Raw genomic sequence first — 56,977 nt, 5'->3', positions numbered from 1 at the left:
TGGTCCTGGAGGATCTCGACGGTCCCGCCGAGGATCGCGAGGAACTCCCGGAACGGCTCGCCCTCGCGGTACAGCACCTCGCCCTCGGTGGTCCCGCGGCGCTCACCGTGGGCGGTCAGATCCCGGAGCTGCTCCGCTGTCAGGCGCGGGAACGCGCCGTGTCGGTCCGGTGTCTCGCGGACCGCACCGGGCCCGTGCTCGGCCGCGCTCATCAGACCGGGGCCTCGTGGACGTAACACCAGCGCCAGTCCTCTCCCGGCTGGAAGGACCGCACGACGGGGTGCCCCGCGCCGCCCGCGTGCCGCCTGGCGTGCTTGAGGGGCGAGGAGTCACAGCAGCCGACGTGCCCGCAGGTGAGGCAGAGCCGCAGGTGCACCCACGGGGAATGCTCCCTGAGGCACTCCTCGCAACCCTCCGGGGTACGCGGCGTCACCGGGCGCACCATCGCCAGGTGCGGGTCGGGAATCGTGGCCATACGGGTTCTCCTTCCGCGAGTGGGACCGCTCAGGCGCGGCCCGCCATCGCCTGCTCGACCCACGAGCGCAGGACGTGCGCGGGTGCCGCGCCGGCCTGTCGGGCGACCGTCTTGCCCCGGTCCAGGACGAGCAGCGTCGGCACCGCCTGCACTTCGAACCGCCGGCTGACCCGCGGGTTCTTGTCGATGTCGACCTTGACGAGCTTGATCCGTCCGGCGAGCTCCCGGGCGACCTGTTCGAGGGCGGGGCTGACCATGCGGCAGGGGCCGCACCAGGTGGCCCACAGGTCGACGACGGCGGGCTGGGTGGCATGGTCGGCGACTTCCACGAAGTCGTCGTCACCCGCGTCGACGATCCAGGGCAGGGGCTGCTTGCAGTGGCCGCACCTGGGGCGTCTTTCGGCGGCCACCGGAATCCGGTTGCCCCGCCCGCAGTTCGGGCAGGTCACCGTCGTCGTCCGGGTGGTGTTCACGCCGCCCTCGCTTCCTCGGCCCCCTCCTGCCGGTCGTAGGTCACCACCAGCTCGCCGTGCTGGGCGTCGACGCGGACCGTCGCGCCGTCCTGAACGTCGCCGCGCAGCAGGGCGCGCCCGACCAGAGTCTCGACCTCGTGGGAGATGTAACGCCGCAGCGGCCGGGCCCCGTACACCGGGTCGTACCCCTGGTGGGCGATCAGCTCCCGTGCCTCCTGCGTGAGTTCGACGGCGATGCGGCGTTCGGCGAGCCGCCGCCGCAGCTCGTCGAACTGCAACTCCACGATCCGCTCGATCTGCCGCTCACCGAGCGGCTTGAACAGCACGATGTCGTCGACGCGGTTGAGGAACTCCGGGCGGAAGTGTCCGCGCAGTTCGCCCATCACCAGGGCGCGGGCGTCCGGCTTGATCTCGCCCTCGGCGGTGGCGCCGTCGAGGAGGTGCTCGGAGCCGATGTTGGACGTCATGATGATCACGGTGTTGCGGAAGTCGACGGTACGGCCCTGAGCATCGGTGATCCGGCCGTCGTCGAGGACTTGCAGCAGGGTGTTGAAGACATCGGTGTGCGCCTTCTCGATCTCGTCGAACAGTACGACCGAGTACGGCTTGCGGCGTACGGCCTCGGTGAGCTGGCCGCCTTCCTCGTAGCCCACGTATCCGGGTGGCGCGCCCATGAGCCGGCTGACGGTGTGCCGCTCCTGGTACTCGCTCATGTCCAGGCGGACCATGTTCTCCTCGGAGTCGAAGAGGGCCCGGGCGAGGGTCTTGGCCAGTTCGGTCTTCCCGACACCGGTGGGGCCGAGGAAGATGAACGAGCCGATGGGGCGGCGCGGATCGCGGATGCCGGAGCGGGCGCGGATGATGGCGTCGGCGACGAGCTTGACGGCCTCGTCCTGGCCGATGACGCGCTCGCGCAGGATCTCGTCGAGGCGCAGCAGTTTCTCGCGTTCGCCCTCCTGGAGGCGGGCGACGGGAACGCCGGTCCAGGCGGCGACGATCTCGGCGATCTCCTCCTCGGTGACGACCTCGCGCAGCAGCCGGTTCTTCCCTTGTTTGGCGGCCAGTTGCTCCTCCTCGGCGGCCAGTCGGCGCTCCAGGTCCTGGAGCCGGCCGTAGCGAAGTTCGGCGGCGCGGTTGAGGTCGTAGGCGCGTTCGGCCTCCTCCGCTTCGAGGCGGACCTGTTCCAGCTCCTGGCGTAGTTCCTGCACGCGCCGGATGCCTTGTCGTTCGGCCTCCCACTGGGCGCGTCTGGCGTCGGCCTCGCCCCGCAGGTCGGCCAGTTCCTTGCGCAGTTCCTCCAAGCGGGCTTTGCTGGCTGGGTCGGTCTCCTTGGAAAGGGCCGCCTCCTCGATCTCCAGACGGGTGACGCGCCGGGTGAGCTCGTCGAGTTCGGCGGGCATCGAGTCGATCTCGGTACGCAGCCGGGCGCACGCCTCGTCGACGAGGTCGATGGCCTTGTCGGGCAGGAACCGGTCGGTGATGTAGCGGTGGCTGAGGGTGGCCGCGGAGACCAGCGCGGTGTCCTGGATCTTCACGCCGTGGAAGACCTCCAGGCGTTCGCGCAGTCCACGCAGGATGGAGATGGTGTCCTCCACGCTCGGCTCGTCGACGAGGACCTGCTGGAACCGGCGTTCGAGGGCGGCGTCCTTTTCGATGTGCTTGCGGTACTCGTCCAGGGTGGTGGCGCCGATCATGTGGAGTTCGCCGCGGGCGAGCATCGGCTTGAGCATGTTGCCCGCGTCCATGGCCCCTTCGGCGGCGCCCGCGCCGACGACGGTGTGGAGTTCGTCGACGAAGAGCAGGATGCGCCCCTGGGCTGCCGTGACCTCGCTGAGCACGGCCTTGAGGCGTTCCTCGAACTCACCGCGGTACTTGGCGCCGGCGACCAGGGAGCCCATGTCGAGGGCGAACACGATCTTGTCGCGGAGTCCTTCGGGCACGTCCCCGCGGACGATGCGCTGGGCGAGGCCCTCGACGATGGCGGTCTTGCCGACGCCGGGGTCGCCGATGAGGACCGGGTTGTTCTTGGACTTGCGGCTGAGGATCTGGGTGACTCGACGGATCTCGGCATCCCGGCCGATGACCGGGTCGAGCCTGCCGTTCCTGGCCTCGACGACGAGATCGCGGCCGTACTTCTCCAGAGCCTCGTAGGCCACTTCGGGGTTGGCGGAGGTGACGCGCTGGTTGCCGCGGACCCCGGTGAGCGCGCCCAGGAACGAGTCCCGGGTGATGCCGGCCTGCTTGAGCAGGCGCCCCGCGGCGGTCGACGACCCCTCCTCGGCCAGGGCGAGCAGGAGGTGCTCCACCGACACGTACTCGTCCTTGAGGCGTTTGGCCTCCCGTTCGGCGGCATCGAGCAGGCGGGCGAGGCGCTGGGTGACGAAGACCTGACCGGGTGCCGCGCCGGGGCCGGTGACCTTCGGGCGGCGGGAGAGCTCCTCGCGCACGGCGGCGCGCAGTTCATTCGGCTCGGTGCCGGCCTGTTGCAGCAACCGCGGGATCAGACCGTCCTCCTGATCGAGAAGCGCGAGCAGCAGGTGTTCCCCGTCGACCTCGGTCTGGCCCAGGCGGACGGCAGCGGTCTGGGCCTCCTGGAGGGCTTCCTGGGACTTCTGGGTGAGACGGTTCATGTCCATGGGGGTGTTTCACCTCTCGTGCCGCGGCCGCGCAAGGCGGCTTCAAGCAGGCTGATGCGGTCGAGTAGGTCGAGCACCAGTCCGATGGATGCGTAGTTGAGGCAGAGCCCGGAGCGCAGCCGCTGGATGCGGGCGAGGACCGCCGGGGCCGTGGGGTCGAACACCAGGTGCCCCGCCGCGTCGCGTTCGGCGTCGACCAGACCGAGGGTGACGAACCGGCGGATCAGATCGGGGTGGAGGCCCGAGCGACGGGCCACGGCGTGCAGGGAGAGCCTGGGGACGGGCACGAGCGCGTACCGGACAGTCGTCGAGGCGGTGACTTCGGCCCCCGTTCGTACCGGACGGCCGCCCACCCCGGCGCCGCCCATGCCGGCCGCTCCTGCGGATCGGTCGTTCATCGCGTCCTCCTGGGGTCGAACGACGAGGCGGCGGCGAGTTCCTCGAACAGTTCGCGCTCCCGATCGCCGAGGGTGGGCGGCACCATGACGCGCAGTTCTGCGTACAGGTCCCCGTTCGTGCCGCGCGGGTTCGGCATGCCCTCGCCGCGCAGTCGCAGTCGCCGTCCGCTGGACGAGCCCGCGGGCACCGTGACCTTGGCCGTGCCACCGCCGGGGGTGGGCACCGGCACGGTCGCACCCAGGGCCGCCTCCCAAGGGGCGACCGGGAGCCGGACGTGCACGTCGCGGCCGTCCAGCCGGAACCGGGGGTGGGGTTGGACGCGCACCCGCAGGTAGAGGTCGCCCGCGGCGGCGTCACCACTGCCCCGGCCGCCCTCGCCCGCCAGCCGGATGCGCTGCCCGTCGGTGACGCCCGGCGGCACGTCGACCTCGTACCGCCGAGGCTGCCCGGTGGGGCCGGCGAGCGTGACGGTGCGACGGCCGCCCCTGTACGCCTCCTCGACGGTCAGCGGAAGCTCGGCCTCCTGGTCGGCTCCCGGTACACCGGCGCGGGCGGCGCCGCCTGCGAAGATCGAGCCGAACAGGTCCTCGATGTCGATGTCCTCCGCCGCGAAGTCGTCGCCGAAGCCGGTGGTGTACCGGACGCGGGGGCCGCCCGCGCCCGTGGTCCTGCGCGTGCGGAAACCGCCGCCGCCCGCTCCGGCGGCGACCCGTTCGTCGAAGTCCTCGGGGACCTTGCGGAAATCCTCGCCGAAGCGGTCGTAACGGGCCCGCGTCTTCGGGTCCGACAGGACGCTGTACGCCTCGTTGAGGTCCTTGAAGCGTTCCTCCGCATCCGGGTCCTTGTTGACATCGGGGTGGTACTTGCGAGCGAGCTCGCGGTATGCCTGCTGGATCTCGTCCTGGCTCGCGGTCCGCGACACGCCCAGCACCTCGTAGAAGTCGCGTGCCATGACCGCTCACTCCCGCTTCGCGACGGTCACGGCGGCGGGCCTGAGCTGTCGGTCGGCGTCCCCGTAGCCCGGACGCAGCACCTCGACGACCGTGCCCGGTGCGGCGTCGGGCTCCTGGACGACGCCGACCACCTCGTGCCGGGCCGGGTCGAAGGCGACGCCGGTCTCCGCGTGGCGCGGGTAGCCGAGCAGTTCCATGACGTTCACCGCCTGGTCGCGGACCGCCCGGACGCCCTCCACGATCGCGCCGGGGTCGGCTCCGGCATGCCTCATGGCGAGTTCGAGGTTGTCGAGGACGGGCAGGAAGGCGGCGGCCGTACGGGAACGCTCGACCGTCCGCTCCCGCTCCAGTTCCCTGGCGTGGCGCTTGCGCAGGTTGTCGAGGTCGGCGAGTGCGCGCCGCCAGCGGTCCTGCAGCTCCTGTATCGCGGCCGTGTACTCGTCCTCGGACGGTGCCGGGCCGCCGGCCGCGTCCGGGCCCGGTTCCTCGTCCGTGGCGGGCCGCGGCCCGGTCGGCGGGGCCGAAGGCGGAAGATCCCCGTGGGGAGGGCGTACGGAGCCCTCCGGAGCCGGGTCGGCCCGGTCCGGCACGGCCGGGTCGGGTTCCGTGGGGTGGGTCGGCATGGCGCTTCCTCAGTCCTTGTCGAACTCGGCGTCGATCACATCGTCGTCACCGCCGCCGCCACCGCCACTCGTGGGACCACCGGTCGCGGCGTCCTGGCCGGGACCGCCCGTCGCGGCCGAGCCCTGATGGGCCACCAGCCCGGCGAGCACCTGCTGGAGTTCCGAGGTCAGGGGCCGTACGCGCTCGACGCCCGCTTCTTCCTTGACCGCCGCCCGGGCGTCGGACACGAGCATCTCGGCGCGTGCCTTCTCGTGCGCCGGCGCCGCGTCGCCGAGTTCGGCGAGGCGCTTCTCGACCTGGTACGCGACGGCGTCGAGCTCGTTGCGGGCGTCGACGGCCTCGCGGAGTGCCTGGTCCTGGCCCTGATTGCGCTCTGCCTCCTGGACCATGCGTTCCACCTCACCGCGGTCCAGGTTGGAGCTCTCGCTGATGGTGATGCCCTGTTCCTTGCCGGTGTCCCGGTCGCGGGCCGTGACGTTGAGGATGCCGTTGGCGTCGACGTCGAAGGTGACCTCGATCTGCGGTTCGCCCCGCGCCCCCGGCCGGATGTCGGTGAGCTGGAACCGGCCGAGCACCCGGTTGTCGGCGGCCCGCTCGCGCTCGCCCTGGAGGACCACCACATCGACGGCCGGCTGGTTGTCCTCGGCGGTGGAGAAGGTCTCGGTGCGGCGCACCGGGATGGTGGTGTTCCGCTCGATGATCTTCGTCATCACTCCGCCGCGCGTCTCGACGCCCAACGACAGGGGCGTGACGTCGAGCAGCAGGACGTCCTTGACCTCGCCCTTGAGCACCCCGGCTTGGATCGCGGCGCCCAAGGCCACGACCTCATCGGGGTTGACGCTCATATTGGGGTCCTTGCCGCCGGTCAGTCGGCGCACGAGACCCTGAACAGCGGGGATGCGGGTGGAGCCGCCGACGAGGATGACCTCGTCGATGTCGCTCTCGCCGACCTTGGCGTCGCCCATGGCCTGTTGGACCGGTCCCAGGCACCGCTCCACGAGATCGCTGGTGATCTGCTCGAACGTGGACCGCATGATCGAGTCGGTGAGGTGCTTGGGGCCCGAAGCGTCGGCGGTGATGAACGGTAGGCTGACCTGCGTCTGGGTAACCGAACTGAGCTCGGTCTTGGCCTTCTCCGCCGCCTCGAACAAGCGTTGCAGCGCCTGCGCGTCCTGACGCAGGTCGATGCCGTTCTCCTTCTGGAAGTCGTCCGCGAGGTAATCCACCAGACGCCGGTCGAAGTCGTCGCCGCCCAGGTGGCTGTCGCCGGCGGTGGAGCGCACCTCCACCACGCCGTCGCCCACGTCGAGGATGCTCACGTCGAAGGTGCCGCCGCCCAGGTCGAAGACGAGTACGGTCTCGTGTTGCTTCTTGTCCATGCCGTAGGCGAGGGCCGCGGCCGTCGGCTCGTTGATGATCCGCAGCACCTCCAGCCCCGCGATCCTTCCGGCGTCCTTGGTGGCGGTGCGTTGAGCGTCGTTGAAGTAGGCGGGCACCGTGATGACTGCCTCCGTGACCCGTTCCCCAAGCTGCTTGGAGGCGTCGTCGGCGAGTTTGCGCAGCACCTGTGCGCTGATCTCCTCAGGCGCGTACAGCTTGTCGCGCACCTTGAAGCGGGCCGCCCCTCCATCGCCCTCGACGACGTCGTACGCCACCGCTTTGGCCTCGTCGGAGATCTCGTTGAAGTGCCGGCCGATGAACCGTTTGGCCGAGTAGATGGTGCCCTTGGGGTTGAGGATCGCCTGGCGCCGGGCCAGCTGGCCCACCAAGCGCTCGCCGGTGTCGGTGAAGCCCACCACCGACGGTGTCGTGCGGTTGCCCTCGCTGTTGGGCACGACCGACGGCTCGCCGCCCTCCCACACGGCGATCACCGAATTGGTCGTGCCCAGGTCGATTCCCACTGCCTTGGCCATGAGGAACTCCTCCCGGCGCGGCGGCCCACGCCGACTCTCCGGATCACGTTCGTTCAGGTGCGGGTGCACCTCCGCCGTGCATGTGGCGCGTTTGTCAGCCGTACGCCTCGTCGGCGACCGCGTCGTCCACGACGACGACCTCGTACCGTCTCGGCTGCATCGAGCCGGGCGAGGCGAAATCGCGGCGACCGCCCGCCAAGGCGTGCGGCAGCATGCCGAACAGTGCGCCGACGATCGCTCCGAAGATCAGCCAGTGAAGGTGCGGAGGAGCGGGCTAAACGACGGGGTCGAGCCGGTTTACAAAGGCCGGCCGGCCAACCCATCAGGACACCGGTGAGCGCACCGATCGCCGCTCCCTGAAGGGCGGCCCTGCTGTGGTCCATCCAACGTATCACCTGCTCTGTCACCCGCACGCCCTGGCCGACGGTCGCCACCTCCTCCACGCGAACCCCCTGGTCGGAGGGGTTCCTCGACAGTGCGTTCGGTCTCCCGGCCCTGCCGCCCAACCACCGATCCCCGGGCCGGGCGGCGTCCCGCCGATGCGTCATCCCGCGGGCTGACGTGAGGCTCCCCCGTGCGGAGCGCGGTACGGCCTCGGGGATGACGACCGGGCGCCGAGGAGCGAAGAGGCTGATGCCATGACAGCGACCGACGGACTTCGTCCGACCATGACTGCGCACGGCACCGAACGACCGGTCCCGCGTTGGGCTTCCGTCACGGCCCGTGCGATTCCTTTGCTGCTCTTGCCGCAGTGCTTGTGGCGGTTGCCGTTCGCGTTCGGCTTCGAGATGGGGCTGGACGCGGACGGGGCGATGCCGGCGTCGTTGTGGGTGTCCGTGCCCTACGTCTTCGGGCTCAGCTTGATCACGGAGGGGTTGGCGCTGCTGTCCTTCGGGTTGGTGCGGGGATGGGGCGAGGTCGCCCCCGCGTGGCTGCCGTTCGTCGGCGGGAAGCGGATCGCTCCCTTCGCGGCGATCATCCCCGCCGCCCTCGGCGGCCTCGGCGCGACCGCGTTCTGGGCACCCGTGCTGCTGAGCTGGTTCGGCATGGGTGACGCGGCCGGGTTCAGCAGTGGCGGCTGGGAGACACTCGCCCGCCTCTGCATCACCCCCGGGATGCTGTGGGGTCCGCTCGTACTGGTGCTGACCTACGCCTACCACACGCGCCGTTGCCGCCCGACCAGGCGCCATGGGCGCAGCGGCGGTTCCGCGGCTGCCTGAACGCATGTCCCGGGTTCGGGCGGGCGTCACGGTGACATCCGGCCCGCGCCCACCCGCACCCGGCGCGGCGGATCTCGCCGAACAAGGGCCCCCGCCCTACCCGACCCTCACCTGGTGGGGGCAACACCTCCCCACCACAGACTGACGCGCGACAACCGTTGACATCTCTCCTCGGGCCGTGGGGCGGGCGTGGCGCCGCCCCACGGACTCGGGCATGCCGGATGCGTGACGACAAGCCGGCGCCGGTCCGGACCACCGCGTTGCGTCGCAGTGCCAGTCGGCGCGAGGGCCAGGACCGTCCCACCGGCCGACTCTGTGGTGCCTTTGGGTCTTTGTGTGTGGTTCTTGGCCATTGTGTGTTGCCGGGTTGCTTCTTGATCGTTTGAGGGGGTGGCGTACGTGTGGTGGGGGCCGATGGGGTCCCTGGCGTACGGCCGTGTTCGAAAGGCTGTGGATGATGCCGGGTCGTGGTGTGTGGTCGGCTGGTGCGCTGGTGTCGGCGGCGTTGGTGCCCGCGGTGTTGGGCGGGGTGCCGGCCCAGGCGCGCCAGGGGTCGGTGCCGGTGCTGGAGCGGGTCAGTCCGGTTGGGACCGTGGAGGTGGCCGATGACAAGTCGTGCTTCACGTTGACGGTCAAGGGCCGTGGGTTCACCCCGGATGTCGTGACGGAGAAGGACGGCGAGGAAGCGCACTCGTCGGTCATCACGCTGGATGTCGGTACCCACGAGGCTGATCCGCGAAAACCAAGCGGTCGCGGTGGAAGACTTGGCGGTCAGGGGACTCGCCCGCACGCGCATGGCCAAGTCCGTACACGACGCCGGATGGTCGGCGTTCGTGACAATGCTGGAGTACAAGGCCGCCCGGTACGGGCGCACCCTCGTGCGCATCGGGCGTTTCGAGCCGACCTCTCAGGTGTGCTCGCGGTGTGGTGTCAAGGACGGCCCCAAGCCCCTCCACGTCCGCATCTGGCAGTGCCAGGCATGCAGCGCGTGGCTGGACCGGGACATCAACGCGGCGGTCAACGTCGCCAAGGCCGCAGGGCTTGCGGTATCAGCCTGTCGAGCGCGGGTAAGACCGGGACCTGTCCCGGCACAGCGCGAAGAAGCAGGAACCCACCGAGACGGTCAACCGACCGTGGTAGGAATCCCCTCCCGTTAGGGAGAGGAGCGGAAGTCAAAAGGCCCTGAACACCGGCTGTGTGTGCTGGGCGCGCGCACCCCCGCTCGGGCCGGCTGTTCGAGATCCAGTTCCACACCCCGGCGAGCAAGCACGCCCAGGAGGCCACTCACAAGCTGTACGAGGAGCAGCGGCTGCCCTCCACCAGCCCGGAACGCAAGAAGCAGCTCCAGCGGGAACAGGACGCGATCTTCGCGGCCGTCCCCGTTCCCGACGGCGCCGACTCCCTCACGGCCCCCGTCACCCGGCCCCGGCTCGTTCCCGCGTAGCCGGGCCGGCCCGACTCCTGTCGCTGTTCGAGTCCGATTACCTCTCCGTCGAACGCGCAAAAATCTGTCTTGCTCGGAGTAGACATTGGGCGGTGTTGTGGTTATGGTTTCTCTCGTAACCAGCAAGGCCGAAGGGCCCGGCAGAGACGAACTGCCGGGCAAGCAGTACGCAGTACCCGCAGGTGCAGTACCCGTAGGACGGTGCGGCGGCGGAGTTCCGGAGCCAGGGTTTGTGCAGGACGGTGACGGGACTGGCGGTCGGACCGGGTGGCCCGCAGTGATCAGGGGCCGCCATGAGCAGGACCGCAGTGAAGTTGGTATCGGCAACACCCTCGGTGAAGGCGTCGGCTGCGGGCGCGCGCATCGGGAAGTCCGGCAGTGGGGTTCCAAGCCAAGAGCAGACGCAGGATGGGCGACGGGGCTGGCTGCCGGAGGAGTGGCGCTTGTCCAGGCCACTGAGCAGTTCGCAGTAGAGCAGTACCAGCAGTACCAGCAGTACGCAGTTCAGGTAAGTGAGTAGTTGATCAAGAGGGAAGAGCGGAGGGACGAGCGCCATCAGGATCGCCCGGGCGTGAGCGTGAGAGCCCGGGTACCGCAGGACATCGATAGTGAGGTGGTCTCCGGTCAAGCAACCGCGATCCCCGTACCCCCGACGGCATGACGGTCGGGTGGGCGGAAACAGGAAGCCGGCGCAATGTCAGGGCCGGCAGATGGTGTAGCAGTTCCTTCGGGGCCCTGGTGCCGTACGGCACCAGGGCCCCTCCACGCGTTTTCCCAAGGCATTCACGCAGAAGGTGAAAGTGACAGCAGACGCCTCGTTCGACCGTCTCGAAGACGACGACTACCCCGCCTACACCATGGGCCGGGCCGCCGAACTCCTCGGCACCACCCAGGGCTTCCTCCGCGCCATCGGCGAAGCCCGCCTCATCACCCCGCTCCGCTCCCCGGGCGGACACCGCCGCTACTCCCGCTACCAGCTGCGCATCGCGGCCCGCGCGCGGGAACTCGTCGACCACGGCACCCCCATCGAGGCCGCCTGCCGCATCGTCATCCTCGAAGACCAACTCGAAGAAGCCCAACGCATCAACGCCGAATACCGCCGCGCCGCCGCCACAACGGGCACCCCGACGACCGCCGCCTGAAGCCAGGGGGCACGGCTCGTCGGTCTGAAGAGGCAGACCGGCCCCGGTGCGGCAGGCGGGCGTAACCCGGGCAGGTCAAGATCGTTGGCCGGGTATGAACAACACGAAGCGTGTACTTGCCGCCGTCGCCCTCGCGGGGGCAGCCCTGTCGTTCACGGGAACCGCAATGGCTGATCAGGTCGACGGTCTCGGCGATATCGGGAGCGTCGCACGGGACGAGTCGTTCAACTTCAACTCGCAGACTTTGGGTGACTCGGTGAACAACGGGATCGGCAATGTGATCAGCGCCGGGGCTGCCTTCGAAGGGGTGGACGGCCAGTCCTTCTAGAGGTCGTCCCGCTCGGCCCCAGCCCGTGCGCGCCCCGGTACAGACCGCCGCCCCTGTGCCGGTGCCAGACCTCGGCCGCCCCCGGCCGCCCGAGTCGGCCCCCCGGATGGATGACCTCGGGCTCACTGCCACGCTTGGGGAAACCCCAGGACGTCTCGCCGTCGAGTGCGACCGTGGCGGAGCCTCCGCGGTCGCCCGGCACCAGGACCGGACCCCCAGCATGTCTGCCACCCTCGCCGACACCCGCAGGTTCCCTTTGGGGAAGCACTGACCTCGGTTCACCCCTGCGACCGCACGACACAGCAGCGGATAGCAGGTGCCTCCTCCCGACAACGTGCGGACCTACCGACCCGGGGAGAGGGGAAGGGCCCCTGCTAGTGTGCGCCGATGTCAACGATCAAACAGTTCCAAGTGACCTTCGACTGCGCGGAACCCGCGCGCCTCGCCGCCTTCTGGTGCGAGGTGCTGGGGTACGTCGTACCGACGGTCCCGGAGGGCTTTGCCACATGGGGGGAGTACCACCGCTCGCTGCCGCCCGAGGACGAGATCTACTTCGCGTGTACTGATCCCTCGGGTGTGGCCCCGCGCCTGCTCTTCCAGCGAGTTCCCGAAGGCAAGGTCGTCAAGAACCGGGTGCATCTCTGTGTGCGGGCCGGCGCCGGGCTCGTGGGTGACGAGCGCCTGGCCACACTCGAGGCCGAATGCGCACGGCTGATGGCGCTCGGCGCGAAGCACGTGCTGACGCAGCGCGCCGATGGCGTCAACGAGTCGTGCATCACGATGCAGGACATCGAGGGCAACGAGTTCTGCCTCGACTGATCCTCTTCCGAGACTGCGAGGTGTGGAGCCGTCTCCCGGGGACCGCTCAGGTCCCGGCATGCGGCGGGAGTGGTCCCGTGAGAGCGAGGTTGTGCAGGCGGCCAACCCCGTGCATCGCGTCGCGCACACCGTCGCCTCCCAGGCGGCAGTCGCGCAGGATCTTCCAGGTCTTCATCCGGGCGAAGGCGTGCTCGACGAGGGCGCGAACCCGTTTGTGGTCGTGGTTGTGTTCGGCCTGCCAGTCGGTCAGTTCGCCGCCTCGGGGCCAGGCGGTGCGGGATGACGAGGCCGGTTCCGGGGTAGCCGCCGTCGGCGATCGTGGTTGTCGGCATCCGACCGCACAACCTTGCATCGCGGGGCAGCGACCGTCCCAAGGAGAACAGCAGTTACGGCACGATTACCTGACGATTAATCAGTAGGGGTTGAGTCATGGTAAATCCCCTATGCCTTCGACATGCTGCGCCGTCATATTCGTTCCAGATTGCCCCGCTCATCTCGTTGCACCCATCAGGGGGAAGGCAGGAACATGGGCAAATTCAGGTATGGCACCACGGCGTCGGCCATCGTGCTGGCCGCCTTGGGATCGCTCGCGGCCGTGGGAGGCACGGCCCACGCGGAAGCGGGTCAGGACACCATCACCATGCTGAAGCAGGAGAAGACCCAGTGGTGCTGGGTCGCCTCCGGGCTGACCATCGCCAAGTTCCAGGGCTTCGGCTCCACACAGACGGACTTCTGCAACCGGGCCCAGCCTTATTACGGCTGCAACAACCAGCCCGCCACACTCGATGACATGGCCAAGGGCTGGAGCAGTCTCGGCATGGCCCACACCGGTTCGGCCCTGAGCAGCGCCGCCACGTTCAACCAGGTGTACACCGACGTCAAAGCGGCCCGGCCGATCGGTGCTCGCATCGGGTGGGCGTCCGGCGGGGGCCACATGAACGTGGTCTACGGCTTCGACACGTCGAACAACACGATCGCCGTGGCCGACCCGTGGCCGGACACCACCACCTACACGTGGTGGAACTACAACGACTACGTGAGCAACAGTTCGTCCAAGTGGACCCACTCCCGCATCGGCATCTCCCGCTGAAGGCAGGCGACATGCGCGACACCAAAACGTCCAGCAAGCGGGCGGACTCTCGCTTCTCCCGCCTGTCCATCGTCATCGCTCTGAGCGCGTCCGCACTGCTGTCCGTCGTGGGTCCGGCCCATGCGGCCCCCGCCAAGGACCCTCTCCCCGCCGACATCCCGGACTATCAAGCCGCCCTGGACGCGGTGAAGTCCACCGACGTGCGCAACGCCGTTTGCCGGTTCCTGAACACCCCGGTGCCCACCGGCGGCGCCGGCGGTCCGGTGCAGACGATCCCCGAAACGGCCGAACCGTGCCAAGGCCTCCCGACCTTCTCGATCAAGGACCCGGTGGCACGCAACGAGATCACCCCCGGGTTCGTCGCGGGCACCGCCAGGCCACTGCCCACCGAGGCGATCAAGCTGACGCAGCTGGTCTCCTCGCTGAGCATCACCGTCAACGGACGCAACGCCACGGTCATGCTGGCCCCCACCCAGGGCGGCGGCTGGCACTTGGCGGCCATCCGCGACGGCGAGGGCGACGCCACATACGCCGGCAAGGCAACCCTGGGCACGCTGGTCTTCACCGAGCCGCAGATCCGAGGCTGGTACCAGCTCAAGCTCACCACTGTCGAGCCACTCAACGACGAGGCCCGGCAAGGCGTGGGCGGCCAGGCGTCGATCTCGCTCGGCGACTACCAGAAACTGGTCAAGGCCCGCTACGCCGACAAGCTGCCCGGCTCGGCGTACGACACCAACGGCTACTCCAGCGGCTACAGCCCCCGGCGCACGGCGGACGACGCCTCGTCCTCCACCCTGCTACTCGCCGGCGGGTCCAGCGCGGCACTCGCCCTCGCGGGTGGGGCCGTCCTCCTCCGTCGGCGCCGGCGCGCAAGCACCTGCTGAACCCGACCCCTACGCCTCCGTCCCGGCCTGGAAGCAGTCGGCCGGGACGGAGCGATTCCCGGTGATCACGCGCGCGATGTGGAAAGTTGCCGGAGGAACCGCTGGAAGGCGTCCACCTCGCCGCCGGACAGAGGGGCCCCGTGGGCGAAGCCGACCGCCCCGAGGTCCTGGGGGATGCGCGCCAGGCTGCCGGGTCGCAGGCCGGGATCAGCGGCAAGTGCGGCGGGGCCGATGGCGAGCGGGATGCTCCGTGGGCGGCGAGGTGGTCGCGGGCGAGGTCGTCGATGGGGAAGGTGGAGAAGTCCGCGGAGATCTCGGCACCCTGGGTGGCGATGGTGCGCCGGTCGTTCATGGGGATCGAGGCCAGCCCCGGACCGCCGTATTCGAGGTTGTGGTTGGTGGCGTCGCCGTAGGTGCCGGCGATGTGCAGGAAGATGTCCTTGCCGGAGACGGCGGCCGGCTTGGTGCCGGTGAATGCGTAGCGGATGGTGGGCGCGGCCTGGAACCAGGTCTTGCCGGTGCACAGGATCGAGTACACCTCCGCCGGGCCGAGACCGCGGGCGGCGGTGTTGTAGGCGCCCGCGGCGCAGGTGTGGGAGTCGGTGCAGGCGAGGATCTCGCCCGGGCGGGCGAGGCCGTTCTCCGCTATGACCTGGTGGCAGATGCCGTGGCGACCGACGTCGTAGAACTTCTCTATGCGGAAGTCGCGGGCGAAGGCGCGGGCGTGGGTGCCGCCGATCGCGTCGTGTACGTGGGGCGCGGGCACCGCGTGGTCCATGATGACCGCGACCTTGTCGGGGTCGTTGATCTTCCGGGGCCGGACCCAGCCGGTGGCGAACTGTAGATCGATCAGCACGGTCATGTCGACGTCGCAGACCACCGTGTCACCGGCGCTGACCTGATCCACGCCGGCTTTGCGGGCGAGGATCTTCTCCATCATGGTCATGCCCATCAGACACCGTCCTTCGCGTCGCCGCGGTAGCGCTCGCCGATCGCGGACCACTCGTGCAGGCCGACGAGTTCGAACAGGCCCTGCGGGCCGGGCCCGGCCTCGGGCAGGGTGCCGCCCATGCGGCCCAGGGCCTCCAGCCCGTGCAGGACGTACGGGGCGAGCAGGGCACCGGGGTGGAGGGCGATCCGGAAGCCGAGCTCGGCGAGCCGCTCGGGCGGTGTGTCGGGGGTGAGGCCGTCCCGCACGATGTTGATCAGGAGCGGGGCATCGACCTCGGCGGCGATCTTCTCGATCTCCTCGACACTCTGCGGGGCTTCGACGAAGAGGACGTCGGCGCCCGCTGCCGCGTAGCGACCCGCTCGATCGATCGCCTCGTCGATGCCCAGCGGTCCGCGGGCGTCGGTGCGCGCGATGATCACGAGGTCGTCGTCGGTGCGTGCCTGAAGGGCGGCGTCGAGTTTGTCGGTGAACTCCGCGGGGGAGACGAGTTCCTTGTCGGGCAGGTGTCCGCACTTCTTGGGGAACGCCTGGTCCTCCAGGTGGAGGGCGGCAACCCCGGCCTTCTCGTACTCGCGCACGGTGCGTGCCACGTTCATCGGTGCGCCGTAGCCGGTGTCGGCGTCGGCGATCAGCGGGATGCCGTCGAGCGCGGTGGCCACGACGCGGGCCCGGTCGGTCATCTCGCTCTGGGTGAGCAGCCCGATGTCGGGGAGGCCGAATCCGGCGACGGACACGCCGGCGCCGCTCAGGTAGGCGGCGTTGAACCCGGTGCGGGCCACGAGGTGGGCGGAGAGGCCGTCGAAGACGCCGGGGGCGGTGATCAGGGTGCCTTGAGCGAGCAGCGCGCGCAGTCGGCCGCCGGGGGTGGTGGGAGTTGCCTGTCGAGACGGGGGCATGGGTCTCCTCTCGGTTCGTGACGGGTCAGTCGAGGACGCCGCGGGCAGGTGCGGCGAGCAGTTCCACCAGGCGGCCGAGGTCGGACTGGCCTTCCAGGTCCAGGACGACGCGTTCGATCTCCGTCGCCCGCTCGGCGTCGATGACCTCGGCCGTCAATGTCCGGTACTTCTCGCGGATCTCGGGGTTGGTGAGCGGGTCGTCGGGTCCGCCATGGGGCTGGTTCAGGGCCTGGGTGAGGACCTCGCCGCCGCGCAGTGTGAGCGTGAGACGGGTGTTGTAGCCGCGCTGGGTCCAGGTGGGGTCCTGCGGCTCGTCGACCTGTCGCACCTCGGTGCGGCCGATCAACTGCCATACGTCGTCGGCGTCGATCCGGGCCGGTGTGAACCGGTCGGGCCGCACGTGGCCGTCCAGGATGGCCACGGCCGTGGCGTAGGCGATGTTCATCTGGGCGCCGATGGTGGTCAGGGGGCGCTCCGGGACCCACCACCCGTGGTGGTAGATGGCGTCAGGCACCTCGATCCGGATCGACTCGATGTCGTCGGCGCGCATCGTGCGGCCCTCGGTCATCGCGATGGCGGCATCGATGGCGGGGTGGAGGCCGCCCATCGCCGCGTGGATCTTCACCGTGATCTGCTCGGTGTTCCACTCCCGGCCCAGGCCCTTGGTGAGTTGGGTGGCGTCGGGATCGTGCCCTTCGCCGAAGGTCGACAGGAACCCGCCGTAGGGGCGCTCGAAGACCCTCTTGATGCCCGTGTAGCCGGCCTGGGCGAGCCCCGCCGCGTAGAAGCCGTTGCGTGAGGCCAGACCGTGGTGCATCCGCTTGGACATCGCCTCGTACTGGGCGGCCATCAGACCCGCTGATTGGGTGGCGGCCAGGCCGAGCGCGTCCTCGAACGCGGCGGCGTCCAAGCCGCGTATCGCACCGGACGCGGCGGCGGCCGCATGCGTGCCGAAAACCGACCCCGAGTGCCAGCCACGGGAGAGCATGTCCGAACCGTGCAGCGCCAGACCCACCCGGGTGCCGGTCTCGAAGCCCAGGACCGCGGCGCGCAGGAACCGCGCACCCGTGACCGACGGCAATTGCGATGCGGTGGACAGCAGCGCGGGCAGCACCAGGGAAGTGCTGTGCAGCGGGGCGGCCGGATAGTAATCGTCCAGCTCGAAGCCCTGGATGAACGTGCCGTTCAGCACTGCGGCCGCCGGGCCGCTGGTGGTGCGCCCCCAGCCGATCAGCGGGACGTCGCCGGCGCCCTCCAGGCCGAGGACCGCCTCGACGGCCGTACGCGACCAGGGCAACCGGGCGCCGATCAGGGCGCAGGCGAGGCCGTCGAGCACCAGGTGTGCGGCCCGCTCCCGTACGCCGGCGGGTATGTCTTCCGAAGAGGTGGTGGCCAACCAGGTGGCCAGCCGACCTGTTGGGCCGTCGGGGTCGGTGGGCTTTCGATCGGTCGTTCGCGTCGGTGTGGGCACCGCGCTCACCTCCAAGGTTGTCGAGCCCAATGGGGCGGAGAGGGGGCAGAGCGTGGACGGCATCTTCCGGATCAGGGAGCTCCTGGAGGGTGAGGCCGAGGCGAACGCGGCGGCCCGGATGCGGCCCGAGGACATCGCCGCGATGCGCGCCGCCCTGGACGCACAGCGGGCCGCGGTTGCCGAAGTCGATGTGCGGGGCGTGATCACCGGCAACCGGAACTTCCATTTCGCACTGCTCGACGGCTGCGACAACGCATGGATGCTCCGCTTCGTCCGGCAGCTTTGGGAGGCATTGGAGCCGCACCGCGCCCTGTCCTACCGTCGCGGGGCCGCAGCCGACGATCTCGCGCGGATCGAGGAGATCCTCACCGAACACGACGGGATCGTCACCGCCTTCGAAAACGGCGACCCGGCGCTCGCGCTGCGGCTGCTGGCCGAGCACCGTACGCGGGGCCGCTCCGACTTCCACCGGTTGCTCGGCTCGTCCGAGGGCCCGTAGAACGGCCGCCGTCCGCCGCCGAGCCACCAACCCGGATCACCCTCGCCTCACACGGTCGGCTGTGTACTTCCGGCGCGGTGAAGGAACGTCGGTGTGGCGGGACGCGTGGCCGGATGGTCCCGACGCGCACGTAGGTGTGGCGTTGGGGGACGTGTGCGTGGCCTCCTTGACCCGTCGGGCAGCCGCTTGCAGAGTCGGGATGCGGTGTCGTGACAGCGCCGCCCGACCCTGCTCAGCCGGTTCTCCCGTCCCGAGGCGGCGGACGGCCTTGACCTTCGGGAGTGACGGCGCTGATGGTCTTCGACCTTTTCGTGATCGGTTTGGCCATCAATCTGGGACCTCTGCACAACAGCGCCTTCATCCTGCTGCTTTCCTCGGAGCGTGGTGTCCGCAAAGGTCTGACGTTCGTGTTGTCGTGGCTCGCCAACCTGCTTGTGGTGATCGCCTGCGTGCTGCTGTTGACCGGCGGTCAGCCCCCGTCCCGCCACAGCGCACCGTCGACCGCTGCGGCGGGTGTGAAATGCGCCATCGGCGTGGGACTGGTGCTGTACGGCGCGTACCGCCGCCGCCGACCGCCCCGGCCGCCGCACCCGCCCCGCTGGAGCACCCTGCTCGACGACGCCTCACTCGTCACGGCCGCGGGGTTGGCCTGGTTGCTTCAGCCTTGGGGACTGGTCGCCGCCGGCGCCGCCTCGGTCGTCGCCGCGGACCTCTCCTCCGTCGCCACCTGGCTCGCGTTGACCGGCTTCTGCCTGCTGGCCACGCTCGGCCTCATCGTCATGGAGCTGTACTCGGTCTGGGCCCCCGCGGCCGCGGGGGCCAGATTGGACGCCCTGCGGATCTGGATCGAGCAGCACCAAGAGCAGCTGATCGTCACGCTCTCCCTGCTCGCCGGCCTGTGGCTGGCGGTGCGGGGCATCTACGAACTGGTCGCCTGACAGCGCCGCAGTCGTGCGAGCGCCTGAATGGAACGGTCGGGCGAACAGTGCGTGCCCATGGGGCGAACGGATCCCCGGCCGGGTTTTCCGCGGCCGACGTCCGTTCACCCGTCCGGACGTGCACCGCTCGCGTCCGACCGTTCCACGCGGTCTGCTGCGAGGTGAACCCCGTACGGGCACGAGAGGACGCGCGATGACGCACGAAAGCGGGGCGGCCTCCAGCCCTCAGCCCTCCGAACTGGAACAGCTCCACTCCCGGCTGGCGGCGCTGGAGGCGGAAAAGGCGGCACGAGCGACCCACCACCGCTGGAGAGCCTTCTTCGCCGCTCTGCTCATCGTCATCGGCTGTGTGCTCGCCCCTCTCGCGGCCGTCTCGGCGTGGGCATCGAGCGTGGTCGGCGACACGGACCGCTACGTGCAGACGGTCGCCCCGCTCGCCTCCGATCCGGCCATCCAGGCGGCAGCGGCCACCCGGGTCACCAACGCCGTGATGGAACACATCGACATCCCCACCCTGTTGGAGGGCGTGGCTCCCAAGGACCGGCCCCTCGTGGAGAAGGCACTCGGCAAACTCGGCAACTCCCTCGAAAGCGCCGTCGGCAGCTTCGTACACGACAAGGCGCAGGACGTCATCGCCTCCGACACCTTCGACCGGATCTGGATCGAAGCCAACCGCCGCATCCACGCCGCCGTCGACAAGGCCCTCACCGGCAGCGGCGGAGGCGCGGTGAAGATCAACAACGACTCGGTGACCGTCGACCTGGGCCCGGTCGTCGACCAGGTGAAACAGCGCCTCGTCGACGCGGGGATGACCGCGGCCGCCAAGATCCCGACGGTCAAGACCGACTTCACGGTGCTGCGCGCGGACAACATCGGAAAGGTCAAGACCGGATTCCGGCTGCTGCAGATCACCGGTGACTGGCTTCCGGTGCTCTCGGTGCTTCTGATCGCCGCCGGCGTGCTCCTGTCCCGTCACCGCCGCCGCGTACTCATCACGGCGGCGCTCGCCTTCGCCTTCGCCACGCTCATGCTCGGCGTCGCCCTCACGGTCTTCCGTGTGGTCTACCTGAACGCGCTCCCGGACACCGTCTCGCAGCCCGCGGCCGCGAGCGTCTACGACGCGATGACGCACTACCTCCGCACGACGGTCCGGATGGCGGTGGTACTCGGGGTGGTCGTCGCGCTGGCCGCCTGGCTCACCGGCTCCGGCCGCTCGGCCGGACTCGTACAACAGCTGTGGCACTCGGGCATCGGAGCCGTCCGCTCCACAGCGGACCACGCGGGTCTGCGCACGGGCCCGGTCGGCCCGTTCGTCCGGCGCCACATCGGCTTGATCACCTGGATCCTGGTCGCGGCAGCGGTGTTGACCGTCTTCCTGTGGAGCTACCCGACCGGCTGGGTCATCGTCGGCATCGCGCTCGCGCTGCTCTTCGTACTGGCCGTGGCCGAATTCCTCGCGGGCAACGGGACCGACCCGGCCACACCGCCCACGCAAAGCCACGCACCGCCACGACGGTGAACACGAGGACCCGCAGCACCCAGACGGACGGGACACACCCATGACGGCGTCGGATCCGCGCACCGCGGGGCCTGCCGGGGGCACACAGCCGGAAGAGGCCGACCGGCTGCGCGAGCTGCTGCGCAGCCCCGGCTACCTCAAGGCACTGCTGTTCTGCGCCCTCATCGGTATCCCGGTGTCGCTGGTGGCGTTCTGGTTCCTCTACGCGCTCCACGAGTTGGAACACCTGGTGTGGGGAGATCTGCCCGAAGCGCTCGGGTGGCACGTCCCGCCCTGGTGGTGGCCGTTGCCGCTGCTGCTCCTGGCCGGTACGACCGTCGGGCTCGTGGTCGCGCACCTGCCCGGCGCCGGGGGTCACGTTCCCGCCGCGGGCCTGCACACCGGTGGCCCCTCGCCGAACGCCCTGCCGGGCGTGATCCTCGCCGCGCTGCTCAGCCTGCCCCTCGGAGCCACCCTCGGACCGGAAGCACCGCTGATCGCCCTCGGCGGCGGCCTGGCCGTGCTCTTCAGGGATCTGGCCCGGGTACCGGCGACGGCCCAGGGCACGGCGCTGCTGGGCGCGGCGGGAGCGGCGGCCGCGGTCGCGGTGATCTTCGGTAACCCGGTGATCGCGGCGGTGATGCTCATCGAGGTGGCCGGGGTGGGCGGGCCGCAACTGTTCGCGGTCATGCTGCCCGCGCTGCTGTCGACCGGGGTGGGCTCCCTCGTGTTCACCGGCTTCGGCCGCTGGACCGGACTGACCACGACCCATCTCTCCATGAAGGTGGGCGTAGCCCCTCCGCACCTCGACGCCGGAGACGTCTTCTGGTCGATCCTCATCGCGGTGGCCCTCGGAGCCCTCGTGCACATGATCCTGCGCGGAGGTCGGGCGACCGCTCGGTTCGTCACGAAGCGTCCCGTCGCCCACGCGGCCCTGTGCGCACTGGCGGCCGGTGTCTGCGCGGCGGGGTACGCGCTCGTCACCGGCCGGTCGCCGGCGGACGTGGCGTCTTCCGGCCAGCAGACGCTGAGCCGGCTGGCTGCCGATCCGCACGCGTGGGGGGTCTGGGCGCTGATCGCCGTCGTGATCTGCGCGGGCGCGGCCTACACCCTGTGCCTGGGTGCCCTGCGCGGCGGCCCGGTGTTCCCCTCGCTCTTCCTGGGGGGTGCGGTGGGCGTGCTGCTCGCACCGCTGCCGGGCCTGGGCGTCGTACCCGGCCTGGCCGCGGGCATGGCGGCCGCTACGACCAGTGCCCTGCGGTTGCCGGTCAGCAGCATCGTGCTCGTCGTCCTGGTGCTGGACAGCGTCGCGATGGTTCCCGTGGTGATCCTGGCGGCCGTCGTCGCCTTCGTGACGACCCAGCTGCTGCCGCCCGGGAAGCCCGTTCCCTCCGCGGGCGAGCCGGCGGCGCGGCCGTCGACCGCGCCTGCCGCCACCCCGGGCGGCTCCGGCCCTGCCTGAGGGCGCCCGCGCCCCCCGCCCGGCGCCGAAGTGCGGTGCCGACCGCGCACGCCGAGAGTGGAAGGACCGGGCAGGGTAAGGGCCCGGCGCGGACCCGACGGGTCGGCGGTACCGCGGGCGTGAAGGAGGCCGTATGGGGCGCCACGACGTCGGGGAAGCGGCGCCGGCGCGATGACCGGAGGGTCGGTTCGCCGAACCCGAGGAGCCCGGGCCCCAGGAGCGCGCCGGTGCGGCGGCGGCCTCCCCAGCCCTAAGACCGAGGAGCGGCACATGCCCCCCAAGGACACGCCCCCCAGAGCATCCGGAGAACAGTGGCGGCTGCGCCACGGCGCCCAGACGGCGGTGGTGGTCGAACTCGGCGGTGCGCTGCGCCTCTACGAGGTGGGCGGCCGGCCGCTGCTCGACGGGTTCACCGGCCACGAGCCGATCACCGGAGGGCGGGGGCAGCTCCTGGTGCCCTGGCCGAACCGGGTGGCGGCCGGACGCTACCGCTTCGGCGGCGCGGACCTGCAACTCCCGTTGACCGAGCCGGAGAACGGCAACGCGATCCACGGGCTCCTGCGGTGGGTGCCGTGGCGGCTGCTCGACCACGACGAGGACGCCGCCACGGTCATGGTCGGTACCACCCTCTTCCCGCAGCCCGGATACCCGTACCGGCTGGAGGTGGCGGCCGAGTACCGGCTCGGCCGGGAGGGGCTCGAAACCACCGTCACCACCACCAACGCGGGGGACACGGCCGCCCCCTACGGCGTGGGCCAGCACCCCTACCTGACCGTCGGCACCGACGTGGTGGACACCGCCTTGCTGACCGTGCCCGCCCGCTCCCGGCTGCGCACCGACGGGCACGGCCTGCCGACGGGGGAGGAGCCGGTCGAGGGCACGGCCTATGACTTCCGTGCCGCCCGGCCCATCGGTGCGCAACGGCTGGACACCGCGTACACGGACCTCGACCGGGACCCCGCCGGCCACTGCGCCGTCCGGCTGGGGCACCCTTCGGGGCGGTACGGCATCGACGTACGGCTCATCGAGGGCGTCCGGTACGTACAGCTATACACCGGGGACACGCTCGGGGAGCCCGGGCGGCGCCGGCGCGGCGTCGCCATCGAGCCGATGTCCTGCCCGGCCGACGCCTTCCGCAGCGGCACGGCGCTCACCGTCCTGGAACCGGGCGCCCGTCACGTCTTCCGGTGGGGTCTGGCCCCATGGGGCGACTGGTGAGCCCGGACAGTGGGCCGCGACCGCCGGGGCCCATGACCGTCGCGGCGTTTCGCGCGCTGTACGAAGAGCTGCGCGAGCGCAGTCCGCGCGCCCCCGACGACCGGCGCGGTGCGCTCGGCCACCTGACGCCCGAGCGCGTGGTGGCCGCCGCCGCGGAGATCCGTTCCGGGCTCACGGTGTCGCTGTCGGCGGCCATCGAAACGCTGCCCGGCCCGGACAATCCCGAACCCGCACACCACACGATGCTCGCGCCCCTGGCCGGTGAGAGCACTGCCGAGGGGTTGCACTTCGCGCGCGACCGGTTCGCGATGAACGTACACGGCGACGCGGACAGTCACCTCGACGCGCTGTGTCATGTGATCTTCGACGGGGAGCTCTACAACGGCGTGCCGGCCGGCAGCGTGACGCCGGGCGGCGCCCGTGCGCTTGCCGTCGAGGACTTCCGGGACGGCGTCGTCGGACGCGGGGTGCTCCTGGACGTGCCACGGTTGCGGGGTGTGCCGTGGCTGGAGCCGGGGGAACACGTGAGCGCCGGTGACCTGACCGCGGCGGAGGACGCCCAGGGGGTCCATGTCGGGCCCGGGGACGTGCTGTTCGTACGGGTGGGGCACCGCCCCCGGCGCCAGGAGCGCGGCGCATGGGACGCGGCCCGCGCCCGGGCCGGCCTGCACCCCACGGCCGTACGGTTCCTGGCCGAGCGGCGGGTGTCCATGCTGGGGTCCGACGGCAACAACGACACCGCCCCCAGCGCGGTGGCCGGCATGGACTTCCCCGTGCACGTGCTGGCCATACAGGCCATGGGCCTGCCCCTGATGGACTACCTGCAGTTTGAGGAGCTGACCCGAGCGTGTGCCCGCACCGGCCGGTGGTCCTTCCTGTGCGCGGTGGCGCCGCTCAGGCTCCCGGCGGCCACCGGCTCCCCGGTGAATCCGATCGCGGTGTTGTGAGCCGCGCCGGAGTCCCGTCCCGGTCGCCGCCCGCGGCGAGGATGGATACGTTCGAAAAGGCGGGGGTGGCTGCCGCATCCCGGCGGCGCGCAGGGAGAGGGCCGGCCGGAAGGGGCGGCCCCCGAGCGCAAGGACGGTGGTCGCCGTGGGCGACTCCCCGCACCACGACGTCGTCATCATCGGTTCCGGCGCCGGCGGCGGCACGCTCGCCCACCGGCCGCTCCGTCCGGCAGACGGATCCTCAGCCCTGCGCGTGGGCGACCACCTCGCGGAATGGCTCGGCTGACCCGCGGATTGCCCCGACCGGGCGTTGCCGCTCCGCCGGGTGGCCCAAGGATGCCGCGTCCGGACCCACCGATCACCGCGGCGGGTGCTTGCGTGGCATTCGGGCCCCGTCGGGCCGCGGTCGGACGGTCCGGACCGGGCAGTCGAGGAGGCAGTCGATCGTGAGTTCCACCGAGGGCGCACCGCAGAAAGTGATCCCCACCCACCTGCTCAAGGGGCAGAAGGCGCTGGTCACCGGCGCCAACAGCGGAATCGGCATGGCAACCGCCATCGGCCTCGGCCGGGCCGGCGCCGACGTGGTCGTGAACTACGTGGCCGGCGCGGACGAGGCCGAGAAGGTGGTCGAGGAGATCGCCTCGTTCGGCGTGCGCGCCGCCGCCTACGAGGCGGACGTGTCCCAGGAGGACCAAGTCGTGGCCATGATGGACCGGATGGTCCAGGAGTTCGGCACGATCGACATCCTGGTCGCCAACGCCGGGCTGCAGCGCGACGCCCCGTTCCAGGAGATGACGCTCGCCCAGTGGCAGAAGGTGATCGACGTCAACCTCACGGGCCAGTTCCTGTGCGCGCGGGAGGCGACGAAGGAGTTCCTGCGGCGCGGCGTCGTCCCGGAGGTGTCCCGGGCGGCCGGGAAGATCATCTGCATGAGCTCCGTCCACCAGGTCATCCCCTGGGCGGGGCACGCGAACTACGCCTCCTCCAAGGGGGGCGTGCAGATGCTGATGGAGACCCTGGCCCAGGAACTCGCGCCCAAGAAGATCCGCGTGAACGCGATCGCACCCGGAGCGATCAAGACACCGATCAACCGCAGCGCCTGGGAGACGCCGGAGGCGCGCAAGGAGCTGCTCCGGCTGATCCCGTACGAGCGCATCGGCGAGCCCGAGGACATCGCGCACGCGGCCGTGGCGCTCGCCTCGGACCTCATGGACTACGTCGTGGGCACCACGCTCTTCGTGGACGGCGGGATGACCCTCTTCCCCGGCTTCGCCACCGGCGGCTGAACCCCTTCGGGGTGGCGCTGCCGCTCATCACCCTCCTCATGCACTATCGCGGCCTGCGCCGGAACGACGCCACGGCCCCGCTGCCCGCCACCGCACTGCTCGGGGCCTTCGGCATCCTGGCCGCCAACTCGTGGATGAACACCCCGCGGGGACGGCGGCCCGCGGCGACCTGCCGGCGACGGCCACAAACCCAGGGCCCGGCTGGAGGGGGTCAATGCGGTGTACCTGCTCACTGACCACGACGACTTCAACGCGCTCGCCTCGGTGCTGGTCGAGGACAACGTCGAGGGACCCGTCTACCGGGTGGGACCGCCGCACGAGAACCACGGCGTCGTCGCGCCCTACACGGGCGGCGCCGTCCTGTTCGGCGGCTCACTCGTCCGTCACGTCCTGGCGGAACGGTACGGACGGGGAGCCCGGTTCCTCGTACGGCCCGCCTCACGTCCGCTCCCCGCGGACCACGAACCGCTGCTCGTGGTCCGGGACGACGGCCGACTGGAGCCGTTGGACCGGACCCGGGCCGTCGTCCCGGAGGCGGGCGAACCAGACGGTGCTGCTGGGCCCGGTACCGTCCGGGGCGGCAGCCGCCGCCCCGGGAGTGCCGGCTTAGGGTGTCCGACCTGTCGGACCACCCGCTAATCCCGTCGCGTACGGTTCAAGGTGTCGTCCAGCGTGATGGCCGCGTCGATGAGTGCCAGGTGGGTGAACGCCTGTGGGAAGTTGCCGAGTTGCCGTCCTGTCAGCGCGATCTCCTCGGAGTACAGGCCGAGGTGGTTGGCGTACGTCATCATCTTCTCCAGTACGAGCCTGGCCTGATCGGTCCGCCCGGCCCGGGCCAGGGCGTCGACGTACATGAAGGTGCACAGCGAGAAGGTCCCTTCGGAGCCGCGCAGGCCGTCGGGTGACGCTTCGGGGTTGTAGCGGTAGACCAGGCTGTCGGTGACCAGTTCCCGGTCCATGGCGTCCAGGGTGGACGTCCACATCGGGTCGTCGGGGGTGATGAAGCCCACCGTCGGCATCCGCAGCAGCGACGAGTCGAGCACATCGCTCCCGTAGTGCTGGACGAACGCCTTGCGCGCCGGATCCCAGCCCTTGGCCAGGATCTGCTCGTAGATGTTGTCGCGCTCGGCGGCCCAGCGGACACTCTCCGCCGGCCGGCCGTGGGCGACCGAAAGCCGCAGCGCGCGGTCGAACGCGACCCAGGACATCACGCGGCCGTAGGTGAAGTGTTGGCGTCCGCCGCGGGTCTCCCACAGCCCTTCGCCGGCCGTGTCCCAGTGGTCCACGAGCCATTCGAGCAGGGCGCGCAACGACGACCAGCCCTGGATGTCGAGATGGATGCCGTGCTGGTGGGCGAAGGACATGCTGTCCAGCGCCTCGCCGTAGATGTCCAGCTGCAACTGGGTGGCCGCGCCGTTGCCGATGCGGACCGGGGAAGACTCTTGGTACCCCTCCCAGTGCTCCAACGTCTCTTCGTAGAGGTCGGAGGAACCGTCCACCCGGTACATGATGTTCAGCGGACCGGTGTCGGTGTCACGGCCGGCCTTCTCCTTCACCCGGTCACCCAGCCAGCCGATGAACGCCCGCGCCTCCTCCGTGAAGCCCAGCCCCAGCAGGGCGTACACGGAGAAGGACGCGTCACGGATCCAGGTGAACCGGTAATCCCAGTTCCGCTCACCGCCCAACTGCTCCGGCAGGCCCGTCGTGGGGGCCGCCACCAGGGCGCCGGAGGGTGCGTACGTCATCAGCTTCAACGTCACGGCGGAGCGCTCCACGGTCTCGCGCCACCGTCCCGTGTACCGGGACTGGCCCAGCCACGACCGCCAGTAGTGCCGCGTCTCGGCGAAGAGCTCCTGGAACTCGGCTGCGCGGATCTCGCGCGGCGGTCCCGCCGCGGCGGACTCCATGACCAGCCCCCGCTGTTGGCCGGCTTCGAGTGAGAGCTCGACCCGCAGGTCGTGATCTCCGGTGAGACGGTGCGCCCGTCGCTCGTCCTCCGGTTCCCGCACCACGCTGAGGGTGAGTTCCAGGTCGTCCGAAGCGAATACGGCCCCGTTCTCGGTGATGTGCAGGGAGTGGGCTTTACGGCCGTAGTCGAACCGTGGGGCGATCTCGACCTGGAAGGTCATGCTGCCGCGTACACATCGAAGCATGCGGACCAGGCGATGGCGGTCGGTGGCCGTTCCCCCGGTCACCGGCATGAAGTCGACGACCTCGCCGGCACCGGACTCGGTCATGAACCGGGTCACGAGAATCGCGGTGTCAGGCAAGTACAACTGCTTCGTGGTGTACGCGTCTTCCGCGGGTCTGACCGAGAAGTGGCCGCCCTTCTCCCAGTCGAGAAGGGCTCCGAACACGCTGGGGGAATCGAAACGCGGACAGCAGAACCAGTCGATCGTTCCGTCCGTCGTCACCAATGCCGCGGTCTGCAGATCACCGATCAGGCCATGGTCTTCGATCAGCGGATAGTCAGCCATGCGCAAATCCTTCCGGACGCCACCCGGTCAGCGTAATCCCGGAATTCCCCGCGAGCCTGTCGACCGGGCCTCCCCTGCGAGCACCCGGAAGCGGCTTTATCCTGGAAACGTACGACTGGATGGCCGGGCCGCTTCGCACTGCCGAATCCGGGGAGCCGACGATGATGTCCTGGGCGGCGCGTTTCCGGTTGCGGCAGTACGCCAAGGCCAGCCTGTGGATGATCCCCTTGATCGGACTGCTGCGGGGGGCGCTGCTCGCCGATTGGGCGGCGTGATGATCAGCGGAACGGAACACATCCGTCGCTCGACGGCGCCCGAGGGGGTCGCCCAGCCGCAGGCCGAACCGGTGACCCACATCCGATGCGAACGGGGCGGAGAGCTTCAGGCGTTCGACACGGCGGGACTGAACGCCGCAGCCGTCCGCCACGACCGCGTCCTCGTACTGGCCCACCAAGTCGGCGACTTCGTGCCGCCCGGCACCACTCTCGTGGAGGCCCACGGTTCCGCGCCGCCCGATCATCGGCGCGTGGCGGGGCTCGTCGCCCTCGGAGCCGAGCGCACCATCGAGCAGGACCCCGCCTTCGCCCTGCGCATCCTCGTGGACAATCGCCATCCGCGCGCTCCCGCCCGCTGTCAACGACCCCACGACCGCCGTGCAGGTGCTCAACCACACCGACACCTTCCTGCACGTGGTCGGCCGGCCGAACGGCTGCTGATGCCCGCGTCAGGCCCGCAGCGGGATCCGGGTGATGCCGGCGGCGACTCCGCGAGCCCGGTGCCCGCCACCGTCGCCCGCGCGGCTCCGGGTGGTAGCGTGCCGGACGTTGGGCCTCAGGGGCTGAGGTGTCCCGCTTCTCGGCAGCGCACTGTCATCCAGGGTGAGGCGCGATGATCGTATCGGTGGTGTCGGTGCCGGAAGGCGTCGTCACGCGCACGGGGTTGTCGGAAGCCCGGGAGCGTCTCGCGACCCGCGATCTGGTGCTCGTGGACATCGCCCAAGGCGAGGACCCGCCGCCCGACGATCAGCCACTGGCCCGCCGGCTCGGACTGGCCGACAAGGGCTGGGAGTGGTTCGGCAGGCGGCACGAGCCCGTACGGGCCGACTACCACGAAGGCGCCGTCGGGTGCGTCGTGCCGGTGGTAGACGGCGCCGACATCACCCACATCCACGTCCTCGCCGGTGACCGCCACCTCGTCACGGTCCACCACCGGCCCGTCGCACTGGTCGAGGCCTTCTTCGAGCGCCTGCCCCAGGATCGGCCCGCAGACGGGGCGATGCTGGCGTTCCTCTTCATGCACGGGGTGATGGAGGGCTTTCGCCGGGCCGCCGCCCAGACGCTGCTGGAGGTGGAGGACCTGGAGGAGGAGATGTTCGAGCAGCGGCAGCCGCAACACGTACACCGCCTGGCCCATTTGCGACGGCGCGCGGCCCAGCTGCACCGTGGGTTCCTTCCCTACGCCACGGTGGCACAGGAGTTCCTGACGCGCCGCAGGATGGCGAACCGCGAGATCTCGGAGGGGTGGCGAGCGCTGAACCTCAAGCACGAGCGCACCGTGCAGTTGGTGCTGATGGAAATCGAGTCGCTGCGGGACGAAACCCGGCGGGCCGCCGACACCTACGCCTCGCTCGTCGCCGACCAGCAGAACCTGGTGATCAACAAACTCGCGATCGCCTCGGTGGTCTTCCTGCCGCTGTCGTTCCTGACCGGGTTCTTCGGCATGAACTTCACCTATCTGACCAACGCCCTGACGAGCGAGCGGTCCTTCCTGACGCTGGGCGTCTGCATGCAGGTGTGCGCCCTGGGCGTGGCGATCTACTTCGTCATGTACCGCACGCACTGGCGCCAGCTCCGCGGCGGCCCCGTCCGCGGCACCGACGCCGATCTCGACGACGGGCCGGAGCGTTCGACGCGATGGTCGGCCCGCATTCCGCGAGGCCGGGGCCGCAGGCCCTCTCGCTGAGCCGCCGATATCCGCTCCGCGCCGGTCACGCCGGTCGCGCCGGCCGCGTCCGACTGACCTCCACGGAGCCGGCGGCTCAGTCGGACGTCGGTCGGACCGCACGCTCGGCCTGCTTGGTTTGCTTGGCCTGCTTCGGTGCGGTGTTCTGCCGGAGCTCCTCGGTGGCGGCCCGGAACGCGGGCGCCGCACGGGCGAAGTAGTCGAACAGCAGGGCTTGTTCCTCGGGTGTGTAGCTGCTGATCACTTCGGCGATGTGGCGGCGGGCGGGTCCCACGACATCCTGGATGCGGTCCAGTGCGTCCGGTACGGGTTCGACGACGACCCGGCGGCGGTCATCGGCGTCGGCGGCGCGACGGACGTACCCGGCGCGTTCGAGACGGTCGATGAGGCGGGTGGTCGCACCGGTGGTGAGCCCGGTGCGTGCGGAGAGTTCACCGGGGGAGAGGGCCCCCTCCAGCGTGAGGGTGCTCAGGGCGTACCACTCCGAGGTGTGCAGACCTGCCGCCTCCGCGCCGGCGAGGCCCTGGAGGCCCACCGCATCGAGGTACTGGCGGAAGACGGTGCGCGCGTCCGTGCGGTCGGGTGTTGCCATCTCGGAGAACCCCTCCTACCTTAGTAGCTGCACGCATGCAGATACTGCTTCGATGAAGTATCTGCCCCAGTCTAGGCAATGGGAAGGGTTCCGTCATGCAGCCGTCCGATCCGGACACGAGCAACTTCCAACCCGCCACCACCGGGGAGCACGCCGACGTCCGAGCCGTCCTGGCCCGGCTCGTCGGCGCATGGGGGCGTCACGACGCGGAGGCGTACGGCGCGCTCTTCACCGAAGACGCCTCGTACACGACGTACATCGGCACGGTGTACCAGGGGCGACGCGACATCGTGGAGAGCCATCGCGCGCTCTTCGCCGGTTTCCTCAAAGGCACTCGGCTGGCCGATGAGGTGGTCGGCGTCCGTTTCCGCGGACCTGACCTGGCCGTCGTCACCGGTCGAGGCGACACGTACAAGAAGAGGGCGCCGAAGCGCCTCGGCAAGGTCCAGACGTACACCCTCGTCCGCGAGTGCGACGGGCAGTGGCGGATCGCCGCCTTTCACAACACCAAGCGCAGGCCGTTGACGGAAGCCGTGTCGTACAAGTTCGCCCCGGACCTCGTCCCGGCCGCCGAGAGGTGACCGTGGAACCGTTCCCGCGGCCGGTTCATGCCGGCGGGTCCGCCCGGGGTGCGTCGGAGTTCCGTTTCGCTACAGCTCGTCGTAGCCGCCCCAGTAGTCGCTCTCGCCCGGCGTGTCCTGCTCGCGGCGGCGCAGGGTTTCCCGGTCCTTGCCGGGGGAGGGCCGGCCGGGTTCCGTGGGGTGGACCGGATCCTGCCCGGGCGGGACCTCTGACTCCGGTCGTGCCTCGTCGCGGCCTTTGCCCGACCAAGGTCGCTTGTCCTGCGTACTGCCCATGAGCTGGCTCCTCGCTCGGAGAGCTTTACCTTCCAGAGTGACACGCGGTGGGGCGTTCGGCAGCATGTACGCACGTCGGGCCGGCACCGGGCCGGTGCGGGGCGAGTGAAGGAAGGCTCTCCGACGACCGTGCGCCGCCTCCGGCCCGCCTTGCCGGCCGGAGGATGGCCCCGACCATCCGCCCCGGCCGCCGGCAATGAGGCCTGGCGGTGTGAATGCTCAGGTGAAGCTCAAAAATGCGGCCGGTCAACGCGCATTCGCGCCTCTCTCCTTGCGTCGCAAGATCCATCTCGGGTACTAATAAGCAGGCCACGCCGCTCAGTTGCCCACATGAGTCGTGTGTGAAAGCCGCTCCCTGACCAGGAGTTGCTCGCCATTGCTCATTTTGCACGGGGACTCGCTTAATCGGCGTGAGCTTTCGGGGCCTGCTCCGGAATTCCTTACCGGCATTCCGCCGGAGCACTGCTGTATGGCGCCTGTCACCTGACCAGTGACAGGCGAAGAAACAAAGGAAAAGCGACATGAGACTGTTTATGGCCGCGCGCCGTCCGGGCTTGAAGACCAGCCGTGAGGGCGCACTGCGCGCAGCCGCCGTCGCGGCCGGCGTGGCCGTGGCGCTGGGGGCTGCCGCGCCGTTGGCGGAGGCGTCGGAGGCGCGGGACGTGACGCCCGTGGTGTCACAGAGCCTGCTCGCGGGGGCCGTTTCGGCGGCCCCGGACGTGGCGTTCACCGCTGCCGACGTGCGTGACCTCGTCAAGCAGATGAAGGCGGACGGCGCGAACTCCACGGAGATCGCACAGTTCGAACTCTATGCGAATCACCTGGAAACCGGCACGCCCGGAAGTTCGTTCCTCGGCCAGGGGACGATCATGCGGAAGCTGATCTGCGCCGCTTTCCGGCACGGCGGGACGTGGCTCGGCAAGGTGCTCAGGCATGTCCACCCGAAGGCGGCCAAGTACGCGGGCAAGTACGGCGGCAAGATCGCCGACGCGATCGAGGGCGTGGAGGGCTGGGGGGAGCACGCTCTGGTGATCGCCCTGGTCAGGGCAGGAGTCCCCACTGACGTGGCGAAGGATCTCGCCATGGCGATCATGCTGGTCGCGTTCTAGCGCCGATCCGGGGTCCCGGGACAGGGCACCGCGTCGCGGTCATTGTCCCGGGCCCCACACCATCTGCGGAGAAGGCCGAAGCGGAGCCTTGATGGAGAAGCGACCTGTACGCGCGGATTGCGCCGATGGCGACGACGGGCCGAAGACCTTCGGCGAGAAGCTCCTGGCCGGAGCCGTTGTCGGTGGATTGACGCTGTTCGCGATCGTCCCCGTCGGCCTCACATACCTCCTCGTCACGCTGGGCACCGCCGCCGCCTTCCCGCAGGCGATCGAATTGGACGGGATGGCGTCCGTGTTCTGGGCGCTGCTGCTCCTGGCTCCGTGCGTGCTCCTCGCCATGGGCATCACGGTGCCGGTGCGGCATCTCGCGCGCGCCTCGCTCCGCCCGTTCGCCGCCGGCGGCGTGCTGGACGCGGTGTGCGGCTGGCTGACCTACTTCCTCGTCGGTCTGATGCTTTTGGCGTGGACCCCTGGAGTGCACGCCCACTCGACGATCCCGGCAGTGGTCGTCGCCACCGCCGGTGTCCTGGTGGGTCTGTCGGCCGAGCGGCTGGGGGTCGGCCGCAGCCATGACGCGCCTGGTGACAAGGGCCGTTGAGAACGACGCTGCCCGGAGCGGGAGGCTCCGGGCAGCATCAGGTCAGGTGCGGTCGGCTGGTCAGAAGGTGAGCTTGAAGTCCGTGATGGTACCGACGTCCGCGGCACCCTTGTCCTGGACCTTCAGCTTCCAGGTGCCGTTGGCGGCCACCGCCGAGGCGTTGACGGTGTACGTCTTGTCGAGGTTCGCCGTGGAGTCGGAGGAAGAGTTCTGCAGACGGTACGAGGTCCCGTTCGGGGCCACGAGGTCGATCTGGAGGTCACCGATGTAGGTGTGGGTGATCTTCACGCCGACCTTGAGGGTGCTCGGCGCGTTGCCGGTGATGCCGGTCACGCTCACCGAAGAGGTGACCGCGGGGCCGGGGGAGTCCGGGATGGCCACCCGGGCGGTGCTCTCGAAGACCTTGCCCGGGGTGGGGGTGCCGCCGTTCGCGCGGGCGCCCACATTGACGGCGGCCCAGGCGTTGGTGACGTTGGTGACCTCGGGGCTGCCGGCCCCGTACAGCTCGGTGGCCGCGGCGATGGTGCCGTCGCGGGCACCCTTGTAGTCGGTGCTGGAGTTGAACTTGGTGGTGAGCGCCTTGTACCAGATGAGCTGGGCCTTGTCCCGGCCGATACCGGTGACGGGCAGGCCGTCGGAGGTCGGCGAGTTGTAGCTGACGCCGTTGACCGTCTTGGCGCCGGAGCCCTCGGAGGCGAGGTAGAACCAGTGGTTCGCCGGTCCCGAGGAGTAGTGGACGTCGAGGCTGCCGACGCCGGAGTACCAGCTGTCCGCGGAGCCGCCGTCCTTGCTCGGCTTGTCCATGTAGCGCAGCGGGGTGCCGTCGCCGTTGATGTTGATCTGCTCGCCGATGAGGTAGTTGCCCGGCGCGCTGGGGTTGTTGGCGTAGAACTCGACCGAGGTACCCATGATGTCGGAGGTCGCCTCGTTCAGGCCGCCCGACTCATCGCTGTAGTTGAGGCCGGCAGTGGCCGCGGTGACGCCGTGCGTCATCTCGTGACCGGCGACATCCAGCGAGGTAAGCGGGTCGTTGTTGGCCGTTCCGTCGCCGTACGTCATGCAGAAGCAGCTGTCGTCCCAGAACGCGTTGACGTACGCGTTGCCGTAGTGGACCCGGGAGTAGGCGGCGACGCCGTCGCCGCGGATGCCGGAGCGGCCGAGGACGTTCTTGTAGAAGTCCCAGGTGACCCCGGCACCGTAGGCGGCGTCGGCGCCCGCGGTGGCGGCGCTGGAGTTGGCGCCGGTGCCCCAGGTGTCGGTGGACTGGGTGAAGAGCGAGCCGGTGCCCGACGTGCCGTGGTTCAGGTTGTACGTCTTGTGACCGCCGCGGCCGGTGTCGTTCAGGGTGAAGCTCGAACCCGACTGCGAGGTGCCGAGGGTGACCTGGCCGCTGTAGTGGGTGTTGCCGACACCGGTCTCGATGCCCTGCCACTGGTGGAGCTTCGCACCCGTCTTGGCATCGGTGATGACGTGGAGCTGGTTGGGGGTGCCGTCGTCCTGGAGCCCGCCGACGACGGTCTCGTAGGCGAGGGTCGGCACGCCCTTCGCCATCCACACGACCTTGCGGGGCGCGATGTCGGCCTTCGCGGCCTTGGAACCCACGGCCTTCGCGGCGTCGAGGGCCTGGGTGGAGGCGGCCGCCGGAGCGTCGGCCGGGGCGGTGGTGGAGATGCCCTGCAGCGTGGCGGGGGACGCCTTGCTCACGCCCTGGGTCCGGTTGTCCGTCGAACGGCTGACGACCAAGTCGCCGCCGAGGACCGGGAGTCCTTCGTACGTGCGCTCGTACCGGGTGTGGGTGGTACCGTCCTGGTCCTTGACCACATCGTGGACGAGCAGCTTCTCCTGGGGGCTGAGGCCGAGCTCCTTGGCCGTGGCGGCCGTGGTGCTCTGGGCCTTGGCTATCAGCTCGGCCCGCTGGGACGGGGAGAGTTGTGCGGGCAGCGCGCCGGGGTTGCGCACCGGCCCGCCCTTGGGGGCGGCGGCGTTGCCGGAGCCTTCGGGCTGCGCGCTGGCGCTGCCCGCCTGGACACCTACCGTGAGCAGGGCGGCTGCGGCGAGCAGGGCGCTGGTGGCGGTGGCGTGACGACGAGTCGTGGATTTCACGCGGACTCCTTCTGCGTGTGGGGGGTTACCGGGCGGCTGGGATGAGGCCGGCCGGGCAGAGCGTGCGGAGCTGTTCCGTGCTGGGGATGGGGAGAGAGTGCCAGCGATCGCGATCTTTGTCAGGACCGCGTCATTAAATCAGCCGAATCGAGTCCGGATTTCGACGCTTGGCGTCCGCTGAGCGAATACGTCGGAGTGGTTCCGGTCAGCCCGTGGCCACCCAACAGGGCTTATGACGGGGCGGTCCTCGCTTTTCGGACACCCGGTCGCCCCGGTCGGATCGGCCGGCGCACGCCGGTGCCGGCGCACTTCGCATTCGGGCAAAGGCTTCGGCATCAAGCGTCAAACCCCGTTGACCTACACGTGATCGGGCGGGTGAGATGAGGCCGCCGACTTCCCGCCCGACACGGTCTCCGCGTACTGAGCCCGCGAAGCGCCGAGTTCGACGCGACCGTCCGGGCCGGGTCCGGCCGGCCGCGCGCGGCCGTCCCGCCGTATCAGGGTCGGCCGGCGGTCCCGGCGGTCCGACGTACCCCGTCCCGACCAAGTCGCCCCAGGACGACGCCCACGACGAGCAGCAGCAGACAGGTGCCCGCCGCGGCGTGTACGAGGAGCGCGTCGAGGCGGTCCGCCGCCAGGTAGGCACCGACGGCCAGCGCCACCAACGCGCACACGCCGCGGTCGATGATGGACTCCACCGACAGCAGGGTCGCCCGGTACGGGGTCGGCGGGATCGCCGCGTTGATCAGGTTGCGTTGCACCGGGTACGCCAGGCCCGCCGCGGCGGCGAAAGCGCACAGGAACAAGATGGTGCCCAGGCCCCCCGACAGTGTGGTGGCCGCGAGCGTGAGTGCCATCACCACGCTGAGGACGGTCACCACGGTCGGGCCGGACAGCCTGCCGCGCAACCAGCCGGTCCTGGCCGAACCGATGGCCTCGGCGACCGTCATCGCCGACAGCACGGCACCGTGATCGGCGACGGGGAGGCCCTTCTCGAGGAGCAGTGGTTGGAAGAGGTTGACCTGGCAGATGCGGGCGAGCGTGAACACGGCCACGCCCTGCACCATCAAGGGAGCGAGGGACCGTGACGTCCCGAGAACCTTCGCGGCCCGGCGGGCCGATGCGAGGAGCCCGACGCGCTCCGCGGGCGGGTGACCGCCCCCGTGGGGCGCCGCGATCGCCGGGAGGGCCGCGGCGCAGGCCAGCGAACCGAGCGCGGAGAGAGCGGTCAGCAGGTAAGGGGCCTCGTGCCGGACGTGCATCAGGACGCCGACCAGCGGCCAACAGGCGATCTTCGCCCAGAGGCCGAGCGCCCGGGCGGTGCCCTCAGCCTGTATGTAGTGGTCCTCCGCGCCGTGCTCGTGCAGGTACTCGTACAGATAGGCGCTGGAGGCCCCCGACACCAGCGAGCGGGCGGCGGCGATGGCCAGGAAGTGCGCCATGAAGCCCGCGAAGGACGGCGAGGCGACCGGGAGGAGGTTCGCCGCGGTCATCGCGGCCGCCCCCAGTTGCATACAGCGGCGCTGTCCGATGCGGTCGGCGATGAAGCCGGTGGGTATCTCCAGCAGGCAGAACGCCACGTAGTAGACGCTCTGGATGCCGAAGATCTGGCTGTCCGACAGGCCCGCCTGCCTCTGGTACTGGTAGAAGACCGGCATCCACCACAGCAGGTTGAACAACAGCTGGAACCCGTTGTTCAGTCGGATCACACGCAGCACCGCGGCGGGCGGGCGGACGCGTCGTGTCACGCGCGTACGCGGGGAGATGGGCATGGGTCGACCTTCGGTGGGGCGGTACGCGCGGAAGTACGGACGGGTCAGACGCTGTACGGGCGCAGTTGGAGTATGTGGAGCGCGCCTCCCGGCCCGAGCAGCCATTCGATGTCGAGCGGCCCGGCGAAGGTGTAGTCCGTGGCGAAATGGGACTGGAGCAAGCGGCCCGCCAGCGCCAGCCGACCCAGGTGGGCCCGCGTGTCCTGCGGCAGGTCCTCGGTGGCCGCGCCCAGCGAGACGGTGCGGCCGCCGCCCTCGACCGTGTTGTACAGGTACTGCAGGGGCATCGTCCGGCCGTCGACGACATCGGCCGTGGACCCGTGCGCGCAGTTGAGGTACACGTTGCGGAAGTCGGCCCGGTTGGTCGGATTGCAGGTGACCATGACGCCGCCGAGCGGGGACGGCTCGTAGCGCTGGACGATCACCCCCATGTAGGTGTCGTCCAGGGAGATGCCGGCCTGATGACGCAGCCGCACGCTGCGCGGGGAGAGCAACGACGCCCATACCCGGCGGATGGCGTCGAGCAGCCCCGGCAGATCGGTGACCCTGGTGTGGGACTCGTAGATCCCGGCTGCGGAGAAGCCCGGCAGGTCCTCGGCGTTCGAGGAGGACCGCACGGCGAAGCGGCCCGTGCCCGCCAGGTGTTCGACCAGGTGCGTGTCCAGGGCGTGCACCAGGTCCTCGGGCACCGGGAGGGTACGCACCAGATGCTGCAATTGGAGGCAGACCGTGTCCACGGCGTCCATGGAGTTCAGCTCCAGTGCCATCTTCAGTTTCCCGATGCTCTGTTGCACTGCCGGTGAGGAGTCCAGGAAACGCTGTTGGACGGAGAAGGGGACGGCGATGCCCGCCGGCGCCCGGACGTGCCGGGTCAGGAACTCGCTCGCGTGCTGTGCGAGATCCCCGTCCTCCGGCATCCCCAGCCGGGCGGCCAGGTGACCGAGCAGGTCGGCCCGGGGCGGGCGGGGCACGGAGTAGTAGCCCGTCAGCCGGCCCGATCCGTGACGCAGTACATGGTGCAGTTCCCCGAGGTTGGCCGCTTTGGTGCCGTAGCGGTTCCGGTCGCCGGCGCGCAACGCGGACAGCGGCACGAGCGGAACGTCCGTCACGTGGGGCGCGTCGAGGCGGACGCGCTGTGTGTGCCACGTCGGTTCGGCGAGGTCCGACGGCTCCTCGGCGCGCTCGATGACGAACCCGTCGGCGGTGACCTCGTAACGGATCCAGGTACCGTCCAGTTTCTCGTCGGCGATCGTGTCGAGGACTCCGCGGACGATGGCGTTCGGGATGCCCCACCCGGCCGCCAGCATGTTGGTGTGCGACAGGGGAGTGGTGGGCTGGGCGTTGATCAAACCGGCGAGCCGCGGAATGTCGTCGGGGACCACCGGCATGGCGACGATGTCGTACCAGGTCAGGTCCGCGCGGGCGGCCAGGTATTCCTCGCCCGAAGCGAAGGCGCGGAGCCGCCCGGTGGCCGAGGCGAGCGTCAACGGGACGAAGGGGGCGGTCGCCAGGAGCGCATGACCCCGCGCACGGGGCACCACGGTCTCCGGCACCGCCGCGAGGGCGTTCTCCTGACCGTGATTGGCCGGTTTCACCAGCAGTTCCAGCGCGGGATCGAGGTGGGCCCGTACGAAGGCGTGGAACTCGATCAGCAGGTCCGCGTCCATGGTGTCGGCCTCGGTGGTCTCCAGGACCATGAACGGCTCGTCCGGCTCCGGGCCGCCCCGGGAGTGCAGCGACAGGACGCCCAGCAGGAAGCGCCGCGCGGGGTCCTGGTAGACGTCATGGTTGAAGCGGTCGAGTTCGGCGTCGAGCTGTTCGAGGGTCAGCCCCTGGATCTCGGTGGCTATGTAGTTGACGTGGAAGGAGTGCACGGCGCTGTCGAGGACGTGCCAGCGGCCCTGCTCGCGGTCCACGACGACCTTCACGTACGGGTGCCCGCCCAGCACCCCGGCCAGTTGCTCGAACAGGGGGAGCGTGAGCAGGGCGTCCACGGCGGCGCCCCGGGGGGACGGCGCGGCAGCGGTGGTTCCGGCGTTCGTCATGCGGTGCTCCCGGGCGTCGAGCGGTCGGTGGGCAGGGGGGAAAGGGCCGAGGGCTCGGTGGGGGCGGTGCGCTCGCTGGGGGCGGCCGGGGCCCTCGTGGGGGCGACGGACGGGGTGGTGAGGGCCTTCGGCAAGGCCGCGACGACGCGGGCGCAGTCGGCCAGCAGCTGCGGCCCGGACTCGGCGGTGAGGAAGCACAGCGCGGCCATGGAATTGGCCCCTCCCGCCTCCTCGTACGGCGGGACCGGGGTACCCGGAGCGAGACTGTGTTCCCGTACCGGCTCGACGCGGGATCCCGGCGCGACCAGGGCGGGCCAGTCGACCGCCTCGAAATCCCAGGCCGGCAGGTCGCTCCAGGGCCGGCCCTCGGGGTCGACGGCGAGGATGACGAGTGATCCCGCGGCGCCCGTGCCCTCGGTGCGCATCCGCTGCGGATAGGCGACCTCCCGGCCGAGCAACTCGCGCACCAGCATGCCGATCATGTCGAGCCCGAAGACGGTCTCCACCTGCCGGGTGGTCATCACCCCACCGAAGCGGGCGGCGGTCTCGATCAGCCACATGGCCCCGTCCGCGCCGAGTTTGATCTCGGTGTGGGTGGCGCAGGTGTCGAGTCCGAGGGCGTCGACGGCGGCGCGCGACACCTCCTCGATCCGGTGCTGCAAGGCGTTCGGGATGGCGGCCGGGGCCAGGCTCGCCCGCTCGGTGAAGGGGGCGACGGTCGGCATCCGTCCGGTGACGCACAGCGGGTGGTAGCGGCCGTCGGCGACGATCCCCTCCACGCTGACGTAGTCGCCCCACCCGTCCCCGTCGAACCAATCGGAGGCATCTCCGGTCACGATCTCCTCCAGCAGGAAATCGCTGACGCCCTCGTCCGCCGCGTGCAGTTCCGCGTAACCCCGCGCGGAGGAGGCTTCCATGACGGAACGGCCGGTCTTCCAGGCCGCCTCGGCCTGCTGCTCGTTCCACACCGTGAGATGGGCCGTGGAACCCGCGCTCCAGGCGGCCTTCAGGAGCAACGGCGGCCTGAGGACGTCGAAGGCGGCCTTGATGTCCTCCGGAGCGTGGACCTCCGCGAACCCCGGTACGGGCACCCCGGCGGCACGCCAGATCCGGCGCATCAGACGCTTGTCCCGCGCCCCCACGACCCGCTGACCGGCGCCGCGCAGACCGAGCCGCAGGCTCGCGTGGGCGACGGCCACCACCGCGTACTCCGACAGGGTCAGCACCGCCGCGGCGCCGACCCGGCGGGCGTGGGAACAGATCAGATCGACCAGTTCCACCCCCTCGCCCCGCGGGGCCGTGGTGATCGACGCGCATCCGGGCCGCCACACCGACTCGGTGCTGCGGGGTAACGGCGCGAGCGCCAGGACGTGTACTTCGGCGTGGGCGGCGATGCGCGGGACCGCGTACTCCAAAGGAGGGCCACCCTTGGCGTAGACGAAGAGGATCGGAGTCATGGTGCTCCTGGGGTCGAGGGGGACGCCGGGTGGGGCAACGGCGTCGTCGGCGGACGCACGGGTGTACGCCTACTCGGTGAGGCGCTCGCCAAACAACCACGCCCGCCAACCGGGGCCGGCATGAGGGTGTTTCGGCCATCCGGGCGGCCCCCTGGCGATCACGCGCCCGGGGCCGATCGCCGATCGCCCATCGCGGCCGGATGTGGCCGAGGGTCGTCGCCTGTGCTATTTTGTGAGCGATCGTTCAACTACAAGGAGCGCTGATGGGTCGCAAACAGATCTGGGACCAGGACGAGGTGCTGGCCTCCGCCATGCGCCTGTTCCGTCGTCGCGGATACCTGGGTGCCTCCCTGCGCGACCTCGAAGAGGCGACCGGAATGCACCCGGGCAGCCTGTACCGGGCGTTCCACAGCAAGGAAGGTCTGTTCAGCGCGGCCCTGGACGCCTACAACGAGCGTGTGGTGGAGGGCAGGGTTCGGGTGCACCTGCGGGAGACCGAGGACCCCGTGGCCGGCATCCGCTCGTTCTTCACCTCGGCGTTCGACACCAACATCGGCCCCGAACCCGACCCGGGATGCCTGCTGACCAACACCGCGGTGGAGTCGTTCACCGTTCGGGAGGCGGCGCCGGGCGTGCGCCGGGGGCTGGAGACGATCGAGTCCGGCTTCGCCGACGCGCTGACGCGCGCCCGAGCGCAGCGGCTCCTGCCCACGGAACTCGATGTCGAGGAGTCGGCGGCCCGACTCCTGGCGCTCTACCAGGGGCTGTTGGTACTCGTCCGGTCCGGCACGGACGCCGCCAAACTGCACACCATCACCGAGGGGGCCCTGGCGTCGATCGGTGCCAGGCCGATCGGGACAACCAAGCAAGCCAACGAAAAGGAACAGCGATGAGCGACCGACAGCAGCTTTGGGACGACTATGCCGCGTGCTGGTCGGCCGACCCGTCGATACGGCGCACCGAGCTCGGCGCGGTCGTGGCCGACGACGTCACCTATCGGGACCCGGGTGCGGAGGTCGGCGGCCTTACCGAACTGGACGCCTATATGAACGGCTTCGCCGGGGCCTTCCCCGGGCACCGCTTCCGCATCGACGAGGTCCTTGACCACCACGACCGGTCACTGGCCCGCTGGACCCAGATCGACCCGGACGGCGGGACCTTCATGACAGGGGTGAGCAGCGCGGTGCACCGGGACGGCCTGCTCGCCGACGTGACGGGTTTCTTCCTCCCGGCCTGACGGCAAGGAGTCCCAAACAGGCGGCAGTTGACGACTGGAAGACTCTCTGGCTCGGGTAGCCGACCGACGGCACTGGGATGGCGCCGACTTCCTGCGACGACTCGGGGCGGGCGCCGCGGTCGGCACTTCGTAAGCGAAGCCGCGACTGTGCCGAAGCCTTGCCTCCGGCAGGGATCCGAGTCGAACAGGTCGGTAACGCAGTGGTGTTGATGCCGTCCAGGCGGGAAATGAATGCGCCAAGCGTCCCGGGGCCCGAGACCTGGGGCGCGGGCGCCGGTACCCAGGCGGGCATCCGGGCGCATGGAGAGTTATTACGACAAACAATGGCAAACCGGAACGTATCTCCGCAATATAATTGGGGGCGGTAGATCGTTAATTGCGCCGGCCAACCTTAAAGCGTTCCTTATTGTTGCAGGCGGGCGTGCCGGCCGCGTCGGGTTGCCCATGAATCCAGAAATGATCTCTGGATGGAGGGGTGTGGCCGTGCTATCGTCGCCCACGGTTCAGACCGAAGCGGTCAGAAACGGGGGATGATCGTGGTACGGGGGCGCGTGCTCGTCGTCGGGGACAGTATCCGATTAGTTTTGAAAGCGAAGTCGGCGGACGTCGACGTCGTTTATATGCAGAAGCCTTCACAATTCGATCCTGCGCTGATTGCGCACTGCCGGCAGCTCGTTCTGGTGGATTACCAGCACGTGCCAAGCGCCACCGCGATGGCGGCCGCGCTGCATCGGATCGCACCGATCGCACGGATCGTCACACAGACCGAAGCGGCACAACTGGTCGCCGGTCACTTGACCGATGCCCTTGGGATTCCCGGCACATCGGAGCGGACGGCCCGACTGTTGCACGACAAGTCGGCGATGCGGGCACTGCTGAACGAGCAGGACATCGGGTCCGTTCCCTATGCGGTCAACCCCACCCGGGAACGGCTCCGTGAATTCGTCATGTCGCACGGAGCGGCGATCGTCAAGCCGACCACAGGCTCAGGCAGCCTCGGAGTGCGGCGGATCGAATCGGTCGACGACGTCGACGAGGTGTGGGCCTGGTGCCAGTCGTTCGAGCTCGGCGAATTCCAGGTCGAGAAGCTTCTGACCGGGCCCGAGCTCAGCGTGGAATCGTTTTCCCAATCCGGCCGGCACACGATCATCGCGGTGACCGCCAAGGACACCGACGGCGGCACCGTGGAACTCGGGCACGTTATTCCGGCGCCCTTGCCGGAAGCCCAACTCGTGCGGATCCGCGAGGCGACGGTGCGTCTGCTCGACGCGGTCGGTCTTGAGGACGGTCCCTCGCACACGGAGATCATCCTGACCGCCGACGGACCGCGCGTCGTCGAATCGCATACCCGCCGCGGTGGCGACCGGATCAACGATCTCGTCAAGATGGTGTACGGCGTGGACATGGAAGAGGCCACCTATCGCCTCGTCGGTCACGGTGCTCCGCTCGACGGTCATCTGCACCCACCCCGCGGCGCGGCCGCCATCCGTTTCCTCACCGCAGCCCCGGGCGTCGTCACCTCCGTCACCGGGTTGGAGGCGGCGCGGGCCGTCGACGGTGTGGTGGAGGCGTCGGTGAGTGTGGACGCGGGTTCGGTGGTGCCCGAACTCCGGTGGTCGGACGATCGCTGCGGACACGTCATCGTTCGTGCCGACGACGCCGACACGGCCGTCCGCCTGGCCCGCACGGCCGCCGGTCACATCTCGATCAATACCGAGCCCGGCACGGACTGTCCGGGTCCGGACGCGGGGGCACAGGACACGTTGAGCTCGGTCCTGCGCCCGTACGACGAGGTGTTCGACCCGTTTCACGTTGCCCCGACCGCTCCGTAACACGGTCAACGCGGTCACCACGGTCAACACTCAACACGGTCGCGGATCCGGCCTTCCCGGCCGGTTCCCACAGGACCGGCCACCCGTCGTCACAAGGGCGGGGAACGCCCGGGCCCGTCGGCGTGCCGGGACGCGGAGAGCCATGCCCCGCTTCCCCGGACCCGGAACACCGGCGCCCTGGACCCCGTGCGGCGTGTCGCCGTTCCGAAATCGCCCGTCGCGTCCACCCATGACGTCAACGGGCCGAAGTTTCGTTCCGAGTTTGGAGTGCGGTATGGCCGGGGAACCGGACACAGGCGCGAGCATGCTCTCGTACACCCAGGAGAGCCTCTGGCTCTTTCACGAACTGGCCGGCTCCGACGAGCAGGCGTACAACGAATCGGTCGTCTTCGAGGCGGGCGGAGCACTCGACCCGGCCGCGTTGCGCCGTGCCGTACGGGCCGCGATCCTGCGGCACGACGCGCTCCGCACGACGTTCCACGAGACCCCCGACGGACCGCGGGCCCGGGTGCGCCAGGCCGCCGGGGACGCCCTCCCGGACAGCACGACCTTCGTCGACCTGCGCACCCTGCCCGCCGCCGAGGCCCGCCTCCGGGCGGAGGACGTGCTCGCGGAACACCACCGGCGGCCGTTCGACCTGGGCACGGCCCCGCTACTGCGAGCGGTTCTCGTGGCGTTGCCGGGCGACGCCTGGCTGTTCGGCCTGACGGCTCACCACATCGTCATCGACGACTGGAGCATCCACCTGGTCCTCGACGAGATCGCGGAGAACTACCGGACCGTGGTGGCCACGGGGCGGGTCCCGCAGCGGCCCGTCGCCGGCGCCGCGTTCCGCGCCTTCGTCACGGAGAGCCGGGCGGCAGCCGAGGGGGAGGAGCAGACGGCCGCTGTCGAGCGATGGCGCCGGTCGCTGGCCGACGCCCCGGAACTGCTCGAAATGCCACTGGACCGACCGCGGCCCGCGGTACAGACGTTCCGCGGCGACAGCATGACCGTCACCGTGCCCCGTGCGGACGTCGAACCGCTGCTGGAGGAATGCGCCCGCACCTGCCGCAGCACCGCCTTCCCGGTGTTCCTGGCCGCCTACGCGGTGCTGCTCCACCGCTACACGCGGCAGGACGGTTTCGCCGTCGGCACCACAGTGTTGAACCGGCCCCGCGGCGAGGACCTGGAGCAGGTCGGCTGCTACGTCAACACCCTGCCCCTGTACGTGCCGGTGGACCCGGACGAGACGTTCCGCACCGTGCTGACCGACGCCCAGGAGGCCGCTGACCGATTACTGGACGACGGTGACGTCCCGTACCCGAAGGTGGTCGAGGCGCTCGGGATCGAGCGGGCGCGCAACCACAACCCGGTCTTCCAGACCATGCTCACGATGTTCGACGGCCGGCCCTCGATCGACCTCGGCCCGGGACTGACCTCGCAGTACCACCCCGTCCGCCGGACCGCCGCCAAGTTCGACCTGATGCTCTACATCAGCCCGGCCGACGACGCGTACGAGTTCGAGCTCGAGTTCAACACGGACCTGTTCACCCGGGACACCGCGGAGCGGATCCTGCGCAACTACGCGCGACTGCTCACCTCGCTGACCCTCGCCGGCGTCGACGTACCCGTGGGCACCCTGTCGATGACCCGCGACGAGGATCGGAACCTGATCCTCGGGGAGTGGAACGACACACAGCTCGCCTACCGGGGCGGTACCGTCGCCGACGTCGTCGAGGAGCAGGTCCGGCGGAGCCCGGACAGCCTCGCCGTCGAGTTCGAAGGCGAGCGGTACACGTACGACGAACTGAACCGGCGGGCCAACCAGGTGGCGAGCCGCATCCGCACGCTGCTCGGGGCGAGCGGGGCCGGTCCCTTCGTCGGGGTGTTCATGGAGCGCTCCGCGGAGATGGTGATCGCGCTGCTCGCCATCGTCAAGGCGGGGTGTGCGTACGTGCCCATCGATCCCGAATACCCGGCCGCCCGGATCGAGTTCATGATCCAGGACGCCGATCTCCCGCTGATCCTCACCCAGGAGCACCACCGCCCGGCCCTCGGCGGCGCCGCCGCCCGGCTCCTCGTCCTCCCGGACGCGGCTCTGGACCACGAGGACGACACCGATCCCGTCCGCGAGCTGGGCCCCGACTCACCCGTATACATGATCTACACGTCCGGATCCACGGGACAGCCCAAGGGCGTGATCAATCGCCACGACGCGCTCGCCAACCGGCTCCACTGGATGCAGTCCGCCTTCCCGCTCAGCGGCGGCGTCGGCGGGGACCGCGTCCTCCAGAAGACCCCGTACAGCTTCGACGTCTCGGTGTGGGAGTTCTTCTGGCCGCTGATGTACGGCGCCGCCATCGTCGTGGCCCGACCCGGCGGACACCAGGACCCCGATTACCTCAAGGAACTGATCCGGTCCGGCGCCGTCACGACGGTGCACTTCGTCCCCTCCATGCTGAACGTGTTCCTGGAGGCGGATGAACTCGCCGAGCACTGCCGTCCGCTGAAACGGGTCGTCTGCAGCGGCGAGGCGCTGCCCCGCAAGACCATGGAGGTCTTCTTCGCCACGCTCCCCTCCTGCGAGCTGCACAACCTGTACGGCCCGACCGAGGCCGCGATCGACGTCTCGCACTGGCCCTGCAGAGCCGACTACCCGGGACAGCTCGTCCCCATCGGCAAGCCCATCGCCAACGTGCGGCTGTACGTGCTGGACCGGGACCTGAGGCCGCAGCCGGTCGGTGTCCCCGGGGAGCTGTGCATCGGCGGCGTCGCCGTAGCGACCGGATACCACCGACGCGACGAGCTCAACGCCAGGATGTTCGTCACCGATCCGTACGGGACGAGCCCCGGGGCGCGCCTCTACCGGACCGGCGACCTGGCCCGCTTCCTGCCGGACGGCCAGATCCAGTACCTCGGCCGCATCGACAACCAGGTCAAGCTGCGCGGTCTGCGGGTCGAGCCCGACGAGATCGCCGCCGTCCTGCGCGAACTGCCCGTCGTGCAGGACGCGGCCGTCGTCGTGGACGCGTCGGGTCCTGCGCAGGCGCTGGCGGCCTACGTGGTGAGCACCGCGTTCGACCCCGACGACCTGCGCGCCCGGCTGCGGAAGCTGCTGCCCGAGTTCCTCGTCCCGCAGTACCTCATCGAGGTTCCGCGGTTGCCCACCACCCCCAACGGCAAGCTGGACCGGCGCGCCCTGCCCTCCCCGACGGTCCACGCGGCCCCGGCCGCCCGGGCCGGCCGCCCGCCCGCCACGACCGCCGAGCAGGAGGTGGCCCGCGCCTGGCAGGACGTGCTCGCACTCGTGGAGCCGGTCGGCGTGGACAGCAATTTCTTCGCCCTCGGCGGCGACTCGATCATGGCATTGCGCGTCACCTCCCGGCTGCGCGCGGCCGGGTACGCGGTGAACCTGCGCGACATGTTCGCCCACACGACGATCGTGGAGCTGGCCGCGTCGCTGATCCGTGACGACCCGGCGTCGCCCGAACCTGCCGCCACGGCGGCGTTCGACCTCCTGACGGACGAGGACAAGGCGGCGCTCCCCACGGAGGCGGAAGACGCCTGGCCCCTGACGAAGCTCCAGTCGGGCATGATCTACCACTCGCTGCTCGACGAGGACTCGCCGGTCTATCACGACATCTTCGACTACGACCTCGTCGGCGTGGCCGACCCGGCGCAACTGATCCGTGCCGTCCGGGAGACCGTGGCACACCACGCCCAACTGCGGTCCCTGTTCGATCTGGAGCGCTACGGCGAGCCGCTCCAGATCGTGCTCGCCGCGGACTCGGCCGGGGCGGCGCCGTCCTTGGAGGTCGTGGACGTCACCGGGCTGCCCGGCGACGCGCAGGACCGGGTGATCGAGGGGTGGATCGAGGCCGAGAAGCGCCGCCCGCTGGACCTCGGCAGGCCGCCCCTGCGCTTCTGCGCGCACGTGCGTGCTCGCGACCGCGTCAACCTGGCGTTCTCGTTCCACCATCTGATCCTGGACGGATGGAGCGTCGCCCTCGTCATCGAGGAGATCAAGAACCGCTGCGCCGGACTCCCGGCCGGCCGGCCGGCCCACGCGCACGCGGCCGCGGCTCCCGCCCCGGAGCCCGGCTACAGCACCTACGTGGCGCTGGAGCGCGAGAGCGCACGACGCCCGGAGGACCAGGACGCCTGGCGGCGACTGCTCGACGGTTACTCCGCCACGCTGGTGGCGGGTCAGCTGGGTTCCGCTGCGGCGAAGACGATCGAGACCGCGGTACTGGAGCGGGTCGTTCCGGCAGGGCTGGAGGAGCGGCTGCGCATGCGCGCCGCGGCCCTCGGACTCCCGCTCAAGTCGCTCTACCTGGCCGCGCACTGCGTGGCTCTGGCGGATCTCAGCGGCAGGTCACGGGTGGTCACCGGGCTGGTCGGCAACGGTCGTCCGGAGGTTCCCGGCGGCAGCGAGATGGTCGGCCTGTTCCTGAACACCCTGCCGCTGCCCGTCGAGGTGCGCGAGGCGGACGACGCGGGGCTGCCGGCCCTGGTCTTCGAACGTGAGCGGGAACTCGTCCCGCTCCAGCGGTTCCCCCTCGCCGACATCGAGCGGGAGCAGGGGGGAGCACTCTTCGACGTGGTCTTCAACTACACCGACTTCCACACCTACGCGGCGGCCGGCGACACGGCGGCCGTGCGGGACTCGGTGTCGATCGAGAACGCCCGGTACTTCGAGCTCACCAGCTTTCCGATGACCGTCCACGTGCACCGGGACCGCTTCGCCGGTGCGACGCAGCTCGCCGTGTCCCACGACCCCGGGCGGATCAAGACATCCACGGCGGAGCAGTTCCTGGCGGAGTTCCTCGCCGCCCTCGAACGCTACGCGCGCCAGGAGCCGGCCGGCGGCGGCCCGGACGGGACGGAGCAGGCCGTCGCCGGGATCATCGCGAAGGTGGTCGGCCGCGAGACGGTCGGGGCGGAGGAGAACTACCTCGACGCCGGCGTCGACTCGATCTCCTCGATCCGGATCCTCGCGAAGCTGCGCAAGCGGTTCCCGGGGGCCGCTCTGCGCGACGTGGTCGAGGCACGCACCGTACGGGCCCTGGTCCGCAGGCTGGCGGACCTGCCGCCCGAGGACGGGAGCGCGCAGCCGGCGAGCGGCGCCGGGAGGTCTTCGGGCGCGTCGTCCGACGGGCTTCCCCGGGGAGTCGTCGACGCGTATCCGCTCACCGCCACCCAGCTCCGGATGATCCGGGCGACGCAAAGGGACCCCGCACAGTCCGCCTACCACGACGTCTTCGCCTACTCCGTCGCGCTGCCGCTGGACGTGCCATTGCTGCGCGCCGCGCTGCGGCGGATGACCGCGTCCTGCGAGACGCTGCGCGCCGCCGTCGACCTGGATGCATCACCCGTTCCGCGGCAGCTCGTGTACGCCTCGGTCGAGCCGGACCTCACCGTGGTCGACGCCGTGGGCAACGCCGCGGCGGCCGACGAGTGGTTCGAGAAGGAGCGCGGTTCGGGGATGCGCTGGGACCGACCCGGCCTCATACGGTTCGCTGCGCACCGGATCGAGGCGGACCGCTTCGTCCTCTCGCTGAGCTTCCACCACGCGATCATCGACGGCTGGAGCCTCTCCCTGCTCATCCGGGACCTCCTCCTCTCGTACGCCGCGGAGGCAGGCGCCGCCTCCCGGGTCGGCGTCGCCCCCCGCGCCCGGGCCGTCCGATCCGGAAGGAAGGCCGGCTCCTTCCGCGACTACGTCATGGCGGAGGCGGCAGCGCGCGCTTCGGCCGAATCGCGGGAGTTCTGGCGTGACGTCCTCGCGGGCCACCGGGGGGTGCGGTGGCCCCGCTACCGGTCCGACGGCGGCTCCCGGTGGGCCGAGGCGACCGTTGTGCTCCCGCCCGAGCGGGAGGCCCGGTTGCGCGCGGTCGCACGCCGCACCGGACACCCGCTCAAGTACCTGCTGCTGGCCGCCCACCTGCGGGTGCTGGCCTTGGCCACGGGCGAAGCGGACGTGATGACCGGGGTGTTCGCACACGGCCGGCCCGAGACGGACGACACGGAGGAACTCCTCGGGATGTTCCTCAACTTCCAGCCGCACCGGGTCCGGCTCGAGGACCAGACGTGGCCGCAGCTCATCGAGCAGGTGTTCGCGTTCGAGATGCGCGCGCTCGCACACCGACTCTGCGCCGCGTCCGCGACCGGCGACGGCCGGGACGGCTGGCCCCGCTACCCCGCGCTGTTCAACTACACCGACTTCCCCGCGTACGCGGACGCCGCCCACGAGGGCGGGCACCTCACCGGCGTCCGGTGGTTCGAGCACACCGACGCACCGCTACTGGCGACCGTGGGCCGCGACCCGGACCGTTCCACGCTGGAGATCACCCTCAACGCCGACGGCAGGCTGCTCCCCCAGGAGGCGCTGGACGATCTGGCGCGCCTGTACGCGGCCGTCCTGGCACAGATCACCGAGACCCCGGACGGCCGTGTCCGGGATTCCACCGACCGGATCCGCACCTGCGTGGACGGCCTCGGCGCACGCCGGGTCCCGTCCGGCTGAAAGGGAACAAGAACCTCCGTGAACACCTTCCGAAACCCCCAGGGGATCGCGGCGCCGCTCGCCGCCTACTCGCACCAAGCGGAGATCACGGGCCCGGTCAGATGGCTCGTGGTCTCCGGCCAGATCGGCATGGACCCCTCCGGAAAGCTCCCCGAGGACCCGATCGAGCAGCTCGGCATCGCGTTGGAGAACGTCACGGCCAACCTCGAAGCGGCCGGAATGAGCCATGACGACCTGGTCAAGCTGACGTTCTACTTCGCCGGTGAGATCGATCTGCAGCGGCGCCGGCAACGGCTGGGCGAGTGGCTCAAGGACCTGCGTCCCTGCATGACCGTCATGACGGTGGCCGCACTGGCCACGCCCGAACTGCGCGTCGAGGTCGAAGCGCTGGCGTGCACCGAGGACAGCCCGGCGACACAGAGGAGTGAGCAGCAGTGATCGTCCAGACCACCGACGAGGGTGTGCACACGTTCGAGCAGCCCGACGGCTATGTCACGCACTACCGGTTATGGGGCGCCGAGACCGCCGAAGACCTGGTGGTGATGGTGCACGGGGGCATGAGCCACGCAGGCTGGCAGGCGCCGCTCGGCACCCGGCTCGCAGAGCTCGGCGACGGCGTCGCGTTCCTCGCCGTGGACCTGCGCGGCTCGGGGCTCAACGCGGTGCGCGGGCACATCCCGAACGGCGACCTGGCCGTCGCGGACATCGCCCGGCTACTGGGCAGCCTCAAGGAAGCCCGTCCCGGGAGCCGGATCCACCTGGCCGGTTGGTGTTTCGGCGCCCAGGTGGCCACGGTCGTAGCGGCCGGGCAGACCGGCAGCGAGGTGCTCGCGAGCCTGCTCATGGTCTGCCCCGGCTTCTTTTTCAACGACCGTTACTCGGACGTGCTGGACCGCTCGATCGACGCCGCCTTGGAGGTCGTCGAGGAGCTCGGCATCACCGTCGAGGCGACGCGCCCCTTCATCAGGGTGCCGCTGCGTCCGACCGACTTCACCGACCGTGCGGAGTGGCTCGCGGCCATCGAGGACGACAAGTTGAAGCTCTCCCACGTGACGGTCGGCACGATCGACTCCTGGGAAGAGATCGCCGTCAGGTCGGAGACGGACTTCGGACGGATCGGCCGGCTGCCGGTACGGGCGGTATTCGGCAGCCGGGACAAACTGGTCGACAACGACCGCGTGCGCGCCTTCCTCCAAGGCCACCCCGACCTGGAGACGCACGAACTCGACGCCGGCCACGCCGTGCACTTCGAAGAGACGGAGGCGCTCACGCGGCTGCTCGCGGGCTTCGTCGCCGAGCTGAAGCGATGACCGCGGGGGTCGCGCGCTACCGCACGGTGCTGTCCACCCCGGGAGCCTGGGGCTTCTTCGTGCCCGGCATGCTCGCCAGGTTCCCGCTCGGCATGACCGGGATCAGCATCCTGCTCTTCGTCTCCGCGACGCGCCACGACTACGGCACCGCCGGCGCGCTGTCGGCCGTCTCGGCGGTCGGGTACGCGGTGGCCGCGCCACAACTGGCACGAGTGGCCGATCGGGTGGGCCAGCGCAGGGTCCTGCTCTCCTGCGCGGCGCTGTGCGCGGTCGGCGGCGGCGCGTTCGTCGCGAGCGCGCTGAGCGACGCGACGCCGCTGTGGGTCCTGTTCGTCACGGCCGCGTCGACGGGAGCGGCGACCCCTGCGATCGGCTCGATGGTGCGGGCGCGCTGGAGCGGTCTGCTGGACGGCTCGTCCCTGAAGGGGACCGCCTTCGCGCTGGAATCACTGGTCGACGAGGCGATCTTCATCATCGGCCCGGTCCTCGCCACCTCCCTCGCCGTCGGAGTGAGCCCGGCCGCGGGCATCATCAGCGCGCTGTTCCTGGTGTGCGGCGGCAGTGTCCTGCTCTCGCTCAGCGGGCGGACGGAGCCGCGGCGCAAGTCCGGCGACAAGGCCCGGGGAAGCGCGCTGTTCCTCGGGCCGGTCGCCGTCGTGGCGGCACTGAACCTCTGCTTCGGCGGCATGTGGGGCTCGATCGACATGGCCACCGTGGCCTTCTCCGGCACCGGGCGGCAGCGCTTCATGGCAGGGGTCCTGCTGGGGGTCTACGCGGTCGGGAGCTCCGTGGCGGGAGTCGTCTACGGGGCGCGCGAGTGGTCGGTCCCCCTGCCGCGGATCCTCTGGGCCTCGACCCTGATCATGGCGGTCGGGATCCTGCCGATGCTGGTGGTCCACACCTTCGCCGGGGCCGCTCTCGTACTCCTGTTGGCCGGAGCGAGCTCCTGCCCGGCCATGATCGTCGCCATGATGCTGGTCGTGGACGGGGTGCCCGCCTCCCGTCGCACCGAGGCGCTGGCCTGGCAGTCCACGGCCCTCTGGCTGGGGGTGTCCGTCGGCTCCTCGGTGAGCGGCCACCTCGCGGACTCCCGCGGTGCGCAGGCCGCCTACGCCTTCGCGGCCCTCTGCGGCGGCGTCGGCTTCGTGATCGCACTGGCCGGGCGCCGCCGGTTGCGACCGGCACCGCCCGAATCCGCGGACGGTCCGAAAAGTGACGACCGTACGGTCCTTCCCACCGAGTCAGGTACCCGATGACCTCCATCAGCACCACCCGTTCCCCGGTTGCCGCCGCCGCCCGAACGCGGGTGGCCGACCGGATCGAAGCGACGGCCGGACACACGGACGCCGCGGTCCGCGGGCGCGTCGCTCTGCGGACCGCCGATGCGGCCGTCACCTACGCCGAGCTGTGGGAGCGCGTGCAGAAGGCGGCCGTCGAACTGTCGGCGCTCGGAGTCGGCGCCGGTGACATCGTCGGCCTGCGGCTGCCCTCGGGCCCCGGCGCCGTCGTCGCCATGCTGGCGAGTTGGCAGGTCGGCGCCACCTTCCTGCCCATGGATGCCACGGCCCCCGACGAGTACCGCGACCGGCTGCTGAGTCGTTCCGGAGCTCGTGCGGTCATCGAGGTCGCAGGTCCGCGAGCGCTCGGGGCCGCGGGCGCCTCCACCGGTCCGGTCACCGGCTGCCGGGAGGAACGGGGGGCCTACGCCATCTACACCTCGGGTTCGACCGGCACCCCCAAGGGAGTGCTCGTCGGCCATGAGGCCCTCGCCGACCACGCCACCGCCATCGGCGACCTCCTCGATCTGCGGCCCACCGACACCGTGCTCCAGTTCGCCGGCCTCGGCTTCGACGTCGCCCAGGAAGAGATCTGGCCGACGCTCGCCGCCGGTGGAACGGTGGCCTTCCTGGACTCCGGGGACCGGGCCCTGAGTCCGGCGGAGCTCGCGCACCAGACCCGTGGACTGGGCGTGTCGGTGCTCCAGCTCCCCACCGCGTACTGGCGCCTGGTCTGCGCGCAGATGCAGGGCGCGGAGGACTCCGGGCTCTCCTTCGCCGGTGTGCGCACCGTCGTGATCGGCGGAGAGGGGGCGGGCACGAAGGACGTCCACGTGCACCGGAGCGGACCGCTGGGCCACTGCGTGCTGGTCAACGGCTACGGGCCGACCGAGACGGTGGTGACCTGCACGGCCTTCGTCCTGCGGGCGGACGAGCCGGTCCCGGCCACGACCGGCCTGTCCATCGGCGGCCCGGTGGGGGAGCGGCGGCTCTACGTCCTCGACGCCGATCAACGCCCGGTCGCCCCCGGGAGCCCGGGTGAGCTCTGGGTCGGCGGAAGCCCGCTCGCCGACGGATACCTCGACGATCCGGTGCGCACAGCCGAGCGTTTCCGACCCGACCCGTTCAGTCCGGTGGCAGGCGCGCGGATGTACCGCACCGGCGACCTCGTACTGCGCCACCGGGACGGCACGGTGGAGTTCCTCGGCCGGCTCGACAATCAGGTCAAGGTCCGCGGCTACCGGATCGAACTGGACGAGGTGGACCGGCATCTGACCGGCACACGGGGCGTCACCGCCGCCGCGGCGGTGACCGTCGACGACGGGACCGGGACCGGCGGACGCACCCTGGCCGCCGCGGTGTCGGTGATCGCAGGCGGTCCGACGGCCGAGCAGATCCGCGAGGATCTGCGCGGCCGCCTGCCCCTTCACCTGGTCCCCGGTCTGATACGCGTCTGCGACGTGCTCCCGCTCACCACCTCCGGCAAGATCGACCGCCGTGCGGTCGCCGCCGTGCTCGCGGAGCAGCGCGCGGACACCGCGCCGGAAGCCGCCGAGCCCCGGGCGGACGGACTCCGACCCGGGACCGACACCGAGGCGGCGTGCGGGTCCGCGGAACTCATGCTGCTCGTCGAACTGGTGCGTACCCTGCTCCGCGCGCCCGACTTCGGTCCCGACGACGACTTCCTGGCCCGCGGCGGTGACTCGCTCGTCGCCCTCCGGGTGAGCGGGGCGATGCGCGAACGCGGCTGGCGCCTGCGCCCGTCGGACCTCCTGACGGCGGCCGACGCGCGGGCCGCGGCCGCCCGCGTCGTGCCGTGCTGAAAGCGCGTGCGGTGCCCAAGGGGAGGGCGGTGCCGAAGGAGCGAACGGCGGACCGGAACAGCGGAGCAGTTGGACAGTACGACAGTCGATACGCCGAGGGAGAGGTTTCATGACAGCCATATCCGTCCGCGAGCAGTTGGCGACGTGGATCGAGAGCGAGGAGTTCTCCTGCCTGGGGGCCAAGGCGGCACTGCGCCGCGAGAGCCTGCGCCACGTCCAGGTGGGCGTCATGGGCACCGGGAGCGCGACGGCCGCGCTCCACGGCGCCCTCACCGAGTTCGTCTCGCGCGACCTCGACCCCGGCCAGAACTTCGCGACGATCGTCGCCGTCTTCGAGGGACCACGACGGCTCCCGGAGCCCGACTTCCACGCACTGCTGTGGCGGCAACTCGCCGACCTGCACGCCTTCGACGCGGACCGCGGCTACACCTGGGCGGAGGGCGCGGACCCGGATCCGGACTCCCCGAAGTTCGGCTTCAGTGTGGCCGGGCACCCGTTCTTCATCGTCGGCCTGCACGAGAACGCGTCTAGGATCACCAGGCGCTTCCCGTTCCCCGCGCTGGCGTTCAACTCGCACCACCAGTTCCGTCGGCTGGTGGAGAACGGCGTCTACGAAGGTCTCCAGCGCCGCATCCGTGAGCGCGAACTGCGCCTGCAGGATTCGATCAACCCGAACCTCGCCGAATTCGGCGAGTCGTCCGAGGTACGTCAGTATTCGGGGATGCGGACGGATGCGGACTGGCGTTGCCCCTTCGTCCCCCGGGGCGGTTCATCCGGGGGGCCCGTGCCGGGTACACGAAGGCCCGACGCGTGAACGGCGCGCACGGCTCCATCCTCAGCGTCAACATCGGACGGGCTCGCGCGGTGCCCTACACGGACGCCCCGGGCGGCGTGACGGGAATCGACAAGCGCCCGGTGGAGGGGCCGGTCCGGGTGGCCCCGGCAGGGCCGCCCGGCCTGGCGGGCAGCGGCGTCAGTGGTGACGCGGTGTGCGACCGGCGCTTCCACGGCGGCGACGACCGCGCCGTGTACGCCTTCGCCCGGGAAGACCTGGACGGCTGGCAACGGGAGCTGAACCGCGTACTGGCCAACGGTTCGTTCGGTGAGAACCTGACCGTCGTCGGCATGGACCTGCGCCACGCGCTGATCGGCGAACAGTGGCGGATCGGCCCCGAGGCCGTCGTCGAGGTGACCGGCGGCCGGATTCCCTGCCGCACCTTCGCCGGCCGGCTCGGCGAGAAGGGGTGGGTGCGCCGCTTCACCCGGGCCGCGTCCCCCGGCGCGATGCTCCGCGTCATCACGGCGGGTGACATCAGTGCGGGTGACGGGATCACCGTCGTGCGCCGCCCGGACCACGATGTGACCGTGTCCCGCCTGTTCCGCGCGGTGACCACCGAACGGGCGCTGCTGCCCGACGTGCTCGTGGCCGCCCCGTGGATGGAGCGCGAACAACTGGAGATCGCCCAGCGGTACACGGTCAAATACGCCGCGCGCACCGAGCGGTAGCGCGCCGCCCGGTCGCGGGGTCTGTTCCTGTCGAGGCACGAGGGCGGTGGACGCCGGCGTGACGGTGGATGCCCGTGTTCCTGCGTTCGTGCGTTCCTGCGTTCCTGTGTCCGCGGGTCAGCACCACTTGTCGGCGAGATGGGGGACGACTTTCCGGCAGTAGCGGCAGGTGGATCCGCTGTCCAGCTCCTCGGTCGCGCCGGCGCAGGTGGGGCAGTTGCCGCGTTCGCGGACCGGGCCCCGTTCGGACGCGCAGGCGGGGCAGAGGTGTGCGAGGACATCGGGCGCGGCCGGGTAGCCCGGCAGGACCCCGGCCGCCGGCCGCAGGACCCACCCGGCTTCCGCGATCACGTCCTCGAACCGGCTGTTCTCCGGCTCCTCGGCCTCCAGGTACAGGGCGAGGCAGCTCTCACGGTCGCAGGTGACGGCGTTGCGGATCATCTGGTCTCCCGTTGCTCGGCGTGGCTGATCTGGTCCAGGCGGGTGCCCGGGGCGCCGGTGTTCCATGCGCTCGGGGAGCCGGGAGTGTCGGGCGCCGGTCCGTTGGTGCTCCCGGAGCGGTCGTTGTCCTCGAACAGTTCCCGGGTGCGGCGCAGCAGGGCTTCCCGTACGGGGTCCGGTGACAGGACCCGCAGGGGTGTGGCGAGGCTGAGGAGGTACGTGGCGAGCCCGTCCGCTGTGGGGCCGCCGATCTCGACGATCGTGGCGTCGGGGCCTTCCGGGCGATGAGTACCGACCGTCGGCGGGATCAGCCGAAGCGCCTTCTCCAAGGGCAGCGGGAGGCGGATCGTCACGTAGAGCGGGTAGGCGCCGGTCGCGATGGAGCGGGAGACGAGCAGAGCCGGGTCGGGTGGGTCGCCGAGTTCCACCGGGCGCCCGGTCGGCCGTATCCGGCCCACCCTGTCGGCCCGGAAGGTACGCCATTCGTCCCGCGTCACGTCCCGG

At 70.4% G+C, this 56,977-nt stretch carries 49 protein-coding genes and 5 pseudogenes (2 of these 54 only partly in view); 33 read left to right on the top strand and 21 right to left on the bottom strand.

Going from position 1 to position 56,977, the window contains the following annotated elements; translation table 11 throughout:
• The 8 genes in view from ACFVXJ_RS00845 to dnaK are tightly spaced (at most 29 nt apart) and all read right to left on the bottom strand, a layout consistent with a single transcriptional unit that may run on beyond the window.
• Positions 1-212 carry the 5' end (the start) of an FAD-dependent oxidoreductase gene (locus tag ACFVXJ_RS00845; protein ID WP_389656450.1) on the bottom strand. Its footprint begins 1,543 nt before the window's first position, so 212 of the gene's 1,755 nt are visible here — the first part of the coding sequence; its start codon is at positions 210-212; the stop codon falls past the left edge of the window.
• A complete protein-coding gene (locus ACFVXJ_RS00840; protein WP_389656447.1) occupies positions 212-475 on the bottom strand; it encodes a UBP-type zinc finger domain-containing protein in 264 nt (87 codons plus the stop codon). Before ACFVXJ_RS00840 ends, ACFVXJ_RS00845 begins: the two co-directional genes overlap by 1 nt.
• Positions 476-504: 29 nt before the next feature.
• On the bottom strand, positions 505-948 hold the full coding sequence (gene trxA / locus ACFVXJ_RS00835) for a thioredoxin (protein WP_389656444.1): 444 nt from the start codon (positions 946-948) through the stop codon (positions 505-507).
• Complete coding sequence (clpB, locus tag ACFVXJ_RS00830; RefSeq protein WP_389656441.1) at positions 945-3,584, bottom strand: ATP-dependent chaperone ClpB; 2,640 nt, start codon at positions 3,582-3,584, stop codon at positions 945-947. The genes trxA and clpB overlap by 4 nt, the downstream gene beginning before the upstream one ends.
• Entirely contained in the window at positions 3,575-3,982 is a 408-nt protein-coding gene (locus ACFVXJ_RS00825; RefSeq protein WP_389656438.1) for a chaperone modulator CbpM, read from the bottom strand. Before ACFVXJ_RS00825 ends, clpB begins: the two co-directional genes overlap by 10 nt.
• Entirely contained in the window at positions 3,979-4,935 is a 957-nt protein-coding gene (locus ACFVXJ_RS00820) for a DnaJ C-terminal domain-containing protein (RefSeq protein WP_389656435.1), read from the bottom strand. The genes ACFVXJ_RS00825 and ACFVXJ_RS00820 overlap by 4 nt, the downstream gene beginning before the upstream one ends.
• A 6-nt stretch (positions 4,936-4,941) precedes the next feature.
• A complete protein-coding gene (grpE, locus tag ACFVXJ_RS00815) occupies positions 4,942-5,559 on the bottom strand; it encodes a nucleotide exchange factor GrpE (protein ID WP_389656433.1) in 618 nt (205 codons plus the stop codon).
• A gap of 9 nt (positions 5,560-5,568) precedes the next feature.
• Positions 5,569-7,473 carry a molecular chaperone DnaK gene (dnaK, locus tag ACFVXJ_RS00810; RefSeq protein ID WP_389656430.1) on the bottom strand — a complete coding sequence of 635 codons (1,905 nt, stop codon included), beginning with the start codon at positions 7,471-7,473 and terminating at the stop codon, positions 5,569-5,571.
• Between the two features lie 743 nt (positions 7,474-8,216).
• Here dnaK and ACFVXJ_RS00805 point away from each other — a divergent pair.
• From ACFVXJ_RS00805 to ACFVXJ_RS00780, 6 genes and pseudogenes are all read left to right on the top strand, one after another.
• Positions 8,217-8,693, top strand: coding sequence for a hypothetical protein (locus ACFVXJ_RS00805; RefSeq protein ID WP_389656427.1), 477 nt, complete (start codon positions 8,217-8,219; stop codon positions 8,691-8,693).
• Between the two features lie 722 nt (positions 8,694-9,415).
• Positions 9,416-9,850, top strand: a pseudogene (locus tag ACFVXJ_RS00800) (RNA-guided endonuclease TnpB family protein); the annotation flags it as partial.
• 19 nt (positions 9,851-9,869) lie between these two features.
• Positions 9,870-10,137, top strand: a pseudogene (locus ACFVXJ_RS00795) (ATP nucleotide 3'-pyrophosphokinase); the annotation flags it as partial.
• An 800-nt stretch (positions 10,138-10,937) separates the two neighbouring features.
• Positions 10,938-11,279, top strand: coding sequence for a MerR family transcriptional regulator (locus tag ACFVXJ_RS00790; RefSeq protein ID WP_389656424.1), 342 nt, complete (start codon positions 10,938-10,940; stop codon positions 11,277-11,279).
• 94 nt (positions 11,280-11,373) lie between these two features.
• The gene (locus ACFVXJ_RS00785; protein WP_389656421.1) at positions 11,374-11,607 is read left to right on the top strand and encodes a hypothetical protein; all 234 of its coding nucleotides are present in this window, start codon (positions 11,374-11,376) and stop codon (positions 11,605-11,607) included.
• A 387-nt stretch (positions 11,608-11,994) separates the two neighbouring features.
• Positions 11,995-12,426, top strand: coding sequence for a VOC family protein (locus tag ACFVXJ_RS00780; RefSeq protein WP_356176229.1), 432 nt, complete (start codon positions 11,995-11,997; stop codon positions 12,424-12,426).
• Between the two features lie 46 nt (positions 12,427-12,472).
• Here the strand turns inward: ACFVXJ_RS00780 and ACFVXJ_RS00775 are convergent.
• Positions 12,473-12,752: pseudogene (locus tag ACFVXJ_RS00775) on the bottom strand (transposase family protein); the annotation flags it as partial.
• A 200-nt stretch (positions 12,753-12,952) separates the two neighbouring features.
• On the opposite strand from ACFVXJ_RS00775, the gene ACFVXJ_RS00770 reads away from it, so the two are divergent.
• A complete protein-coding gene (locus ACFVXJ_RS00770; RefSeq protein WP_389656418.1) occupies positions 12,953-13,516 on the top strand; it encodes a papain-like cysteine protease family protein in 564 nt (187 codons plus the stop codon).
• A gap of 11 nt (positions 13,517-13,527) precedes the next feature.
• Entirely contained in the window at positions 13,528-14,400 is an 873-nt protein-coding gene (locus ACFVXJ_RS00765; RefSeq protein ID WP_389656415.1) for an LPXTG cell wall anchor domain-containing protein, read from the top strand.
• Positions 14,401-14,692: 292 nt separating this feature from the next.
• Here ACFVXJ_RS00765 and ACFVXJ_RS00760 read toward each other — a convergent pair.
• From ACFVXJ_RS00760 to ACFVXJ_RS00750, 3 genes and pseudogenes are all read right to left on the bottom strand, one after another.
• A pseudogene (locus ACFVXJ_RS00760) lies at positions 14,693-15,178 on the bottom strand (aconitase family protein); the annotation flags it as partial.
• 173 nt (positions 15,179-15,351) lie between these two features.
• On the bottom strand, positions 15,352-16,248 hold the full coding sequence (locus ACFVXJ_RS00755) for an oxaloacetate decarboxylase (protein ID WP_389656412.1): 897 nt from the start codon (positions 16,246-16,248) through the stop codon (positions 15,352-15,354).
• Positions 16,249-16,273: 25 nt separating this feature from the next.
• A complete protein-coding gene (locus ACFVXJ_RS00750) occupies positions 16,274-17,719 on the bottom strand; it encodes an MmgE/PrpD family protein (RefSeq protein ID WP_389656409.1) in 1,446 nt (481 codons plus the stop codon).
• A 52-nt stretch (positions 17,720-17,771) separates the two neighbouring features.
• Between ACFVXJ_RS00750 and ACFVXJ_RS00745 the strand changes: the two genes are divergently transcribed.
• The 9 genes from ACFVXJ_RS00745 (at position 17,772) to ACFVXJ_RS00705 (ending at position 26,206) form a co-directional block, all read left to right on the top strand.
• Positions 17,772-18,218 carry a GntR family transcriptional regulator gene (locus tag ACFVXJ_RS00745; RefSeq protein WP_389656406.1) on the top strand — a complete coding sequence of 149 codons (447 nt, stop codon included), beginning with the start codon at positions 17,772-17,774 and terminating at the stop codon, positions 18,216-18,218.
• Positions 18,219-18,511: 293 nt separating this feature from the next.
• Positions 18,512-19,156 (top strand): GAP family protein, encoded by a 645-nt coding sequence (locus tag ACFVXJ_RS00740; protein WP_389656404.1) that lies wholly within the window; start codon positions 18,512-18,514, stop codon positions 19,154-19,156.
• Positions 19,157-19,349: 193 nt separating this feature from the next.
• Positions 19,350-20,675: a hypothetical protein gene (locus ACFVXJ_RS00735; RefSeq protein WP_389656401.1), complete on the top strand. Its 1,326-nt coding sequence runs from the start codon at positions 19,350-19,352 to the stop codon at positions 20,673-20,675.
• Positions 20,676-20,715: 40 nt separating this feature from the next.
• Positions 20,716-22,116 carry a chloride channel protein gene (locus ACFVXJ_RS00730; RefSeq protein ID WP_389656399.1) on the top strand — a complete coding sequence of 467 codons (1,401 nt, stop codon included), beginning with the start codon at positions 20,716-20,718 and terminating at the stop codon, positions 22,114-22,116.
• 270 nt (positions 22,117-22,386) lie between these two features.
• Positions 22,387-23,334, top strand: coding sequence for an aldose 1-epimerase family protein (locus ACFVXJ_RS00725; RefSeq protein ID WP_389656397.1), 948 nt, complete (start codon positions 22,387-22,389; stop codon positions 23,332-23,334).
• 32 nt (positions 23,335-23,366) lie between these two features.
• On the top strand, positions 23,367-24,281 hold the full coding sequence (locus tag ACFVXJ_RS00720) for a cyclase family protein (RefSeq protein ID WP_389656394.1): 915 nt from the start codon (positions 23,367-23,369) through the stop codon (positions 24,279-24,281).
• Between the two features lie 145 nt (positions 24,282-24,426).
• Positions 24,427-24,567 (top strand): hypothetical protein, encoded by a 141-nt coding sequence (locus ACFVXJ_RS00715; protein WP_389656391.1) that lies wholly within the window; start codon positions 24,427-24,429, stop codon positions 24,565-24,567.
• A gap of 160 nt (positions 24,568-24,727) precedes the next feature.
• Entirely contained in the window at positions 24,728-25,567 is an 840-nt protein-coding gene (locus tag ACFVXJ_RS00710; RefSeq protein WP_389656388.1) for an SDR family oxidoreductase, read from the top strand.
• A gap of 219 nt (positions 25,568-25,786) precedes the next feature.
• Complete coding sequence (locus tag ACFVXJ_RS00705) at positions 25,787-26,206, top strand: hypothetical protein (protein WP_389656385.1); 420 nt, start codon at positions 25,787-25,789, stop codon at positions 26,204-26,206.
• On the opposite strand, the gene ACFVXJ_RS00700 is transcribed toward ACFVXJ_RS00705, so the two are convergent.
• A complete protein-coding gene (locus tag ACFVXJ_RS00700) occupies positions 26,203-28,044 on the bottom strand; it encodes a glycoside hydrolase family 15 protein (protein ID WP_389656382.1) in 1,842 nt (613 codons plus the stop codon). The genes ACFVXJ_RS00705 and ACFVXJ_RS00700 overlap by 4 nt on opposite strands.
• On the opposite strand from ACFVXJ_RS00700, the pseudogene ACFVXJ_RS00695 reads away from it, so the two are divergent.
• The 3 genes and pseudogenes from ACFVXJ_RS00695 to ACFVXJ_RS00685 form a co-directional block, all read left to right on the top strand.
• Positions 28,043-28,588: pseudogene (locus ACFVXJ_RS00695) on the top strand (DUF2254 family protein); the annotation flags it as partial. The gene ACFVXJ_RS00700 and the pseudogene ACFVXJ_RS00695 overlap by 2 nt on opposite strands.
• Entirely contained in the window at positions 28,560-28,760 is a 201-nt protein-coding gene (locus ACFVXJ_RS00690; RefSeq protein WP_389658538.1) for a DUF2254 family protein, read from the top strand. The pseudogene ACFVXJ_RS00695 and the gene ACFVXJ_RS00690, both read left to right, overlap by 29 nt.
• Before the next feature lie 172 nt (positions 28,761-28,932).
• The gene (locus tag ACFVXJ_RS00685; protein WP_389656379.1) at positions 28,933-30,006 is read left to right on the top strand and encodes a CorA family divalent cation transporter; all 1,074 of its coding nucleotides are present in this window, start codon (positions 28,933-28,935) and stop codon (positions 30,004-30,006) included.
• A gap of 76 nt (positions 30,007-30,082) precedes the next feature.
• On the opposite strand, the gene ACFVXJ_RS00680 is transcribed toward ACFVXJ_RS00685, so the two are convergent.
• Entirely contained in the window at positions 30,083-30,598 is a 516-nt protein-coding gene (locus ACFVXJ_RS00680) for a MarR family winged helix-turn-helix transcriptional regulator (RefSeq protein WP_389656376.1), read from the bottom strand.
• Positions 30,599-30,693: 95 nt separating this feature from the next.
• On the opposite strand from ACFVXJ_RS00680, the gene ACFVXJ_RS00675 reads away from it, so the two are divergent.
• Positions 30,694-31,179, top strand: a complete 486-nt coding sequence (locus ACFVXJ_RS00675) for an SgcJ/EcaC family oxidoreductase (protein WP_389656373.1) — start codon at positions 30,694-30,696, stop codon at positions 31,177-31,179.
• Between the two features lie 69 nt (positions 31,180-31,248).
• On the opposite strand, the gene ACFVXJ_RS00670 is transcribed toward ACFVXJ_RS00675, so the two are convergent.
• Entirely contained in the window at positions 31,249-31,455 is a 207-nt protein-coding gene (locus ACFVXJ_RS00670; RefSeq protein ID WP_389656370.1) for a hypothetical protein, read from the bottom strand.
• 521 nt (positions 31,456-31,976) lie between these two features.
• On the opposite strand from ACFVXJ_RS00670, the gene ACFVXJ_RS00665 reads away from it, so the two are divergent.
• Positions 31,977-32,564 carry a hypothetical protein gene (locus ACFVXJ_RS00665; protein WP_389656367.1) on the top strand — a complete coding sequence of 196 codons (588 nt, stop codon included), beginning with the start codon at positions 31,977-31,979 and terminating at the stop codon, positions 32,562-32,564.
• Positions 32,565-32,655: 91 nt separating this feature from the next.
• A complete protein-coding gene (locus ACFVXJ_RS00660) occupies positions 32,656-33,162 on the top strand; it encodes a hypothetical protein (RefSeq protein ID WP_389656364.1) in 507 nt (168 codons plus the stop codon).
• A gap of 60 nt (positions 33,163-33,222) precedes the next feature.
• Here ACFVXJ_RS00660 and ACFVXJ_RS00655 read toward each other — a convergent pair whose 3' ends face one another.
• The 4 genes from ACFVXJ_RS00655 to ACFVXJ_RS00640 form a co-directional block, all read right to left on the bottom strand.
• Positions 33,223-35,265 carry a M4 family metallopeptidase gene (locus tag ACFVXJ_RS00655; RefSeq protein WP_389656362.1) on the bottom strand — a complete coding sequence of 681 codons (2,043 nt, stop codon included), beginning with the start codon at positions 35,263-35,265 and terminating at the stop codon, positions 33,223-33,225.
• Positions 35,266-35,762: 497 nt separating this feature from the next.
• The gene (locus tag ACFVXJ_RS00650; RefSeq protein ID WP_389656359.1) at positions 35,763-37,037 is read right to left on the bottom strand and encodes an MFS transporter; all 1,275 of its coding nucleotides are present in this window, start codon (positions 37,035-37,037) and stop codon (positions 35,763-35,765) included.
• Between the two features lie 44 nt (positions 37,038-37,081).
• Positions 37,082-39,082: a PEP/pyruvate-binding domain-containing protein gene (locus tag ACFVXJ_RS00645; RefSeq protein WP_389656356.1), complete on the bottom strand. Its 2,001-nt coding sequence runs from the start codon at positions 39,080-39,082 to the stop codon at positions 37,082-37,084.
• A complete protein-coding gene (locus ACFVXJ_RS00640) occupies positions 39,079-40,539 on the bottom strand; it encodes an ATP-grasp domain-containing protein (RefSeq protein ID WP_389656353.1) in 1,461 nt (486 codons plus the stop codon). The genes ACFVXJ_RS00645 and ACFVXJ_RS00640 overlap by 4 nt, the downstream gene beginning before the upstream one ends.
• 263 nt (positions 40,540-40,802) lie before the next feature.
• Here ACFVXJ_RS00640 and ACFVXJ_RS00635 point away from each other — a divergent pair, with 263 nt between their 5' ends.
• From ACFVXJ_RS00635 to ACFVXJ_RS00590, 10 genes are all read left to right on the top strand, one after another.
• On the top strand, positions 40,803-41,432 hold the full coding sequence (locus ACFVXJ_RS00635; RefSeq protein WP_389656351.1) for a TetR/AcrR family transcriptional regulator: 630 nt from the start codon (positions 40,803-40,805) through the stop codon (positions 41,430-41,432).
• Positions 41,429-41,776, top strand: coding sequence for a nuclear transport factor 2 family protein (locus ACFVXJ_RS00630; protein WP_389656348.1), 348 nt, complete (start codon positions 41,429-41,431; stop codon positions 41,774-41,776). The genes ACFVXJ_RS00635 and ACFVXJ_RS00630 overlap by 4 nt, the downstream gene beginning before the upstream one ends.
• Before the next feature lie 530 nt (positions 41,777-42,306).
• On the top strand, positions 42,307-43,608 hold the full coding sequence (locus tag ACFVXJ_RS00625) for an ATP-grasp domain-containing protein (RefSeq protein WP_389656345.1): 1,302 nt from the start codon (positions 42,307-42,309) through the stop codon (positions 43,606-43,608).
• Between the two features lie 274 nt (positions 43,609-43,882).
• A complete protein-coding gene (locus ACFVXJ_RS00620; protein WP_389656342.1) occupies positions 43,883-50,116 on the top strand; it encodes an amino acid adenylation domain-containing protein in 6,234 nt (2,077 codons plus the stop codon).
• An 18-nt stretch (positions 50,117-50,134) separates the two neighbouring features.
• Complete coding sequence (locus ACFVXJ_RS00615; RefSeq protein WP_389656339.1) at positions 50,135-50,554, top strand: RidA family protein; 420 nt, start codon at positions 50,135-50,137, stop codon at positions 50,552-50,554.
• Positions 50,551-51,426: an alpha/beta hydrolase gene (locus ACFVXJ_RS00610; protein WP_389656336.1), complete on the top strand. Its 876-nt coding sequence runs from the start codon at positions 50,551-50,553 to the stop codon at positions 51,424-51,426. The genes ACFVXJ_RS00615 and ACFVXJ_RS00610 overlap by 4 nt, the downstream gene beginning before the upstream one ends.
• Positions 51,423-52,682 carry an MFS transporter gene (locus tag ACFVXJ_RS00605; protein WP_389656333.1) on the top strand — a complete coding sequence of 420 codons (1,260 nt, stop codon included), beginning with the start codon at positions 51,423-51,425 and terminating at the stop codon, positions 52,680-52,682. The genes ACFVXJ_RS00610 and ACFVXJ_RS00605 overlap by 4 nt, the downstream gene beginning before the upstream one ends.
• Entirely contained in the window at positions 52,679-54,526 is a 1,848-nt protein-coding gene (locus ACFVXJ_RS00600) for a non-ribosomal peptide synthetase (RefSeq protein ID WP_389656330.1), read from the top strand. Before ACFVXJ_RS00605 ends, ACFVXJ_RS00600 begins: the two co-directional genes overlap by 4 nt.
• A 109-nt stretch (positions 54,527-54,635) precedes the next feature.
• On the top strand, positions 54,636-55,340 hold the full coding sequence (gene gntA / locus ACFVXJ_RS00595; protein WP_389656327.1) for a guanitoxin biosynthesis heme-dependent pre-guanitoxin N-hydroxylase GntA: 705 nt from the start codon (positions 54,636-54,638) through the stop codon (positions 55,338-55,340).
• Positions 55,337-56,032: an MOSC domain-containing protein gene (locus ACFVXJ_RS00590; protein WP_389656324.1), complete on the top strand. Its 696-nt coding sequence runs from the start codon at positions 55,337-55,339 to the stop codon at positions 56,030-56,032. The genes gntA and ACFVXJ_RS00590 overlap by 4 nt, the downstream gene beginning before the upstream one ends.
• Positions 56,033-56,149: 117 nt before the next feature.
• On the opposite strand, the gene ACFVXJ_RS00585 is transcribed toward ACFVXJ_RS00590, so the two are convergent.
• Together ACFVXJ_RS00585 and ACFVXJ_RS00580 are read right to left on the bottom strand one after the other, a co-directional pair.
• Positions 56,150-56,473: a hypothetical protein gene (locus tag ACFVXJ_RS00585; RefSeq protein WP_389656321.1), complete on the bottom strand. Its 324-nt coding sequence runs from the start codon at positions 56,471-56,473 to the stop codon at positions 56,150-56,152.
• Positions 56,470-56,977 carry the 3' end of a helix-turn-helix transcriptional regulator gene (locus ACFVXJ_RS00580; RefSeq protein ID WP_389656318.1) on the bottom strand. Its footprint extends 563 nt past the window's final position, so the window shows 508 of its 1,071 coding nt (coding positions 564-1,071); its start codon lies beyond the right edge, outside the window — the gene reads right to left on this strand; its stop codon occupies positions 56,470-56,472. The genes ACFVXJ_RS00585 and ACFVXJ_RS00580 overlap by 4 nt, the downstream gene beginning before the upstream one ends.

The sequence above is a fragment of the Streptomyces sp. NPDC058279 genome (assembly GCF_042881255.1).
In the GTDB taxonomy this organism is placed as follows: domain Bacteria; phylum Actinomycetota; class Actinomycetes; order Streptomycetales; family Streptomycetaceae; genus Streptomyces.
This window is presented reverse-complemented; position numbering and strand designations above follow the sequence as displayed.

Excerpts from the sequence above, each read along its gene's own strand:
- ACFVXJ_RS00675 (WP_389656373.1), top strand. The coding sequence starts at position 30,694 with ATGCAGCCGTCCGATCCGGACACGAGCAACTTCCAACCCGCCACCACC.
- ACFVXJ_RS00670 (WP_389656370.1), bottom strand. The coding sequence starts at position 31,455 with ATGGGCAGTACGCAGGACAAGCGACCTTGGTCGGGCAAAGGCCGCGAC.
- ACFVXJ_RS00660 (WP_389656364.1), top strand. The coding sequence starts at position 32,656 with ATGGAGAAGCGACCTGTACGCGCGGATTGCGCCGATGGCGACGACGGG.
- ACFVXJ_RS00600 (WP_389656330.1), top strand. The coding sequence starts at position 52,679 with ATGACCTCCATCAGCACCACCCGTTCCCCGGTTGCCGCCGCCGCCCGA.
- ACFVXJ_RS00700 (WP_389656382.1), bottom strand. The coding sequence starts at position 28,044 with ATGGCTGACTATCCGCTGATCGAAGACCATGGCCTGATCGGTGATCTG.
- grpE (WP_389656433.1), bottom strand. The coding sequence starts at position 5,559 with ATGCCGACCCACCCCACGGAACCCGACCCGGCCGTGCCGGACCGGGCC.
- clpB (WP_389656441.1), bottom strand. The coding sequence starts at position 3,584 with ATGGACATGAACCGTCTCACCCAGAAGTCCCAGGAAGCCCTCCAGGAG.
- ACFVXJ_RS00635 (WP_389656351.1), top strand. The coding sequence starts at position 40,803 with ATGGGTCGCAAACAGATCTGGGACCAGGACGAGGTGCTGGCCTCCGCC.
- ACFVXJ_RS00825 (WP_389656438.1), bottom strand. The coding sequence starts at position 3,982 with ATGAACGACCGATCCGCAGGAGCGGCCGGCATGGGCGGCGCCGGGGTG.
- ACFVXJ_RS00630 (WP_389656348.1), top strand. The coding sequence starts at position 41,429 with ATGAGCGACCGACAGCAGCTTTGGGACGACTATGCCGCGTGCTGGTCG.
- ACFVXJ_RS00765 (WP_389656415.1), top strand. The coding sequence starts at position 13,528 with ATGCGCGACACCAAAACGTCCAGCAAGCGGGCGGACTCTCGCTTCTCC.
- ACFVXJ_RS00625 (WP_389656345.1), top strand. The coding sequence starts at position 42,307 with ATGATCGTGGTACGGGGGCGCGTGCTCGTCGTCGGGGACAGTATCCGA.
- ACFVXJ_RS00645 (WP_389656356.1), bottom strand. The coding sequence starts at position 39,082 with ATGACGAACGCCGGAACCACCGCTGCCGCGCCGTCCCCCCGGGGCGCC.
- ACFVXJ_RS00785 (WP_389656421.1), top strand. The coding sequence starts at position 11,374 with ATGAACAACACGAAGCGTGTACTTGCCGCCGTCGCCCTCGCGGGGGCA.
- ACFVXJ_RS00650 (WP_389656359.1), bottom strand. The coding sequence starts at position 37,037 with ATGCCCATCTCCCCGCGTACGCGCGTGACACGACGCGTCCGCCCGCCC.
- ACFVXJ_RS00685 (WP_389656379.1), top strand. The coding sequence starts at position 28,933 with ATGATCGTATCGGTGGTGTCGGTGCCGGAAGGCGTCGTCACGCGCACG.
- ACFVXJ_RS00680 (WP_389656376.1), bottom strand. The coding sequence starts at position 30,598 with ATGGCAACACCCGACCGCACGGACGCGCGCACCGTCTTCCGCCAGTAC.
- ACFVXJ_RS00820 (WP_389656435.1), bottom strand. The coding sequence starts at position 4,935 with ATGGCACGCGACTTCTACGAGGTGCTGGGCGTGTCGCGGACCGCGAGC.
- gntA (WP_389656327.1), top strand. The coding sequence starts at position 54,636 with ATGACAGCCATATCCGTCCGCGAGCAGTTGGCGACGTGGATCGAGAGC.
- ACFVXJ_RS00665 (WP_389656367.1), top strand. The coding sequence starts at position 31,977 with ATGAGACTGTTTATGGCCGCGCGCCGTCCGGGCTTGAAGACCAGCCGT.
- dnaK (WP_389656430.1), bottom strand. The coding sequence starts at position 7,473 with ATGGCCAAGGCAGTGGGAATCGACCTGGGCACGACCAATTCGGTGATC.
- ACFVXJ_RS00605 (WP_389656333.1), top strand. The coding sequence starts at position 51,423 with ATGACCGCGGGGGTCGCGCGCTACCGCACGGTGCTGTCCACCCCGGGA.
- ACFVXJ_RS00620 (WP_389656342.1), top strand. The coding sequence starts at position 43,883 with ATGGCCGGGGAACCGGACACAGGCGCGAGCATGCTCTCGTACACCCAG.
- ACFVXJ_RS00725 (WP_389656397.1), top strand. The coding sequence starts at position 22,387 with ATGCCCCCCAAGGACACGCCCCCCAGAGCATCCGGAGAACAGTGGCGG.
- ACFVXJ_RS00730 (WP_389656399.1), top strand. The coding sequence starts at position 20,716 with ATGACGGCGTCGGATCCGCGCACCGCGGGGCCTGCCGGGGGCACACAG.
- ACFVXJ_RS00735 (WP_389656401.1), top strand. The coding sequence starts at position 19,350 with ATGACGCACGAAAGCGGGGCGGCCTCCAGCCCTCAGCCCTCCGAACTG.
- ACFVXJ_RS00740 (WP_389656404.1), top strand. The coding sequence starts at position 18,512 with ATGGTCTTCGACCTTTTCGTGATCGGTTTGGCCATCAATCTGGGACCT.
- ACFVXJ_RS00720 (WP_389656394.1), top strand. The coding sequence starts at position 23,367 with ATGACCGTCGCGGCGTTTCGCGCGCTGTACGAAGAGCTGCGCGAGCGC.
- ACFVXJ_RS00780 (WP_356176229.1), top strand. The coding sequence starts at position 11,995 with ATGTCAACGATCAAACAGTTCCAAGTGACCTTCGACTGCGCGGAACCC.
- ACFVXJ_RS00585 (WP_389656321.1), bottom strand. The coding sequence starts at position 56,473 with ATGATCCGCAACGCCGTCACCTGCGACCGTGAGAGCTGCCTCGCCCTG.
- ACFVXJ_RS00770 (WP_389656418.1), top strand. The coding sequence starts at position 12,953 with ATGGGCAAATTCAGGTATGGCACCACGGCGTCGGCCATCGTGCTGGCC.
- ACFVXJ_RS00840 (WP_389656447.1), bottom strand. The coding sequence starts at position 475 with ATGGCCACGATTCCCGACCCGCACCTGGCGATGGTGCGCCCGGTGACG.
- ACFVXJ_RS00640 (WP_389656353.1), bottom strand. The coding sequence starts at position 40,539 with ATGACTCCGATCCTCTTCGTCTACGCCAAGGGTGGCCCTCCTTTGGAG.
- ACFVXJ_RS00755 (WP_389656412.1), bottom strand. The coding sequence starts at position 16,248 with ATGCCCCCGTCTCGACAGGCAACTCCCACCACCCCCGGCGGCCGACTG.